Origin of the sequence: Nonomuraea sediminis (assembly GCF_018531495.1) — a bacterium.
GTDB classification, from domain to species: Bacteria; Actinomycetota; Actinomycetes; order Streptosporangiales; family Streptosporangiaceae; genus Nonomuraea; species Nonomuraea sediminis.
The window spans coordinates 394,329-451,999 of sequence record NZ_JAHDTI010000010.1; the positions used below are offsets into that span (position 1 = coordinate 394,329).

Genomic DNA, 57,671 nt, shown 5'->3' on the forward strand with positions numbered 1-57,671 from the left:
GTGCGGCAAGACCACGCTGCTGCGGACGATCGCGGGCCTCGAGACGCCATCCGCCGGACATGTCCGGATAAATGACGTTAATGTGACCGCGCTGCCGCCCGGCCGTCGCGACGTCGCCATGGTCTTCCAGGACTACGCGATCTTTCCGCACATGGACGTCACCGACAACATCGCCTACCCCCTGCGCATCAAGAAGGTCCCCCGCGCCGACCGCGTCGCCAAAGCCCGCGAGGTCGCCGCGACCCTGTCGCTCGGCGAGCTCCTCGACCGCCGCCCCAGCCAGCTCTCCGGCGGCCAGCAGCAGCGCGTCGCCCTCGCCCGCGCCATCGCCTGCCGCCCGGCCGCGTTCCTGTTCGACGAGCCGCTGTCCAACCTCGACGCCAGACTCCGCCTCGAAGCCCGCACCTTCCTCAAACGCCTGCAGCGGGACCTCGCCGTCACCACCGTCTTCGTCACCCACGACCAGGCGGAAGCGCTCGCGCTGGCCGACCGCATCGCCGTCATGTCTCACGGCCGCATGATCCAGGTCGGCAGCCCCGCCGAGGTCTTCCAGCGGCCCGCCACCACCTTCGTCGCCTCCTTCATCGGCTCCACCCCCATGAACCTGCTGCCCGGCAAGGCCGTCTCAGGACGCCTCCACGTCGCCGGCGCCGTCCTGCCCTCCCCCGCCGCCGTCACCGACGGCGACGAGATCGTGTACGGCGTGCGCCCCGAATACATGACCCTGTCGCCCACCGAACGCGAAGACGCCTTCCCCGGCACGATCTCCGTCCTGGAGAACCTCGGCACCAGCACCCTCGTCACCCTCGAAACCGACCACACCTTCATCCAGGCGGTCGTCCCCGAAGGCGAGGAACCCACCATCGGAACCCCCACCTGGGCCGTCCCCCACCGCTCCCTCATCTACCACAACGACACCCTCCTCCCCTGACACCCGCTCTTCCCCGGACGCACCCTCCTCCCCTGAGGCTCCTGCTCCCCTGACCAGCGCCCCTCGCCTGACACCCCCTCCTCCCCCGACACCGCCTGCCTGACGCCGCTCCTCCTGTCACACCTCCACGCCTGACGCCCTCCTGCCGACACCCCTTTCTCGCCTGACACCCCTCCACGCCTGACGGCGTTCCTCCCTGACAACGCCTCCTCGCGTGATGCCGTGGGGTCGCGGCTCCGCTCTGCCGGGTGATCGCCGCTCCTCGTCTGGCGCCATGGTTCGGGGTGGGGTGCGTGATACTGGGGGCGTGTGGATCCTGCATCTGGATCTCGACTCGTTCATGGCCTCCGTCGAGATCCTGCGGCACCCGGAACTGGCCGACCAGCCGGTCATCGTCGGCGGCAACGGCGATCCCACCCAGCCACGCACCGTGGTCGCGACCGCCTCCTACGCCGCGCGCGAACACGGAGTCAACTCCGGCATGCCGATGCGGACCGCGCTCCGCAAATGCCCCGACGCCGTCTTCCTGCCCAGCGACATGCCCGCCTACGAGGCGGCCTCCGCGCAGGTCATGGCCGTGCTACGCGACTTCCCCGTCACGCTGGAAGTCTGGGGACTTGACGAGGCGTTCATCGGCACCGACACCGACGACCCCGGCGCCCTGGCCAGGAAACTACAGCAGGCCGTACTCGACAAGACCGGGCTGACCTGCTCCATCGGCATCGGCGACAACAAGCACCAGGCCAAACTGGCCGCCCAGTTCCGCAAACCGGCCGGAATCTCCACGCTCACCAGCGCCGACTGGGTCGAGGTCATGGGCGAACGCCCCACCTCCGCCCTGTGGGGCATCGGCGCCAAAACCACCAAGAAACTCGCCGACCTGGGCCTGCACACCGTCAACCAGCTGGCCGCCGCCGACCCCGCGGAACTCGCCACACGTTTCGGCCCCACCAACGGCCCCTGGCTGCGCTACCTCGCGCTCGGCAAGGGCGAAGCCTCCGTCACCGACACCCCCTGGGTGCCCCGCGGCCACAGCCACGAGACCACGTTCCCCCGCAACATCGCCGACCACGCGATCATCGCCGACCACGTGCGCTCGTTCGCCCGCCGCCTGGCCGCCGAGGCCGTGGACGAAGGCCGCACGGTCATCCGGGTCACGGTCAAGGTGCGCTTCGTCCCCTTCATCACGCAAACCCGCCAGACCAAGCTCGAATCCCCCACCACCGACCCCGAGCCCATCGAGTCGGCCGCCCTCGCGGCCCTCGCCCGCTTCACCCTCGACCGCCCCATCCGCCTCCTCGGCGTGGGCGTCGAATACACCATGCCTAGATCGGCATAGCCCCCACCAGGAAAGCGGACCACTTCGCGTCCTCGGCCCGGCCCAGCTCCGCCAGCTCGTCCTCGGACAGCGCTTCCTCCTCGAACAGAGGCTCGAGGTACGACAGAGCCCGCCACACCACATCAGGATCGTCCCTGAACTGGCCGATCCCCGTGTTGCACGGCAGACAGAGTGCCTTGCGCACCGCGCCGGTGTCGTGACAGTGATCGACGTGCTCGGGCGGCCTCGACCAGCACACAGCGCACAGCCCGTGCTGTTCGTCAATCATCTTGTCGACGTCCTCTTCACGGATCCGGTAGCGCTGCGACAGGTGGTAGCGCCGGCTCGGCGCACTCGACTTCGCCCGCTGCTCCGGGATCACCACGAAGTCGGGGCGATAGAGCTCGCCCATCAGATACAGAGCTGCCAGCTGCAGGTCGGCCTCGTTGTCGCGGAAGTGGCCGAGCCCGTTGTTGCAGTTGAAACAGAGGATGCCACGGACATCGCCGGTGGCGTGGCAGTGGTCGACGAAAGTGCCCGGTACGGCGCGGCAGATGGCGCAAAGGCCGCCTTGGGCGGCGAGCATGCGCTCGAAGTCGTCCTCAGTGATGCCATAGCGGAGCTTCAGCAGGTAGTTGCGCTCGCTTCCGTGATTCTTGATCTTGATTTCGCGCATGACCAGCGTGTGACAAGGCTTGCAGTAGCTGGTGAGCCCATCTTTGGTCGCACGATTGCGGCCGAACTCCTCGCGAGGCTTGATCTCTGCACATCGCGGACACTGCTTCTGCCCCTCTGGCACCTCGAGGCGATCGCGAACCTTCTTCCCCGCTTCGGCAGCCCGCCTCCGATAGCTCTTGGCATGCCGTATTTGGAAGCATGCCTTGCAGTAACGAGCGAGGCCATCGGCCAGTCGTTTGTTACGCCCGAACTCGGAGACGGCCTTGACCTCTCCGCAGTCCGGGCACCGCTTCAACCCCTCCGGCGTTTCCACCCTTTTAGTCCGATTTTGATGTCCGTTTTGCCCTACTCTCCGCCCTTTTGGACGTAAGACCTGACAAATTCCTCTGCGTTCTCTTCGAGAACTTCGTCTATTTCGTCCAGGATCGCGTCGACGTCGTCGGTGAGCTTCTCCTGGCGCTCCTGAACGTCTGGCGCCGCCGACGCCTCGGTCTCCTCGACGTCGGCGTCGCGGCGGCCGGCCTGCTTCTGGCCGCCGGTGTCCTTGGTTGCCATGTCAACCTCCGCTTCGGGGGACTGCCCTCTAGGGATATCTTCCCCGAACCGAGCGACATTTCGCGCCGATCACACCGCGATCTTGACCTCTTCATTGGATACCAGCGCTATCCAATGGCGGAACCCCCGCCACGCAGGAGGTTCCGGTGTCGCCGCCGTCATCGACACAGCGAGTGTGCCTCTCGTCACAGTCCTTCTGGCGGCCTACGCCGCCGCGCTCCCGACGCAGCGTCCCCGACGCCTTTACATTGTAGATTCCCCGAGGGGCGCGGGTTCTCAGGTGTGGCAGGTGGGGCATGGGGGTTTGGTCGCGCGGTAGTAGGCGGTGGAGGCGATGGCGAGGCCGATTCCCCACAGGACGTAGGCGGGGATGGCGGTCCACATGAAGGCGGGCAGCTGGAGGGTCCCGGCGATCGTCTCCTGGGTCAGCTGGACCAGACCGGCGCCGAAGTAGGCCAGCAGGGCGGCGGCCACGGCGAACCCGGGGCCGACCACGAGCCAGCGTGGCACCCGCCGTCCGGCCAGCGGCAGTACCCAGCGCGGCCAGATCCTGCCCCACCTGTGCACGAGGGCGAGCGGCAGCAGTACGCCTGCCAGCCCGAATCCGGCTTCGAACACGAGTGTCTGCGGTCCTTCCGCGAACGGGACCGGCCCGAAGAGCGCCACCTGGGCGAAGATGCGCAGCGCGAACCCGGCCACGGCGGCGTAGGCGGCGACGTAGGCCCACCGAGGGGTCGCGGCCAGCCTCGGGATGCGGCTGCAGCGGGCGCATCCGCGCAGTTCCCGCTGGTAGGACAGGGCGGTGACGGCTGAGAAGGCGGCCACGACCAGGCAGGCGGCGCGGCTGGCGAACCCGGCCGGGTCGTGCGGGATGCCGAGCCCGGGCAGGATCCCGCCCACGAAGTCGAGCAGGATCATCGCGGCCGAGCAGGTCAGCAGCAGGCTCAGCGCCCAGGCGGCCACCACCAGCGGCCACCGTCCGCCCGTGACCTTCAGCGCGGCGACGACGGCGATGACGGCCAGGCAGGCGCCGATCACCAGCCCTCGGGGCGTGGTGAGGTCGCTGCTGCTCAGCGCCCAGGTCGGCGTGCCCGCGAGTAGCCACGTGCTCTGCAGGATCGCGTACGCCGTGGCCAGCGCTCCGGTCAGCCATGGCGCCCAACTCAGTCTCATGCGCCCCAGCTTGCCGAGTACTCCCGGCAGCCACCCTCACCCGAACTGGTGAACCCCCTCCCCCGCACGGGGGATCCAGCCGTCGCGGTCTCACCAGACCACCCAGCCACGCCCCTCGCGCGACGTTACGGCGGGCCGCGGCCCACCCATGCGTACCGTCCCCACCGGGCGCCCGCCCAGGTCGGCGGGTGGCGCCTCCACGGCTTGCCGTACAAGAAGCCCGGGAAAGCCACGCGAGGCGAGCACGCGGTGTCTGTGCTGGTGAGGCCCGATGCCCGAGGTGGGGTGCCGCGGAACACCCGGAGAGAGGGCCTTCGAGGCCGACTCGACGGGCGCATGGCGACATTGAGCGTGCAGGGCAGGCGGACTTGGCATCCGCGGTGGCGGCAGGGCCGCGTCGGCGGGTGCGGCCCGGGGCAGTGAAGGATGCGGCCGGTCAGGGCCAGAGATCGCGCCAGCCAGGGCCGTAAGGGATGGGGGCGGGCGGGGTGGGTTAGGAGTCGCCGGTTAGGGCGGCTACGAGGTCGGCGGCGGTGCGGCAGCGGTCGAAGAGTTCGCCGACGTGGGCCTTGGTGCCGCGCAGCGGTTCCAGGGTGGGGACGCGCTGGAGGGACTCGCGGCCGGGGATGTCGAAGATGACCGAGTCCCAGGAGGCGGCGGCGACCGACTCGCTGTACTGGCGCAGGCAGCGGCCGCGGAAGTAGGCGCGGGTGTCCGTGGGCGGGCTCTCCACGGCGCGCTGGACCTCTTCCTCGCTGACGAGGCGCTGCATGCGGCCGCGGGCGACGAGGCGGTTGTACAGGCCGCGGTCGGGGCGGATGTCGGAGTACTGCAGGTCGACGAGCTGCAGGCGGGGGTGGCTCCAGGCCAGGCCGTCGCGGGTGCGGTAGCCCTCGAGGAGTTCGAGCTTGGCGACCCAGTCGAGTTCGCGCGAGAGTTGCATGGGGTCTTCGGCGAGGCGGGTGAGGACGGACTCCCAGCGGTCGAGGATGTCCTTGTTCATCTCCTCCTGGGCGGTGCCGCGTTCTTCGACGTACTTGCGGGCCTGCTCGAGGTATTCCATCTGCAGCTGGATGGCGGTGAGCTTGCGGCCGTCGCGCATGGCGATCTCGTAGCGGCAGGTGGGGTCGTGGGAGACGGCCCTGAGCGCCTGGACGGGGTTCTCGACGGCGAGGTCGCGCGTCAGGAAGCCGTCTTCGATCATGGCGAGGACGAGCGCGGTCGACCCGAGCTTCAAGTATGTGGAAATTTCAGACATGTTGGCGTCGCCGATGATGACGTGGAGGCGCCGGTACTTCTCGGGGTCGGCGTGCGGTTCGTCGCGGGTGTTGATGATCGGGCGCTTCAGCGTGGTCTCGAGGCCCACCTCGACCTCGAAGAAGTCGGCCCGCTGGGAGATCTGGAAGCCGTCGCCGCGCGAGTCCTGCCCGATCCCGACCTTGCCGGCGCCGACGACGACCTGTCGTGACACGAAGAACGGCGTCAGGTGACGCACGATGTCGGCGAAGGGCGTGGCCCGCCGCATGAGGTAGTTCTCGTGGCAGCCGTAGGAGGCGCCCTTGGCGTCGGTGTTGTTCTTGTAGAGCTGGATGGGCGCGTTCGACGGGATGGCGGAGGCACGCTGGGCGGCGTCGTACATGACGCGTTCGCCGGCCTTGTCCCAGATGACGGCGGCGCGCGGGTTGGTGGTCTCGGGCGTGGAGTATTCGGGGTGGGCGTGGTCGACGTAGAGGCGGGCGCCGTTGGTGAGGATGACGTTGGCCAGGCCGAGGTCCTCGTCGGTCAGCTGGCTGGGGTCGGCGACCTCGCGGGCGAGGTCGAAGCCTCGGGCGTCGCGGAGCGGGTTCTCTTCCTCGAAGTCCCATCGGGCCCTGCGGGCCCGGGCCGCGGAGGCGGCCAGGTAGGCGTTCACGACCTGTGAGGAGGTCACCATCGCGTTGGCGCCTGGCTGACCTGGTACGGAAATGCCGTACTCGGTCTCGATGCCCATCACCCGACGCACCGTCATGCGCACCTCTCGTCGTCCCGCCGGGAACAGCCCGGCCGAACAGTCCGGTTCTGTCTATCCGCCGTTTATATGCCCGAGCCTATGCCCTTCACAGCGCCTCAAGGCCACAGAGTTATGGCACCGACGCCTTTTGAACCTGTACGGCGGGCGTTGCGGGACTTTGTTGGCGTCTGCGCGGACGGAGTATGCGCTGGATGGGACGCTCGGCGAGCGCGTAAACGAGGTAGGAAAGGACGATGGCCGAAACAATGGTCACGAGGGCGACGGCCCACGCGGGCAAAGTCTTGGTCAGGACGGGGATGAGGGCCACGGCGACGACGGAGTGGAACAGGTACAGCGGGTAGGTCGTGCCGCCCAGCGCGGTGAGCAGCTTGGAGGGCCGCATCCGCAGCACGCCGAGGGCGACCAGCGACATGGCGGCGAAGATCAGCGTGATCGTGACGATGACGCTGACGTCGTTGACGGGCATGTTGACGTATCCGGCGACCTTGATCCTGCCGTGCACGCGTTCGAGGGCGGAGTGCAGGGAGATGGCCCAGCCGGCGACGACGTAGAGCCAGGGCAGCCAGCGGGATCCGTGCTTGTGTATCAGGTAGAGCGACATGCCGGCGATGAAGTAGGGCGCGTAGCGGGGCATGACGATCTCGTTGACGACGGGGTCGCCGAGGAATTCGGCGCCGATGGCGGCGGCCAGCCAGATCCCGGCGAAGACCAGGACGCGTCCGTAGGTGACGCCGACGATGACGAGGATCGCCATCAGCAGGTAGAAGCGGAGCTCGGCCCAGAGCGACCAGTAGACGCCGTTGGCGTCGATGACCTTGAACAGGCGCTGGAACATGGTGGCGTTGACGGCGTATTCGCCGCCGGTCAGCTTGGGGTCGAGGGCCTTGGCCCCCATCACGCCGTAGAGCAGGGCCACGGCGCCCAGGCTCAGCCAGTAGGCGGGGTACAGCCGCACGAACCTGGACCAGGCGAACGCCCCCAGCCCTTTCCCCCACACGGTCATCAGGATGACGAATCCGCTGATGACGAAGAAGAGCTCGACCCCCAGGATTCCTAATCCCGCCACCGGCGCCAGCGCTGGGAACAGGGCGGCGGGTCGTGCGCCCCAGACGGAGGCGAAGGCGACGAAGAGGTGGAAGGCGACCACGCTCAGCGCGGCGATGAACCGCAGCAGGTCGAGTTCGGCCAGCCGGCCGTCACCCCGCGCGCGCCGCGATCGAGAGGGGGAGTGCACAGGTATTGGACGTCACTCCTTTACCTTTGGTTCCCTCCCATCACTCCTGTTTCGCCCCTTCTGTACGGCTATCGCCACCTTCCCACTCCCGCCGACGCCCCGCCCGCGAATCGCTTGACTTGGTAAGAGGCGATCTCGAGGCCAGGCGCCGGGTCGGCGAGACGGTGTGCGGCGGAAGTCGGCGCCCTGTACGGCGGGCAACCACAGCCGTGGTGCCAGGATTACGAAGCGCCGTGACGGCGAGCGACAGTCACCGACTCGCCGCAAGCGCCGGTCGCGGGCCCTCAGCCGTAGTACGGCGGGCGGCCGGTGGCGGCGGCCTGCCGTACAAGATCAGCGCGAAGATCGGGCCCGAAGCCGGAGTACGGCGGCCCGCCGTACAGGAAGCTCACGCGTAAAGCCGAAGAAGATCGGCCTCCGTCTCGCGGCGGACGATTTCTCGACTGATTCCCTCGTGGACGGCGATCACCGGCGGGCGGGGGACGTGGTTGTAGTTGCTGGCCATCGAGCGCTGGTAGGCCCCCGAGACGGGCACCGCCAGCAGGTCCCCCGGCACGACGTCGGCGGGCAGGGACAGGTCGCGGACGAGGATGTCGCCGCTCTCGCAGTGCTTGCCGACGACCGTCACCTCACGGAGGGGCGCCTGCGAGCGGCGGGAGGCGAGGGCGGCGGTGTACGGCGAGCCGTACATGGCAGGGCGCGGGTTGTCGCTCATGCCGCCGTCGACGCTGACGTAGGCGTCCTTGACCGTGCCGACCCGGTAGAGCGCGACCGTGGTCGGCCCGGCGATGGAGCGTCCGGGTTCGACGGCGAGGTGCAGGTCGCCGATCTCCTTGCGCAGGGCGGTGACGACGTCGAAGGGCGTGGGCGGTTCGGGGTCGCCGGGCCGGTAGGCGACGCCGAGCCCGCCGCCGAGATCGAGCCGGTCGACTCCCACCTCGCCGGCGAACGTCGCCATCTTGGCCGCGGCCTGGGCGAACCCGGCGGTGTCGAAGATCTGGGACCCGATGTGGGAGTGCAGCCCGTGCAGCTCGAGCCCGGGGGTGTCCTGGATGCGGCGGGCGGCTCGCAGGGCGTCGCCGCGCGCCAGCGAGAAGCCGAACTTGGAGTCCTCGCCGCCGGTGGCGATGGCCTTGTGGGTGGCGGCGTCGACGCCGGGCGTGACGCGGATCATGACGCGCTGGGTGATGCCGCCGCCGACGAGCGGGGCGAGCCGGTCGAGCTCGGCGAAGGAGTCGACGACGATGCAGCCGATGCCCCATTCGACGGCGCGGCGCAGCTCTTCGGCGGACTTGTTGTTCCCGTGGAAGACGACGCGTGCCGGGGGCATCCCGCCGGCCTGGGCGACGGCCAGTTCGCCGCCGGTGCACACGTCGAGCGACAGGCCCAGGCGGGCGATCCAGCGGACGATCTCCGGGCACAGGAACGCCTTGCCGCCGTAGTGGACGTCGCCGTCGGGCAGGGCGTCGAGCCAGGCCTGGCAGCGGGCCTCGAAGTCGGCCTGGTCCAGCAGGTAGGCGGGGGTGCCGTGGCGTTCGGCGAGCTCCCGCACGCCCAGGCCGCCGATCGACAGCTCTCCCCCGGTCCAGGTGGCGGTGCGTGGCCAGAGATTCTCCATGGCGGCCCACCTTAGGAACGGTTGTGCCGGGGTTTTCATGAGCATCGACGGATTCGAGGGTCAGAGCCGTAAGCGTTCACGTTCGTTGGGCTGCCGAGACGGGTCCCGTAACCATGTCGGCCATGCGAAAACACCTGGTCATCGCGGTCGCCGCGATCTGCGCGCTGAGCGCCGGCTGCGGCAGGTCCAACTCGGGCACGGCCGCGCACGTGGACGCGTCGTCGGCGGGCAAGAGCGCCAAGGAGCTCGTGCCCGATCAGGTCCGCCAGTCGGGCGAGCTGCGGATGGCGACGTCGGAGGGCTATCCGCCGATGGAGATGTACAAGCCGGGCACGCAGGAGCTGACCGGCGTCGACATCGACCTGGCAGCCGCGATCGCGGGCCGGCTCGGGCTGAAGGTCAAGACGACCAACGCCGCCTTCGACGGGCTGATTCCCGGCCTGCAGGGCGGGCGGTGGGACGTCGCGATGTCCTCGCTCAGCGACACCGAGCAGCGCCGCAAGGCGGTCGACTTCGTCGACTACTTCAACGCGGGCGGCTCGATCATGGTCAAGAAGGGCAACCCCGAGAGCATCAAGACGCTCGAGGACCTGTGCGGCAAGAAGGTCGTGCTGGCCAAGGGCAGCTCGAATCTGGACATCGGCCTGCGGCAGAACGAGAAGTGCGCGCAGAAGATGCAGATCATGCAGAGCGAGGACGCCCCGACCGGTCTGCTCACGATCGACTCCGGCCGCAGCGTGGCCACGATCGTCGACTCCCCCGTCGGCTACATGTACGCCAAGGAGACCGGCAAGTACGACGTGCTGCCCGAGCAGTACGACGCCGGGCCGTGGGGCATCGCGATCGACAAGCGCAACCCGGCGCTGCGCGACGCGGTAGCCAAGGCGCTGCAGGAACTGGTCGACAGCGGCGAGTACAAGAAGATCCTCGACAAGTACGGCACGGCCGCCAACGCGGTGCCGAAGGTCACGATCAACACCGGCGCGTCATGACCGAACTGCCGATCGACGCGGTCAAGCCGCGGCGGCCCGGCCGGATGGTGGCCGCCGCGCTGGCCGGGCTGGTGCTGATCTGGCTGGTCTACACGATCGTCGTCAACGAGAACCTGCACTGGGACGTGATCGTCGCCTACCTGTTCGATCCCAGGATCCTGGGCGGGCTGCTGGTGACGATCGCGCTGACCCTGCTGTCGATGGTGCTCGGGGTGGCGCTGGGCGTGCTGGCCGCGGTGCTGCAGCTGTCGGACAGCCCGGTGCTGCGCGGCGCGGCCGGCCTGTACACGTGGTTCTTCCGCGGCACGCCGCTGCTGGTGCAGCTGATCTTCTGGTTCAACATCGGGCTGGTGTTCCCGGTGATCGGGATCGGCGTGCCGTTCGGCGGGCCGATGTTCGTGCACTGGCAGGCCAACACGGTCATCACGCCGTTCGTGGCAGCGGCCCTGGGCCTGACGATCAACGAGGGCGCCTACATGGCCGAGATCGTCAGGGCGGGCATCCGCTCGGTCGATCCCGGCCAGCGGGAGGCGGCCGAGTCGCTGGGCATGTCGCACAGGAAGATCCTGCGGCGGGTGGTGTTGCCGCAGGCGATGCGGGTGATCATCCCTCCGACGGGCAACCAGTTCATCTCGATGCTGAAGACCACGTCGATGGTGTCGGTGATCGCGGGCGCGGAGCTGCTGACGGTGGCGCAGCGCATCTATCTGGGGAACTTCGAGGTGATCGCGCTGCTGATCGTGGCGTCCGTCTGGTACGTGGTGCTGACCAGCGTGGCCAGCGTGGGACAGCACTTCCTGGAGAAGCGGTTCAGCCGGGGTGAGGCGTTGTGAGCATGGTGAAGGTCCAGTCGGTCCGTAAGCGTTTCGGACCGGTGGAGGTGCTCAAGGGCGTCAGCCTGGACGTGCCCGAGGGCGGCGTGGTGTGCGTGGTGGGCCCGTCGGGTTCGGGCAAGTCGACGCTGCTGCGCTGCGTCAACCGGCTCGAGACGATCGACTCGGGCAGGATCTGGGTGGACGGCGAGCTGATCGGCTACCGCGAGCAGGGCGACAAGCTGCACCTGCTGCGGCCCGACGAGCTGTGCCTGCAGCGGCGGAAGATCGGTATGGTGTTCCAGCGCTTCCACCTGTTCCCCCACATGACGGCGTTGGAGAACGTGATCGAAGGTCCCTGCTCGGTGCTGCGCACCCCGCGTGACAAGGCGATCCGGCGGGCGCGCGAGCTGCTGGACCGGGTCGGTCTGGCCGACCGCTCCCACCACTACCCGGCGCAGTTGTCGGGTGGCCAGCAGCAGCGGGTGGCCATCGCCCGCAGCCTGGCCATGGACCCCAAGGTGATGCTGTTCGACGAGCCCACCAGCGCCCTCGACCCGGAGCTGGTGCAGGAGGTGCTGACGGTGATGCGCGACCTGGCCACCAGCGGAATCACGATGATCGTGGTGACGCACGAGATGGGTTTCGCCAGGGAGGCGGGTGATCACCTGGTGTTCGTCGACGACGGGGTGATCGTGGAGGAGGGCCCGCCGCGCGAGGTCCTGTCCAGTCCGCGCCACGAGCGCACCCGCGCCTTCCTGGGGCAGGTGCTTTGAACCTCGATCTGTTGATACGCGGCGCCCTGCTCGCCGACGGCACCGGCTCTCCCCTGCGTCCCGCCGACGTGGGCGTGCGCGAGGGCCGCGTGGTGCTGCTTCCCCCGCGGGCCGACCTGGTACGGCGGGCCGCGGCGCAGACCGTCGAGGCCGAGGGGCTGGTCGTGGCGCCCGGGTTCATCGACGTGCACACGCACTCCGACGCGGTGACGCTGCTGGGTCCCGACGCGTGGGAGCTGGCCGTGGCGCCGGTGCGGATGGGCGTGACCGTGGAGATCTGCGGCAACTGCGGGTCCGGGCTGTTTCCCGCGCTGCCGGAGCGGATCCCGGAGATGCGCGGGTCCAGCCGGGCGGGCTTCGGCGGCGACGTCCCGATTTTCCGCGACTTTTCGGGGTTTGCGGCGGCCCATGGGAGCGCTCCCCGGTCGAACCATCTGGCTTCGCTCGTCGGGCACGGCACGCTCCGCGCGGGCGTGGTGGGCTACGACGAGCGGGCGGCCTCGCCGTACGAGCTGGAAGTGATGTGCTCGCTGCTGGACGAGGCGCTGGCGCAGGGCGCGGCCGGGCTGTCGACCGGGCTCATCTACACGCCGGGCACCTACGGCGGCACGGACGAGGTGGTCGCGCTGGCGAAGGTGGCGGCGCGGCACGGCAAGCCGTACGTGACGCATCTGCGTGACGAGATGGCGCGCGTGGAGGAGGCGCTGGAGGAGGCGGTGGAGATCGCGCGCAGGAGCGGCGCGGCACTGCACGTCTCGCACCACAAGACGGCAGGCAAGCACGCCTGGGGCCGCACCGAGCGGACGCTGGCCAGGATCGCCTCGCTGCGCGCTTCCGGCATGGACGTCACCTGCGACGTCTACCCCTACACCGAGGCGTCGACGTCCCTGTCGGCGATGCTGCCGCCGTGGGCCAACTCGGGCGGCACCCAGGCCCTGCTGGGGCGCCTGCGCTCGGTCTCGGAGCGGGACCGCATGCGCGAGGCGATCCGTGACGGGGTCCCCGGCTGGGAGAACACGGTGGGCAACGGCGGCTGGGACCGCATCTCGGTGGCCTGCGCCGTGCGTAACCCCTCGGTGGAGGGGCGCACGATCGCCTCGCTGGGCGGCGACCCCGTGGACGCCGCGGCGGAGCTGCTGCTCGCTGAGGACGGCGAGGTGACGATCATCAGCCACTCGATGCGCGAGGACGACGTGCGGCGGGTGCTGGCCAGCGACTTCTCCATGATCGGCTCGGACGGGGTCCCCAAGCCGGGCCATCCCCATCCGCGCCTGGCGGGGACGTTCCCGCGGGTCCTGGGCCGCTACGTCAGGGAGCAGTCCCTGATCTCGCTCGAGACGGCCGTGCACAAGATGACCGGCATGGCCGCGGCCCGCTTCGGCCTCACGGACCGCGGCGTCCTCAGGGACGGGGCGCACGCGGACCTGGTCCTCTTCGACCCCGGCACGATCGCGGACGGCGCCACGTACGGCGAGCCGCTGCTGCCGCCGGTCGGCCTGCACACGGTCGTGGTGGCGGGCGAGATCGCCGTCCAGCACGGCACGGTCACGACAGCCCGCCCAGGAACCGTGGTGACCCCATGACGGCGACCTCGCCGAGGGCGGGTCTCTCGCCGGAGGCGGGCGCCTCGGACGAGGTGGCGGTGCCTGGCGCGGTCGTTCGGGAGGCGGTCTCGCTGGGGGTTGGGGTTTCTGGAGGGGGCGGTTCGGTGGAGGGCGGGGCTGGAAAGGTGGCGATTCGAAGGGAGTCAGGGTACGTGGATGCGGTGGCGCGGATCGTGGAGGTCGCGGCCGAGTGTCCGGGGACGTTGGCGGTAGCCGTACGGGCTGTGGGTGAGCCGGGCGGGCTGGTCCTCGGCGTACATGAGGACGTGGAGCTCCCGCTGGCGAGCGTCGGGAAGCTGCTGCTGCTGGCCGAGGTGGCGATGAGCCTCGAGGGCGGCATCCTGGACGCCGAGGAGACGGTGGCGCTGGAGGACGACGACTACTGCGGCGGCTCGGGCCTGCTGCTCGGGCTGTCACAACGGCAGTGGACGGTCGGCGATCTGGCCCTGCTGACGGCCGCCGTGAGCGACAACACCGCCACGAACGCCCTGCTCCGCCGCGTCGGCCTCGACCGTGTCAACGCCGCCGCGGCCGCGCTGGGCCTGACCCGCACCCGCCTGCTCGACCGCATCAGGGAGCCCCGCACCGACACGGACCCGCCGACGTTCGCCTTGGGCACGGCGTCAGAGCTGTCAGGTCTGGCGGCCCTGGTGGCAGGCGGCCAGGGCTGGCAGGTCCAACTGCGCGAGTGGATGCTCGCCAACACCGACCACGGCCTGGTCCCCGCCCTGGTCCGCCACGACCAGGAAGCGGCCTGGATAGCCAACAAAACAGGCACGGACGAAGGCATCCGCACAGACGTCGGCATCATGGGCGGCCTGGCCTACGCAGTCCTGGCCTCAGGCCCACCCGGCTCGGACCAGTCCCTGGTAACAGCAGTACGGCAAGCCGGCCTAACCCTCTCCCACCTCCCCCAACCCTCTTCCTAACCCCACCACCGGCCAAGCACCACCGCACCACATCCCACCGACGCGGCGCCCAGGAGAGCCGCCTTCTCGAGGGGCGCCGACACCACGACGTCCCGCCGCACGCCGTGCTCCCGCCACGCGCCGTACAAGGCGCCGAACACCACCGCACCACGTCTCACCGACGCGGCGCCCAGGGGGCCACGTTCTCGAGGGGCGCAGCATCCCCACGAGCACCACATCCCCACGAGCGCCGTATCCCCCACCGGGGCTGCATTCCCACGGGGGCCATATCCCCACGGGGGGCCATATCCCCACGGGGGGCCATATCCCCACGGGGACGCATTCCCAAGAGAGGGGTGGGGCGGTCGTGAGGGGGTCTGTTAGCGGAGGTCGGGGGTGAGGGAGTTGCGGAGTTGGGCGGCGGCGGTGCGGAGGTAGGCGAGGAAGGATCTGGCCGCGGGGTTGGGGTTGGTGGGGCGGCGGGCCACGCCGATGCGGCGGAAGAGTTGGGGGGTCACCAGGCGGCAGATCTGGACGCCGGTGACACCCTGGAGGCCGAGGCTGGGGACCAGGGCGACGCCGAGGCCCGCGCGAACGAGGCCGATGGTGACCTCGTAGTGGTCGCTGCGGCAGCGGATCTGCGGGGTGAAGCCCTCCAGCGTGCTGGCACGCTCCAGGATCGACACCGGGTGCTCGGCGCCGAAGGTGGTGATCCACGGTTCGGTGGCCAGGTCGGCGAGCCGTACGCGGGGGCGGAGGCTGGCCTGGTGGCCGGTGGGGACGACCAGCAACTGCGGCTCGTCGAACAGGTGCAGCACCTCGACCCCTTCGGGGCACTGCCACGGGTCGAGCGCGTGCTCGAAGACGACCAGCACGTCGAGCGCGCCCCGCTCCAGGTCGGGCAGCAGCTCGTACGGCTGGCCCTCCACCAGGTCGAGCGCGACGCTGGGGTAGCGGGTGGCGAAGCGTGACAGCGCCAGCGGCAGCAGCCGGTACCCGGCGGAGGCGAAGAAGCCGATCCGCAGCTGCCCCGCGTCGACGCGGGCCTGGGCGAGCAGGTCCTTCTCGGCGGCCTCGATGATGTCGACGACTTCCTGCGCCCGGATGGCCAGGCGCCGTCCGGCCTCGGTCAGGCGCAGGCTCTGGGCGTTACGCTCCACCAGGCCGACGCCGGCCTCGTCCTCCAGCTTGGCCAGCTGGTGGGAGACGGCCGACGGCGACAGTTTCAGTGTCCGGGCGGCACCGGCGATGCTGCCGGTCCGGAACACTTCGAGCAGGATGCGGAGCCTGTTGCTGCTGAGCACGTGGCCAGCCTAGAAGGCCCGCCGTACCAGGATCGCCATGGCCGGCAGGGGGAAGAGCAGCAGGTAGAGGTTGGGGATCCACCACTGGAGCGTGAAGTCGCCGCGCAGGGTCCAGAACGCGACCGCCATCAGTCCTGAGGCCATGGTGAGCGCGAGGGAGATCAGCATCAGCGGCCGGCCGCTGCTCGAGCGTCTGCGCATGAGCCACAGGCTGGTCAGCCCGGTGGCGGAGGCGAGCAGGTCGATCCAGAGGAAGGACCAGTTCCAGGCGACCATGAGCGGGTCGCGGTAGTCGGCGAACGCCCACGCGGCGGGGATGAGGCCCAGCCCGGTGACCAGGAAGTAGGCGACGAACCCCAGGTCGGTGGCGAGCATCAGGGCCTTAGTCGTTCTGAGCACGCTCGATCAGCTCCAGCAGGTAGCGGCGGGTGCGGGCGTGCAGGTCAGGCCCGGGTTCGCCAAGCCCGAACATGCGGACCGCCCACCAGCCGTCGACGGCCAGCCGTATCGCGGTGGCGGCGGCGGGGTCGAGGCCGTCGCGGGTGAGGCGGTCCTGCCAGGCGGCGAACCGCTCGCGCAGCGGCTCAAGCCCGGCCGGGTCGACCAGGACCCCGGCCAGGAGCGCGGCGGTGAGCCGGTCGGCGGGCACCGCCGTGTACTCCTCGGGGATCGTGGCGTCCAGATAGGCGCGCAGGTAGTCGCCCGGCCTTTCGCCCGCCTGGCCCAGCGCGGCGTCGAACGCCTCGGTGAGGCGGCGCACCAGCCCGTCGACGAGGGCCTGTTTGGTGGGGAAGTGGTAGAACAGGCCGCCTTTGGATACTCCTGCCCGCTGGGCGACGGCTTCCAGTGTCAACGCGTCGGCACCCTGGGTGAGCAGCACTTCCCCGGCGGCGTCGAGCAGGCGTTCGCGCGAACTCGGTCTCGGCACATCCGTAACTATACCGGCTGACCGGTACAGTTACGCAACTCGCTGGAGGGCGCGCTCGCGGCGGGCGGCCACCACGGATCCCGACTCGCGCCTGGCCATCCTGCGCAGCACGATCGGCGCCAGGGCCAGCCCGAGCACCGCCCAGGCGCCCAGCACGGCGGCCGTCTCCAGGTGCCGCCACGACTGTCCGATCTCCACGGCCACCGCGGCGTCGGGCAGCATCGCCGAGCGCGTGCCCAGGCCGAGCCAGTAGAACGGGAACGCCTGGGCGACGGCCTGCAGCCACTGCGGCAGCGCGGTGACCGGGTAGAAGATCCCCGAGATCGCGATCAGGCCGAGGATCGGCAGCTGGAGCAGCCCCTGGCTGCGCACGCTGGTGAACGCCGATCCCAGCACCGCGCCCAGCGGCAGGCTCGCGACCAGCCCCAGGACCAGCACCCAGCCCAGCCCCACGACGTCGAAGCGGAGCCCGTCGATGAGGAACGTGCCGGGGACCAGGAAGATCGCCAGGTCGGCCAGGACGCTCCCGGCCACCAGGACGACCTTGCCGACGAGGTAGGCGCGCATGCCGCCCGGGGTGGCCTTGGCCCGCAGCAGCGTGCCGTCCTCGCGGTCGGCGGTCAGGTACTGGCTCATGCTCACCATGCCCATGGCGGCGTTCAGCCCCAGGATGCCGGGCAGCGCCAGCGTGCCGAGCGGCAGGCCCGTGGCGCGGAAGCCGGCGTTGCGCAGGAAGTAGACGGCGGCCAGTGTCAGCGCCGGCCACATCAGATGGTTCAGTATGTCGCCCACGTTGGTGAACGACTGCCTCAGTTCGATCAGGCCTCGCGACAAGCCCGCCCTCATGCCTTCCGTCCTTCCTTCTCGGCCTGGCTGACCAGCGCCAGGTAGGTCTGCTCCAGTGAGGCCCGCTGGACCTCCAGGTCCCGGACCCGCTCGCCGTACTGGGCGAACAGGTCGCGGACGAAGGCGGTCGAGTCCCGCGTCGACTCGGCATGGCGCCGCCCGCCGAGCGTCCAGCGCACCTCGTCCTGCCCGGCGATCTGGCGGGCCAGCTCGGCGGCCGTGCCGTCGGCGATGATGCGGCCGCCGTCGAGGATGACGATGCGGTCGGCCAGCTTCTCGGCCTCGTCCAGGTCGTGCGTGGTCAGCAGGATCGTGGTGTCCAGGCTCCGCACGACGTCGTGGAAGTCGTTGCGCGCCACGGGGTCGAAGGCGGCGGTCGGCTCGTCCAGGAACAGCACCTCGGGCCGTCCCACGATCCCGATGGCCACGTCGAGCCGTCTGCGCTGCCCGCCGGACAGGGTCCTGATCTTCTTCCCGGCGTGCTCGGTGAGCCCGACCGCGTCGATCAGCCGGTCGGGGTCCCACGGGTCGGGGTAGTACCGCGCCTGATGGGCCAGCAGCTCGCGCACGCGCCACTTGCCGTGGTCGCGCCACGACTGCAGCACGATCCCCAGCCTGGCCCGCCACCGCTCGTCGCCCCTGGCCGGGTCCGTGCCCAGCACAGTGATACGGCCGGCCGAGCGCATGCGGAAGCCCTCCATGATCTCGATCGTGGTGGTCTTCCCCGCGCCGTTCGGGCCCAGCAGGGCCAGGACCTCGCCATGGCGGGCCCGGAAGGTCACATCGCGCAGGACGTCGGTGGAGCCGTAGCGCATGCGCAGGCCCGCGACGTCCAGCGCGACTTGGTCACTCGCCATCACTTCGCCTTTCTCGGGTGTCGTACGTCGGGGACGGGGAGCCGGGCATGCCCGAGACCCACCTCCACCGCCTCCGCCGTTTCAAGGGCAGGACTCATCGAGACCGCACCCTCTCGGGCGGGCCTGGTTGGGGTTGGGGTTGCTTTGTTCGACCGGGGCTTCCGGCCGAGGCCGCTGACCGGAGTTGCCGACCGGGGGTACGCGTCATCAGGCGGCAACGCGTTGGGGTTCAGGTTCGCGACACCCGCCGCCGCATGAGCACGAGGCCCGCCCACCGGTACGGCAGGGCGTTCCGACCGCGCGCGACAGGCGGCAGAGGACGCACGTCGGTACGAGCGCGTGAAGCCTTGGCCCCACTTGCCTAACGGCGGGCCACTCTCCGGCGCCGGGTCGGCGAGGAGGTGTACGGCGGCTCTCGGCGCACGTGGGCGGCGGGTAAGGCGGGCATCGTGCCCGGGAGCGGGCGAGACGTTACGGTCGTCACCACGTCCGGCTGCCTGGCGTTGGACGCACGAGCAGCGAGGCCCGCCGTCGAATGCCCCGCCCCCATCCCGTGCGCTGGCCGGGTTGAAACGCGTGGGTGGTCGAGTTGTGAGGCCGCGAGGGGCCTGGACTGGAGAGCTGGGGTGTGGGGCTAGTCGGTGGGGTTTGTGAGGGTTTGGTGGACTTCGGCGAGAAGGGCGGTGCGGTCGATGCCGGCCAGAGCCAGGGCTCGGGGTACCGTGCCCACCTCGGCCTGCAGGATGCCGAGAAGCAGGTGGCCCGAGCGCAGGTCTCGCTTGCGGGGGACCGAAGCGAAGCCGCGCTCCAGAGCGAGCTTGGCCGAGGCGCCCATGTCCGGGTCGCGGGTGAGGTCGGGGGTGGCGGGAGGCAGGTCGAAGGCGGCCCGCGACACCCCGGCAGCGCCCAGGCTGTGGTCGAACTCGCGCTCCAGCGCGTCCCTGATGGCCCGCTCGTCCAGCCCGGCCCCTGCCAGAACCCGGTGGGCCGCGCTCCCGGAGTTGGCGGCGATCGCCAGCAGCAGGTGCTGCGCCTCGACCGTCGCCGAGCCCTCCTTCTGCGCCTCGACCCCCGCGTGGACGATGATCGTGTGTAGATACTTGTCGAACGCGCTCACTGTCGTCTCCTCAGCGTGACGCCCGCGGCGATGAGCCGCTTGGCGTGCTTCTTGTGCACTGCCTGGCGCGTGACGCCGAGCGCCTCGGCGACCTGCGGCCAGCTCCATCCCGCACGCATCGCCTGCTCGACGGCGGCGTCCTCCAGCTGGTCGGCCAGCCGCCGCAACGCCACCACAGCCGCCAGCCCGTCACCGGGCTCCTGCGACGCGGAATTCTCAACCTCGGGCATACAAGCAACCATAGTTGACTACACTTCGGTTAGTCAACTCAAGTTGCTAGCCCGTACGGCAGGCCTGAGGGAAGACAGCCACGCCGCGGATTCGTGGCGGCGCGCAACCCCGTGGCGCCGGAGGAGCGTCTCCCTGGACAGAGGCCCGCCGAAGTGCGGCGACTGGCGGTCCCCCGGCTTGCCGTACAGGGAGCAGCATGGAGAAAGGGCCGTGCGGGAGAGGATCCCGCACGGCCCTTCCAAAGAAGCGACTACAGGTACTGGCCGGTGTTGGCGACCGTGTCGATGGAGCGGCCCGCTTCTGTGCCCTGCTTGCCGGAGACCAGCGTGCGGATGTACACGATCCGCTCGCCCTTCTTGCCGGAGATGCGGGCCCAGTCGTCGGGGTTGGTGGTGTTGGGCAGGTCCTCGTTCTCGGAGAACTCGTCGACGCAGGCCGTCAGCAGGTGCTGCACGCGCAGACCCTTCTGCCCGCTTTCGAGGAACTGCTTGATGGCCATCTTCTTGCCCCGGTCGACGATGTTCTGGATCATCGCGCCGGAGTTGAAGTCCTTGAAGTACAGGACTTCCTTGTCGCCGTTGGCGTAGGTCACCTCGAGGAAGCGGTTCTCCTCGCTCTCGGTGTACATACGCTCCACGACCGACTGGATCATGCCGTGGATGGTGGCCGCGCGGGAGTCGCCGTGCTCGGACAGGTCGTCCGGGTGCAGCGGGAGCTCGGTGATGAGGTACTTGGAGAAGATGTCCTTGGCCGCCTCGGCGTCCGGCCGCTCGATCTTGATCTTGACGTCCAGACGGCCGGGCCGCAGGATCGCCGGGTCGATCATGTCCTCGCGGTTGGAGGCGCCGATGACGATGACGTTCTCCAGGCCCTCGACACCGTCGATCTCCGACAGCAGCTGGGGCACGATGGTGTTCTCGACGTCGGACGACACGCCTGATCCTCGGGTGCGGAAGATCGAGTCCATCTCGTCGAAGAACACGATCACCGGGGTGCCCTCGGAGGCCTTCTCGCGCGCCCGCTGGAAGACCAGCCGGATGTGCCGCTCGGTCTCACCGACGTACTTGTTGAGCAGCTCCGGGCCCTTGATGTTGAGGAAGAAGCTCTTGCCTTCCTGGCCGGTACGCTCGGCGACCTGCTTGGCCAGCGAGTTGGCGACGGCCTTGGCGATGAGCGTCTTGCCGCAACCGGGAGGCCCGTAGAGCAGCACGCCCTTGGGGGGACGGAGCTTGTGCTCGCGGAAGAGGTCGGCGTGCAGGTAGGGCAGCTCGATGGCGTCCCTGATCTGCTCGATCTGCCGGCTGAGGCCGCCGATCTCCTCGTAGGAGATGTCCGGCACCTCCTCCAGCACCAGCTCTTCCACCTCGGACTTGGGGATGCGCTCGTAGACGTAGCCGGAGCGCGGCTCCAGCAGCAGCGAGTCGCCCGCTCTGATGGGCTGGCCGACGAGCGATTCGGCCAGACGGACGATGCGTTCCTCGTCCGCGTGCGAGATGACGAGGGCGCGGTGGCCGTCCTCCAGCATCTCCTTGAGCATCACGATCTCGCCGACGGTCTCGTAGCCGAGCGCTTCGACCACGTTGAGCGCCTCGTTCAGCATGACCTCCTGGCCACGCCTGAGCGAGTCGACGTCGACGGCGGGGCTGACGTTCACCCGCAGCTTGCGGCCGCCGGTGAACACCTCGATCGTGCCGTCTTCTCTGGCCTCGAGGAAGGTGCCGAACCCGGACGGCGGCTGCGCCAACCGGTCGACCTCCTCCTTGAGGGCGACGATCTGGTCCCTGGCCTCCTTGAGTGTTGCCACCAGGCGCTCGTTCTGGCCTGTCACGGCCGCGAGATTCGCCTGTGCCTCGTGGAGACGTTCTTCGAGGACCCTGGCCTGACGGGGTGACTCGGCCAGCTTCCGCCTCAGCGCGGTGATCTCCTCTTGGAGGAAGGAGACCTGTGTTGTGAGATCAGCGACCTCCCGTTCGCGCTGCGCGGCTCGAGCCTCAGCATCATCGCGAGCTGCCACGCCCCGTCACCTCCTTCCCAGTCGAGGGCGACTACTAAGGACCTTACCTATCTCGGGCCCCTCCGTAACCTGGCCGGGCAGTGTTCGTAGAGTGACAATCAGTACTCGGCGAATAATCCCTAATAGTGCGTTTAATACATGCAGCATAGGAACACGGCGATCTGTTCCCGTGTCACGCACCAACGCACCCTCGTGGCCAAATTGTCATAGTTCTTCCGTGGTCCCCTTCGGTCGTCGGCGGCGCGGCGGCGCCGTCACGCCGTCGGCCATGCGCCTGGCGGTGACGAGGAACCCCGTGTGCCCGATCATCCGATGGTCGGGCCGTACGGCGAGCTGTTCGACATGCCAGTCGCGAAGGAGGGTCTCCCACGCGTGGGGCTCGGTGAAACTCCCGTGATCGCGGATCGTCTCGACCGTCTTGGACAGCTGGGTGGTCGTGGCCACGTAACAGCAGATCACGCCGCCGGGCGTCAGGGCCTTGGCGGCGGCGTCCACGCACTCCCACGGGGCGAGCATGTCCAGGATGACGCGGTCGACGTCGATCTCGTCGATGGCCTCCACCAGGTCGCCGACGACCAGGCGCCAGCTGTCGGTCTCGCCGCCGAAGAACTTCTCCACGTTCTTGCGCGCGATGTCGGCGAAGTCCTCGCGCCGCTCGTAGGAGGTGACGTGCCCCTCGGGCCCCACGGCGCGCAGCAGGAAGCAGGTCAGCGCGCCGGACCCGACGCCGGCCTCGATGACGCGGGCGCCGGGGAAGATGTCGGCCATGCCGACGATCATCGAGGCGTCCTTGGGGTAGACCACGGCGGCGCCGCGCGGCATGGCCAGGGTGTAGTCCTGCAGCAGGTGGCGGAAGGCCAGGTACTGGGTGCCGCCGGAGGAACGCACCACGGAGCCCTCAGGCAGCCCGATCAGGTCGCTGTGCGGGATGGCGCCCTTGTGCGTGTGGTAGACGCCGTCCTGCTTGAGCGTGATCGTGTGGCGCTTGTTCTTGGGGTCGGTGAGCTGCACCTGATCCCCCACCTGAAACGGCCCATGCCTGCGGAAACCCATGGCGGCAAGGTTATAGGCTTTCGGACGCACCCTTACGCGCGATATCTATGGGGGATGCTCCCGCGCCAAGTGATCTCCGCCGGCCCGCTCGTGCTGCGCCCGCCCTCCGCCGAGGACGTCGACGCGATCGTGCGGACCTGCAACGACCCCCTGACGCAGCGTTTCCTGCCCTTGCTGCCCTCCCCGTACGGCAGGCAGGACGCCGAGGCGTACCTGAAGAGCGCACCGGACCAGTGCGCGGAGTTCGCGATCACCCGCGACGGCGCCTACGTGGGCGCGATCGGCCTGCGGGCCCCCGACCCGCACGGTTCCGCGGAGATGGGTTACCTGGTCGCGCCGTGGGCGCGGGGCCGCGACGTGGCGGGCACGGCCGCGAGGGCGGTGGCCGAGTGGGCGCTCGACCAAGGCTTGCAGCGGGTCGAGCTCCAGGCTGAGGTGGAGAACGTGGCCAGCCTCCGGGTGGCCTACAAGGCGGGTTTCAGCGAGGAAGGCCGCAGGCGCGACGCCAAGGTGCTGCGCGACGGTCGCCGCGCCGACGTGGTGACCTTCGGCCGCGTGCACCGCGACTCCGGCGAGCCGGCCGAGCAGTATCTGCCGCTCTTCCCCGGCGGCGAGCTGAGCGACGGCGTGGTCCGGCTGACGCCGATCGCCATCGAGGACGCTGCCGACTATCACCGGATGATGCGTGAGCCGAGCGTGGCCGCCTACTCCGTGGGCCTGGAAGGGACGCTGGAGGACGACGAGCGCCGCATGCGCAGCACCGGCTACTGGTGGGTGTCGGGCCAGCGGGTCGAGCTGGCGGTCAGGGACGCCGCGTCCGGCGCCTTCGCCGGGCACCTGCAGCTGGCGCAGGTGGCGCCGATGTTCGGGCAGGCGATGGTGGGCTACTCGCTGGTCCCGGAGTTCCGCGGCCGCGGCTTCATGACGCGGGCGGTGAACCTGCTGGTGGAGTGGGCCTTCGCCAACACCGCGCTGCGCAGGATCGTGGCCGGCACCGACCCGTCGAACCTCGCGTCGCACAAGGTGCTGACGCGGGCGGGCTTCAGCCGGGAGGGTGTGCAGCGCGAGTTCTTCCCCGCTCAGGACGGTACGTATGCCGACGACGTGGAATGGCTCCGCCTTCGTCCCAAGAACGTGTGAAAAATCCGAATTTCCGGTTGGGGTCTGGTCAAGCGAGGTCGCCCGGGTGATACTCCGAGTCACCGTCCATGCGCGCTCTCGCATCGAGGATCCCCCATGCCTCCAGCCAGGATCGAGTTCATCGCGGCCTTGCCCCGCCTGGACAGCGCCGAGCTGATGGCGGACCTGGCCGCCTTCGCGGCGGCCGTGCTGGCCGTGGACTACGCCGGGTTCGTCAGGGCCGATCCGCTACGGGAGGCCGCCCGCCCTGTGTACGTGCTGGCGCCGCCGGGCGATCCGCTGCGGGTGCGCCCGTGGCTGGCCGAGTCGGGGGTGCTCAAGGAGCTGGCGCTGTCCGCGGATCCGGTACGGCTGCCGCGCGACCCGTCCGTCGGCGAGCCGGGGTTCCTGGCGGCGCCGATCCCGATGGCCACGCTCGACCACGGCTTCCTGTGGGCGGCCGGGCGCGGCTTCCGCGAGCGGGACGAGCACCTGCTCGGCAGGCTGGCGGCCGCGGCGGGGCGGGCGCTCGAGGCGGCCTGCGAGCTGGAGGCGGCCGCGCGGATGCTGCGCGGGGTGCAGGCCTTCAGCGGTCGCTGAGCGCCTGCCTGATCAGCGTGTCGACCTGGCGCAGTACCAGCTCCACGTCCACGTCGCCGCGCAGGTCCAGCTCGGTCACGCGGGGACCGACGCGGAACTTGAGCGTGACGTCGCCGCCGCGCATCCGCAGCCACAGCTCCACCGTCCGCGACAGCGCGGCCCGCTGCCCGTCGGACTCGACGGCCACCACCAGCGCCGGGTCGGCGCCCATCCGGCCGGGCGCGGGCGCCCGCTGCTCCAGCCTGACCCTGCCGCGCAGCGCGTCGACGTCGCGCAGCCACTCCTCCAGGGAGTGCAGCAGGTCCGGGTCGCCTTCCAGGCTCACGTCGGGCACGGGCGTCCTCACTTCACGATGGCGGCGGTCCTGGCCGAGGTCAGCCGGATCAGGTCGGCGGGGGCCAGCTCGAGCTCCAGGCCGTGCCTGCCGCTGGCGACGTAGACGCTCTCCTGTCCGGCCGCGGCGCTCTCCATGACTGACGGCAGGTATGGCAGGGCCAGCGGGCTGAGCACGTCGGCGGCCACGGCGTCGCCGAAGCGGGCCACGTCTGCGCGTTCGGCGAGCCTGGCCTGCCTGGCGCCGAACGCCGCCGCCAGCGCGTGCTCGTCGACGCGGCCCTCGATGGGGGCGATGGCCTGGACGGCGTGCTCGCCGAGATAGAGGATCACGGCCTTCAGCATGCGGGGGGCGGGGACGCCGAGCGCCTCGGCGACCGCGCCGCGGGATTTGGTGTGGGCCGGATCGTGGGAATACGGATGGGCGACGAACGGGGTCCCAGTTCTGCGGAGGAGCCTCGTGGCGGCCGTTTCCACCGCCACGCTTTTCTGCAGGTTTTTCGCCGGTTTTGCCCGCCGTACCTCAAAATCCCGATATTTCGGGGAAAAGACGTAAAGGTAATCAATGAGGGCTTCTGCGAGTTCGACAGCGTCGGCGGCCTCGCCTCTGCCGGGGGTGTGGCCGCCCAGGTGGGCGGCGGCGTTGCCGAGCTCGCGCAGTTCCTCGGCCCAGTTCAGCAGCCAGCCGTCGATCACGCCGCGCCCGCGCAGTTCGCGCAGGGCGTGGAAGAGCGTGCGGCCGGTGACCCCGTGCTCGGCGCAGACCGCCTCGAGCAGGCGCCTGACGTGCACGACGGCCGCCGCGGGCGAGCCTGCGCGCAGGCACGTCCTGGCGTGCAGGAGTTCCTCGCGGATCGCGGGCGGCACGTCCTGGCCGATCTCGCGGCCGGGGCTCGGCCACAGCACACGGGCGGGCCTGGCGGGCAGGTCCTCAGGGTCGACGTCCGGCACGGGCTCGCCCGGCAGCAGCAGGAGCACCTGGCGGCAGTTCTGGCAGACGGCCAGCGAATAAGGACGTAATTCGGGTGGAAGGAATGACTTGTGCGGGCCGTCCGGTTCACGCGCCAGCGTGCGACGATCGCATCCCGGGCAATCGACGTCGAATTTCGCCCCCCACCGCGCCACAGAACGGAAGATATTCGATCACATTGGCAGCATCAAGGGCGTAACCTCCGATTATGAGGTCCTGGCCGTTCGCCGGTCGCAAGCAGGAGCTGGAGCATCTCGTACGGCTGGCGCGCGACCCCACCGCGCAGGGCGTGCTCATCGCGGGCCCCGCCGGGGTGGGCAAGAGCCGGCTTTCCGGGCAGGTGCTCGGCGCGTTCCGCCCGGAGAAGGTCCGGGTGCTGCCGATCCGGGCGACCAAGGCGGCCAGCGCCATCCCCAACGGCGCCTTGGCCGACCTGATCCCCCACGTCCAGCCTCCGCACCTGGTCAACACGCTGCGCTGGGCGGGCGAGGAACTGCTGCGGCACGCCCAGGGCAGGGTGCTCGTGCTGGCCGTGGACGACGCGCACCTGCTCGACGGCCACTCGGCCGAGGTGATTGCCGCGCTGGTGCGGTCCGGGCAGGCCAGGCTGGTGGCCACGGTCAGGACCGGGGAGGCCGCGCCGGACTCGGTGACCGGGCTGTGGCGCGACGGGCATGTGCGGCGCTTCGACGTGGAGCCGCTGAGCGAGGGCGACCTGGCGGCCGTGCTCACCGCCGCGCTCGGCGGGCCGCCCGACGACGCGACCGTCAAGCGGCTGGCCGAGATCACCGAGGGCAACGCGCTGTTCCTGGTCGAGGCGGTGGCGGCGGCGCGCGCCGCTGGAGCGCTCCACCCCATCCAGGGCGTGTGGAAGCTGACCGGCGACCCGCCGATGGCGCCGCGGCTGGCCGACCTGATCCACGAGCGGATCGGGGCGCTGTCGGTGGAGCTGAAGGCGGCGCTGGAGTATGTGTCGTTCGCCGAGCCGATCGGGGTGCGGCCCCTGTCAGAGCTCTGCTCCGAGGAGGTGGTGCTCGAGGCCGAGGAACGCGGGCTGGTCAGGGTGAGCGTCGAGGGGCGGCGCGAGGTCGTGCGGCTCGGGCACCCGCTGTACGGGGAGGTGTCGCGGGAACGATGCCCGCCGCTGCGGCGGCGCCGCCGCCACGCCGACCTCGTGGCGGCGCTGGAGCCGACCGGGCTGCGGCGCGGGGAGGACCTGCTGCGGATCACGGTGTGGCGACTGGCCGCGGGCCTCGGCGCGGCCCCAGAACCGCTGCTGGCGGCCTGCCGGCTGGCGTGGGCGGCACACGACTACCCGACGGCGATCCGGCTCGGTCAGGCCGCTCTGGACGCGGGCGGGGGCACCTCCGCCGCCATCCAGCTGGCGACCGTCCTGGACTACGCGCAGCAGCCGGACCGGGCGCGGGCCGTGCTTGACGCCACGCCCGAGCCCGCCGACGAGCCAACCCGGGCACGGCTCGTCCTGGCGCGGGCCAGCAACCTGGCCTGGGGCGTGGACCGCCTCGGCGACGCCCTCGACCTGCTCGCCACGTCCGAGCCGTCGCTCACCTCGCCCGCGCTGCGCGCCGAGCTCGCGGTCCGCCGCCTGTCACTGACGGCTTCCGCCGCCCGCCCAGCAGCGGCCCTCGACCTCAGCGACATGCTCCTCTCCCCTCCCTCCTCCCCCGCCAGGCCCGCCGCCGCCCTCGACCTCAGCGAGACTCTCCTCTCCCCTGCTAACCGCGCAACGTCGTCGGACCATGGCGCGGGCGGCGGGCGGCCGGGGGCGGGGTCGCGGGCTCAGGTGCTGAGTTCGCGGGCGCTGGCGCTCTGCTACGCCGGCCGTACCGGCGAGGCGGTCGAGCTGGTGCGGGAGGCGCTGGACGGGGCGGCGGGCTGGCGCGACGAGATCCCGGCGCTGGTGTCGCCGCTGCACTCGACGTGGGCGATGTGCGGCTACTTCGCCGGCGAGCTGGACGTGGCCGACGAGGCGATCGCCTCCATGCGGGCCGAGCTGGCCGGGCAGCGCGGCTGGTCGCGCGGCGAGGGCAGCCTGGCGCTGTCACGCGGGCACGCGGCCACGCTCCGCGGCGAGCTGGGCGCCGCGCTGCTGATCCTGCACGCGCCCGCCAACCACGAGACGGCGCTGACCGTGGGCGGGTGCATGGGCGCCTACGCCCTGGTGCTGGCCCTGCGCGGCGAGGCGGCGGCCGCCCGGCAGAGCCTGGAGCAGGCCCTGGCCCGCAACCGTGCCACGTGGACCGGGTTCGTGCGCTGGGTGGCGCTGACCCGGGTGTGGATCGCGGCCGCGTCCGGCGAGGTGGACAGGGCGGTCGAGCTGGCGCTGGCGGCCGCGGCCGACTGCCGGGAGGCGGGGCTGGCCTCGTTCGAGTCGGTGGCGCTGCACGACGCGGTCCGGCTCGGGGCTCCGGCTTCGGCGCTGCCCCGGCTCGAGGAGCTGACCGCCGTCCAGGACGGCCCCCGGGTACGGCTGGCCGCCCGGCACGCGCGTGCCCTGGCCGGCGGGGACGCGGCGGGGCTCATGGAGGTGTCAGCCCGGTTCGAGTCCCTGGGGATGCGCTTGTTCGCCGCCGAGGCGGCCGCTCAGGCCGCGGCGCTGCTGACCGCCTCCGGGTCGGGGCGCGCGGCCCGCTCGGCCGCCACGGAGGCATGGTCGCTCGCGGGAGCCTGCCAGAGCCCTGACACGCCCGCGCTGCGCGGCCTGGCCGCCCCCACGCTCACGGGCAGGGAACTCCAGGTCGCCAAGCTCACCGCCGCCGGCCTGTCCCACCGGGAGATCGCCGACCGCCTGGGCATAGCCCTCCGCACCGCCATGAACCACCGCAACCAGGCCTACTGGAAACTCGGCGTCAACTCCCCCACCGACCTGGCCCGCGCCCTCACCCGCTTCACCTGACCCACCCCTCGTGGCGCCCAGGCACCCGCGGTCATGCTCCGGCAGGATCCCGGGTAGCCACGGGCCCGGCTTCCAGGCGCCGGGTCGGCGGGACGTGGGTCGGCGGAGGCCGGCGCCCTGTACGACGGGCCAAGGAGACCGCGGTGCCCGCCTACCGAAGCGCCGGGTCGGCGGGACCTGGGTCGGCGGAGGCCGGCGCCTTGTACGGCGGGCGACCCGGGACCGTGGTGCCCGCATGACACATCGCCGTAGCGGCGGGAAAGCGGCCCCGACTCGCCGGAAGCGCCGGTCACGGGCCCTCAGCCGCAAGTACGGCGGGCGGCCGGGAGCGGCGGCCCGCCGTACAGACGCAACACATACGGCGGGCCAGGACAGACCTGACCCGCCGTACAAACCAGAGAGGATGAACTATCCCCTGTGGCCCTCGAAGCGCATCGTGCGGGAGACGCCGACGCGGACCGTGGTGCCCGGGGCGATGGTGACGTCCTCGTTGGGCGGGATGTCGTAGAAGTTCGGGTCACCGGGCGGCTGGATCTGGGTGCCGTTGACCGAGCCGAGGTCGACCAGGTTGACGTCCCAGCCGTTGAGCCGCACCCGCAGGTGGCGGCGCGACACCGAGCCGTCGGGGCTGGTCACCTTGGCCGGGCGGGCCGAGCCGTCGGCGACCTCGGGCGCGCGCTCCGGGTCGCGGCCGAGCAGGTAGTCGGCCTCCAGCGGCAGCGCCATGCCGTCGTCGAGGATGAGCACGCCCAGCGAGGGCCGCGGCCCCCGGTAGGGCACGAGCGTGCGCTGCACGAGGGCGATGCCGCAGACGGCGCAGTAGGGCGCGCGCGGGTCGTTGAAGTGGTCGTTCTTGCAGTCGACCCCGTAGACCAGGGGGCGGTCGCCCTGCTGCTCCTGCTCGATCGAGGGCGGCCCGGGCTGCTCGAAGTGCTCCTGCGGGCCCATCGGCCCCTGATCGGGCGGCCCCATCGGGGGCTGGTCGAAGTGCTGCTCCATCGGCGGCTGCTGCGCGGGCTCGAACTGCTCGGGCACCGTGCCTGCCGCGGGCGGGTCGTCGTAGGAGGGGAAGTGGCCCGGCTGCGGGGGCAGCGGCGGCGGCTCCTGGGGCGGCAGGAACGGCGGGTGGTCCTGCGGGATCGGCGGCTGCGGCCCCGACGGCGGCCCGGCGACGAAGTCCTGCGAGGGCGGACCCGCGATGAAGTCCTGCGAGGGCGGACCTGCGGCGAAGTCCTGCGAGGGCGGGCCCGCGGCGAAGTCCTGCGGCGGGGGTCCCTGCACGCTGATCGGCGGCTCGGGCATCGGGTACGGCGGCGGGCTCGGCTGGATCAGCTCGGGATCCTGGAAGCGGGCCGTGTTGGGCATGTCCATCGTGGCAGGGCGCGAGGGGGCGGGACCCGCGTCGGACAGGTCGCAGACGATGCCGCCGCCCGGCACCACACCGCCGTCGAGGCGCACCGCAGGGTGCGGCTCGCCCGCGTCGGGCAGGCTCAGGCGCACGCTGTGCACCGGCCCGCTGATCAGGCGGTCGGCCCACGTCATGGAGTCGCTGCCGGCCAGCCGCGTCTCGCCCTCGTCGGTGCTGACCGACGCCGCCGCCGACCCGCTCACCAGTACGGCGAAGCCGCTGCCCACCGGTCCCGCCACGGCGCACGTGACGGGGTCGTCGGCCATGTTCGCGGCGAGCACCTGGGCGGCCCTGCGGGCCAGTACCCTGCCGTCGCCGCCGGAGGCCGCGGTCTCGCGCAGTGCCTCGAGCAGGTCAGTGCCGGCGGCCTCCGTCTCGTCGCACACCAGCAGCAGCCCGCCCGTGTGGGCGACCAGCCCCTTCCCCGGAAGCGGACGCACCACCCCGAAGCCCTGGTCCGTCACTGAACTCTCCTCCCCGGAAGCCGGCGATGTCACGGCGCCACCAGCCATACGCATACCCAGACGGCGGCGGGCTGTCGCCCGTTCACCGTCTCGATTCGATGAACCGTTGGATCACGCCCTAATTGTGGCAAGCGTGACTAAACCGAACACTATCGGTCAGCCCACGGATCCTCGAATCGCCGTAACCAGCCGATCACTCGATACGACACTAGCCGGGGCCGGTCCCTTAGACGAGTGGGACAATTCAGACGCCGCTGAAAACCCGGTTCACGTCGGCCGTGGCCAGCACGCCGTAGATCTCGCCGCTGCGCTCGACGAGCAGGTACTCCGCTGACGGGGTCTCGCGCATCGCGTCGATGAGCGGCTCGCCCGCCAGCTCGGCCGACAGCACCATCGCGGGTTCGAGCGACTTGGCCAGCGAGCCGACGTTCACCCAGGGGCGGCGGTGCTCGGGCGTGGCCTGGACGGAGGCCTCGTTGACGATGGCAACGGGACGGCTCTCGTGGTCGACCACGACCAGGGCGCCCGCCCCGCGCTCCGTCGCCTGTCGCAGCGCCTCCGACAGCGGCGTCTCCGACGTGACGGGGATCGCCCTGCGGGCCAGGGAGCGCGCCTGCACCTGCGGGATGCGCGCCCTGATGCGCGCCACGCGCAGCGACTGGCTGGCGCCGAGCCAGATGAAGGAGGCTAGGATCAGCGGCCAGACCAGGTCGGTGAACTCGGCGTTGCGCCCGCTGGCCATCGTCATCGCCAGCGGCACCACGACCAGCGCCACCGCCAGCGCCCTGCCCACCCACGCGGCCGCCACGGTGCCGGCGCTCGGGCTGCGGGTCAGCTTCCACACCCCGGCGCGCAGCATCCGCCCGCCGTCCAGCGGCAGCCCCGGCAGGATGTTGAACACGCCGACGATGAGGTTGGACACCCACAGCTGCTTCACGAGCACCTCGGGAATGCCGCCGCCGTTGACGACCAGGAGGTCGGCCAGCCCGCCCACCCCCGCCAGCGCCAGGCTCAGCGCGGGGCCCGCGGCGGCCACCATGAACTCCTTGCCCGGGGTCGGCGGCTCCTTCTCGATCTCGGACACGCCGCCGAGCAGGTAGAGGGTGATGCGGCGCACCGGCAGGCCGTACCACTTGGCGAGCACGCTGTGCGCCAGCTCGTGCAGCAGCACCGACACGTACAGCAGCACCGCGAAGACGAACGCGATGGCGTAGACGGCCGTCACGTCGAGATCGGGCAGCATGCCACGCCACTGCTCGCCGAAGCTCCATGTGATGAGTGCCGCCACGATGAACCATGTCCACGACACGTAGACCGGGATGCCGAAGGGCTTGCCCATTCGGAAGCCGGAGAATTCCTGCCGCGGATCCTGCTCGCTCACACTGCTCCTGACGTCGCCTCTGCCTTGATGCTACGCGCCCGATCACATGATCCTGGTTTCGTGCCCCCTATTCTGTCGGGCTCTTGACCTAGAGTGCGGTGCATGACGTTGACCGAGCCCGAGATCATCGGAGCCCTCTCCCCCTCCCGGGCGGGCGACTTCATGACCTGTCCGCTGCTCTACCGCTTCCGGGTGATCGACCAGCTGCCGGAGAAGCCCTCCCAGGCGGCCGTGCGGGGCACGGTGGTGCACGCGGTGCTCGAGCGGCTCTACGACCTGCCGGCGCCGCGCCGCTCGGTCGAGGCGGCCATCGAGCTGCTGGAGCCGCAGTGGCAGCGGCTGCTGGGCGAGGAGCCGGCCTTCGGCGAGATGTTCGCCGACGCCGAGGAGCAGGCCGCGTGGCTGGCGCAGGCGCGCGACATGCTGCGCCGCTACTTCACCCTGGAGGACCCGACCCGGCTCGAGCCCGCCGAGCGCGAGCTCTACGTCGAGGCCGTTCTCGACAGCGGCCTGCTGCTGCGCGGCTACGTCGACCGGCTCGACGTGGCGCCCACCGGCGAGGTCCGCGTGGTCGACTACAAGACGGGCAGCGCGCCAGGGCCCGACTTCGAGGCCAAGGCGCTGTTCCAGATGAAGTTCTACGCGCTGGTGCTGTGGCGCCTGCGCGGCGAGGTGCCCCGGCTGCTGCAGCTGGTCTACCTGGGCGGCGGCGGCGAGGTGCTGCGTTACGCCCCCGACGAGGTCGACCTGCGCGCCACGGAACGCAAGGTGCAGGCCCTGTGGGCGGCCATCCAGCGCGCTCTGGAGACGGGCGAGTGGCGCGCCCGCCCCTCCCGCCTGTGCGACTGGTGCGACCACCAGTCCCTCTGCCCCGAATTCGGCGGCACCCCACCCCCGGTCCCCGACCGCCAACCCGGCGACACCGTCCGCACCCGCCGCTCCGCCACCGACGAACTCTAACCCCCTCCCCAGCACGGCCGCCCCCACCTCCACCCACCCCACTACCCCACCCGACCGGCACCCCAGGCACCAGCCTCCACAGCAGGACCGTGGCACGCACACTCCGGCGCCGCGTCGGTGGGAAGGAGTGCGGCGAAGTCGGCGCCAGATGCGGCGAGCAAGGTGGGACGCGGACGGCAAGCCAGGCGAAATCACGGGCGGGAGGCCAGGTGGGTCCCGAACCGCGTGGACCTCAGCAGGCGCACTCCGACACGTCCAGGACCCAGGCGCCGCGGCCCGGTGCGCCCCGCAGGCGCCCTCCCCGGCGCCGCGTCGGCGAGACGGTGTACGGCGAAGTCTGCGCCGCATGCACACGGCGAGCAGCACAAGCCCAGGCAACCTCCACAGCAGAACCGCGGCACGCACACTCCAGCGCCGCGTCGGCGAGAAGTAGTGCGGCGAAGTCGGCGCCGGGTGCGGCGAGCGAGGTGGGGCGCGGACGGCGGGGCCGGGGGGGAGGCACGGGCGGTGAGCAAGGGGGGCCGAGGTAGGTGGGGTCCGGAGGGCGTTGCGGCGGGGTGGGGGCACCGACTCGCCGGGAGCGCCGGAAGCGGGCCGTCGGCCGAAGTGCGGCGGGCGGCCGGTGGCGGTGGCCTGCCGTACGGGAGCATCGGGCAGCGCGTAGTACGACGGTGGGACCGCGGGGAAAGATCGTTGGGGAGAGGGGGATTCCTCCCGTGGGAGGAGGCTTGGGGCTCTTACCTGGTCTTACAGTGGGGCCGTGCGCATCGACCGGGCCCTGGTGAACGACGCGGCCCTGGCTGTGGTCGCGGCGGCGGTGTGCGTGGTGATGTTCGTGTACTCGCAAACGGCGCAGCTCAAGGCTCCCGACGTGTTCGGCGGGGTGCTGGTCGTGCTGGGGTGTGCGCCGGTGGCGGTGCGGAGGCGGTGGCCGCTGGCCGCGTTCTGCGCGGGGCTGGTGCCCGAGTCGCTGCTGGCCGTGATGGGGTACGGCTCGGGCCAGGTGGGCTTGGGCGGGTTGATCCTGGTCTATTCGGTGGCCGCCTACCGGGGGCTGGCGGTGGCGCTGGGCGCGCTGCTGCTGACCATGGTGGCCTACGCGGCGGGCGCCAGTTTCGGCGAGGCGCTGGAGAGCCCGAGCAAGCATCTGGTCGTGCTGCTGCTGGTGGTGGCCGTCTGGGGCGCGGGACGCAGCTTCCGGCTGCGTCGCGCCTACCTGGACGAGCTGAAGGACAGGGCCGCGCGGCTCGAGCGGGCGCACGCCGCTGACACGCGGGCGGCGCGGGCCGAGGAACGGTCCCGGATCGCGCGCGAGTTGCACGACGTGGTCGCCCACCACGTGAGCGTGATGACCGTGCAGGCCGCGGCGGCGCGCAAGGTGCTGGCCTCGGATCCGGACCTGGCGCGGGAGGCGCTGTCGGCGATCGAGCAGACCGGCCGGATGGCGATGACCGAGATGCGCAACATCGTGGGCGTGCTGCGTACCGACTCCCCCGCCGAGCTGGGCCCCCAGCCGGGCATGCTGGACCTGCCCAGGCTGGTCGAGCAGATGCGGGAGGCGGGCCTGCCCACCCGCCTGGAGATCGAGGGCGAGCCCAGCCCGATCCCGGCCGGTGTCGACCTGGCCGCCTACCGCCTCATCCAGGAGGGCCTGACCAACAGCCTGCGGCACGCCGGTCCCGGCGCCAAGGCTGTGGTGACCGTACGGCATGCCGTACGGGAGCTGGACGTGCGGGTTGAGGACGACGGCCCGGGAACCGCTACCCTGTCCGGGCGGCAAGGTCACGGTTTGGTGGGCATCCGCGAGCGGGTCGCACTCTATGGTGGAGTCCTGAGCATCGGCCCGCGATCAGGGGGCGGTTTCGAGGTGCGGGCGAGGTTCCCGTTGAAGGACGGACAATGACGATCAGAGTGCTGCTGGTGGACGACCAGCCGCTGCTGCGTACCGGTTTCCGACTGATCCTCGAGGCCGAGACCGACATCACGGTGGTGGGCCAGGCGGGCGACGGCAAGGACGCGCAGGAGCAGACGCGGGCGCTGCTGCCCGACGTGGTGCTGATGGACATCCGCATGCCGGGCGTCGACGGCATCGAGGCGACCCGCAGGATCGTGCGGGAGGCCGCCTCGGGGGCGCACGTGCCGAAGGTGCTGGTGCTGACCACGTTCGACCTGGACGAGTACATCGTGGAGGCGCTGCGCTCGGGCGCGTCCGGGTTCCTGCTGAAGGACGTGCCGCCGGACGAGCTGGTGCAGGCCATCCGGGTGGTGGCGGCCGGCGACGCGATCGTGGCGCCGTCGGTGACGCGGCGGCTGCTCGACCGGTTCGCGACGCGGCTGCCGTCGGCGTACGAGCAGGCCACGCCGGCGCGGCTCGACCGGCTGACGGAGCGGGAGCTCGAGGTGCTCCGCCTGATCGCCAAGGGCATGTCCAACGCCGAGATCGCCGCCAAGCTCGTGGTCAGCGAGACCACGGTCAAGACGCACGTCGGCAACGTCCTGACCAAACTCGGCCTCCGCGACCGCGTCCAGGCGGTCGTCCTCGCCTACGAAACCGGTCTGATCACCCCAGGCGCCCTTTCCTGACATCCCGAGCCCGGCATCGCCGCGCACCCCTCGGGGTGTACGGCGACGCCGACGCCTGTGTGCGGCAAGCTGCGCCTTTCCAAGCGGGGTGTACGGCGAGCCGCGCTCTCGCGCGCCGGGGTCGGCGAGGAGGTGTACGGCGGTCGTCCGGCACCCGGTACGGCGGGCCAGGGGGACCGTGGTGCCCGCATACCGAAGCGCCGTGGCGGCGAGCAACAGTCACCGACTCGCCGGACGCGCCGGACGCGGGCCCTCAGCCGAAGTACGGCGGGCGGCCGTAAGGGCGGCCTCGCCGTACAAGATCACCGCGAACATCGGGACCGAAGCCGAAGTACGGCGAGCGGCCTCGCCGTACCGGAGAAATCATGCAGAAGCAGCGACGGCCTTCGCCGCGTCCGGAGCGTTCTCCGGGAAGTGGCAGGCGACCCGGTGGCCGCTGGCGAGCTCCTCGAGCGGCGGCTCGACGGTCTTGCAGATCTCCTGGGCCTTCCAGCAGCGGGTGTGGAAGCGGCAGGCGGGCGGCGGGTTGAGCGGGCTGGGCACGTCGCCGGTGAGGCGGATGCGCTCGCGGCCCTCGCGGCGCGCCTTGGGGTCGGGGATCGGCACCGCCGACATCAGGGCGTTGGTGTAAGGGTGCATGGGCGAGCTGTAGAGCCGCTTGCGGTCGGCGATCTCGACGATCTTGCCGAGGTACATGACCGCGACCCGGTCGCTGATGTGGCGGACCACGGACAGGTCGTGGGCGATCACCACGTAGGTGAGGTCCAGCTCGTTCTGCAGGTCTTCGAGAAGGTTGACCACCTGCGCCTGGATCGACACGTCAAGCGCGGACACCGGCTCGTCGGCGATGATCAGCTTGGGCTTGAGCGCGAGCGTCCGGGCGATGCCGATGCGCTGCCGCTGGCCGCCGGAGAACTCGTGCGGGTAGCGGTTGTAGTGCTCGGGGTTGAGGCCCACCAGCCCCAGGATGTCCTGCACAGCCTTCTTGATGCCATGCTCGGTCTGCACGCCCTGGATGCGGAACGGGGCGCCGACGATGGTGCCGACGGTGTGCCGGGGGTTCAGCGACGAGTAGGGATCCTGGAAGATCATCTGCATGTCGCGGCGGAGCGGGCGCAGCCGGCCCTGGCTCATGTGGGTGATGTCCTGGCCCTCGAAGATCACCTTGCCGGCGGTCGGCTCGAGCAGGCGGGTCACCAGACGGCCGGTGGTCGACTTGCCGCAGCCGGACTCGCCCACCAGGCCCAGGGTCTCGCCCTTGAAGACGTCGAAGCTGATCCCGTCGACCGCCTTGACGGCGCCGACCTGCCTTTTGAGCAGGCCCTTGGTCACCGGGAAGTGCTTCTCCATGTTCTGCACGGAAAGAAGCGGCTCGTTCTCGCTAGTCACTGCGTCTCCAGCACTGGCTTGATCTCGGTCTCCCACAGCCTGTGCCGCTCCTGACGGCTCAGGTGGCAGCGCACCAGGTGGCCGCCCTCGGTCTCGAGCAGGGCGGGCACCTCGGACTTCGACCTGCCCTCGGTCTGGTCGGAGTACGGGCAGCGGGGGTGGAAGGCACAGCCCTTGGGCACGTTGATCAGCGAAGGCGGCGAGCCCTTGATGGGCAGCAGCCGTTCGGTGGGCTCGCGGTCGAGGCGGGGCATCGATCCCAGTAGACCCCAGGTGTAGGGGTGCTCGGGACGGTAGAAGATGTCGTCGGTCGTGCCGTATTCGACGCACTTGCCGCCATACATCACCAGGATGTCATCGGACAGTTCGGCGACGACGCCCAGGTCGTGGGTGATGACGATCAGCGCGGAGTTGAACTCGCGCTGCAGGTCGCGCATGAGGTCGAGGATCTGGGCCTGCACGGTCACGTCGAGCGCGGTGGTCGGCTCGTCGGCGATGAGCAGCTCGGGGTCGCACGACAGCGCCATCGCGATCATGGCGCGCTGCCGCATGCCGCCGGAGAACTCGTGCGGGAAGGAGTCGACCCGCCGGTTCGGCTCGGGGATGCCGACCCGCTCAAGCATGTCGATGGCGTGCTTGCGCGCGACCTGCTTGGTGACCTTGTGGTGGATCCGGTAGGCCTCGATGATCTGGTCGCCGACCGAGTAGAAGGGGTGCATGGCCGACAGCGGATCCTGGAAGATCATCGACATCCGCTTGCCGCGCAGGCCGCGCACGTGCTCCTCGGTGGCGCCGACGAGTTCCTCGCCGTCGAGCCAGATCTCGCCGGAGATCTTGGCGCCGCCCCGCTTGTGCAGGCCGAGGATGCCGAGGCTGGTGACGGACTTGCCGGATCCTGACTCGCCGACGATACCGAGCGTCTTGCCGCGCTCCAGGGAGAACGACAGCCCGTCGACGGACTTGACCAGGCCGTCGTCAGTCGGGAAGTGGATCTTCAGGTCCTTGACGTCGAGAAAGGCGTTCCCGGTCACGCGAGCCTCACCCTCGGGTCCACGACCGCGTAGAGCAGGTCGACGACCAGGTTGGCCAGGATGATGAAGGTGGCCGCGACCAGCGTCACGCCCATCACCTGGGGCAGGTCGTTGTTGTTGATGGCGTCCACGGCGTACTTGCCGATGCCGGGCAGCGAGAACGTGCTCTCGGTCAGTACGGCGCCGCCGAGCAGGAGGCCGAGGTCGAGGCCGAACATCGTCAGCACGGGCGTGAGCGTGGCACGCAACCCGTGCTTGATCACTACGGTCCGCTCGTTGAGGCCCTTGGCCCTGGCGGTGCGGATGTAGTCCTCTGACATGGTTTCCAGCATGCCCGCTCTGGTGAGGCGGGCGTAACCGGCCGCGTACAGGAACGCCAGCGTGATCCAGGGCATCAGCATGATGCCCATCCAGGTGACCGGGTCGGCGCCTTCGAGTTCGGAGACGTCGGGCACCAGGCCGAGCTGGTCACGGAAGATCGCCAGCGAGACGATGCCGGTGAAGAAGATGGGCAGCGACACGCCGGCCAGGGCGATGCCCATGGAGAAGCGGTCGAAGAAGCTGCCTCGCCGCAGCGCCGACAGCACGCCGGTCGCCACGCCGAAGATCACCCAGATCACCGCCGCGCCCAGTGCCAGCCCGAGTGTGGTGGGCAGGCGGTCGAGCAGGTCCGGCAGGACCGGGTTCTGATTGACGTAGGAGAAGCCCAGGCAGGGCGCGGGGCAGTGCTCCACGCCCGGCCCGTAGTTCCGGTCGACGCCGGTGAAGATGCCCTTCACGAAACGCCCGTACTGGACGACGAGCGGGTCGTTGAAGCCCAGCCTGATCGCGGTGTCATGGATGACCTGCGCGTTGGCCGCCTTGCCCACGTACCGGGAGGCCAGGTCGTCTGACGACATGCCCGCCAATCGCGGTACCAGGAAGAAGATGGCGAACGTCGCGATGCTCACCACGAACAGCAGCATGACGGCCGCTATCAACCGTCTGATGATGTATGTGACCACTGATCTCGGCCTTGACGGCCGGGCCTTGTGAGCCCGGCCGTCGAGCCTTCACCTGCTTTCGACGTACGAACCGGCGTTCTTACTGGGTACCGAGGGTGAGGAACTCGTACATGCCCCAGTTCTGGCTGACGAAGATGTTCTTCACTGTCGGCGGCCGGTAGAACAGGCCGTGCGCCCAGACGTAGGGCAGGATGAACGCGTCGTCCATGACCTTCGCGTCGATCGCCGCCCAGGTGTCGTTGCGCTTGGTCTCGTCCAGCTCGGCAGCCGCCTGGTCGACGAGCTTGTCGATCTCGGGGTCCTTGACGCCGAGGTTGGTGTTACCAGCGGCGCGGATGACCCGGCTGTCGACGATCTGCTGGAAGAAGCCGAAGCTCTCCGGCCAGTCGGCGCCCCAGCCGTAGACCATCAGGCCCAGGCCGTTCTTCTTGGCGAAGTCGGGCTTGCCGGCGTACAGCTTGAAGTAGTCACCCTGCGGGAAGCCCTTGAGCTCCAGCTTGATGCCCACGCGGCCGAGCGACTGCTGCAGCGCCTCGGCGGTCTGCTTCTCGGCGGAACGCTCGTTGCGGAAGGAGATCACGGTGCTGAAGCCTTCGGGCTTGCCGCAGGCCTGCAGTTCCTTCTTGGCGTTCTCGACGTCGCCGGTCGGCTGCGCCTTGACGTTGTAGGGGTCGATCGGCTTGTAGCCCGGCAGCATCGGCGGCATCAGGCTGGTCGCGATGTCGCCACCGGCCTCGGGGCCACCGTAGACACCCTGGATGGCCGACTTGTCCGCAGCGAACAGCACGGCCTTGCGGCAGTGGATGTTGTCGAACGGCGGCACATCACTGTTGAGGTTGGTGAACCAGGTACGGGCGATCGGCGCGGAGTCGGCGTACTGCTTGCGCTTCGGGTCCGTCAGGACCGTCTTGCGGGCGTTGGCCGCCACACCGGTGCTGTTGACCTTGATGTCGATCTTACCGGACAGCAGACGCTGGTCCAGGTCGTCCTCGTTCTGGCCGAGGAGAACCTCGATCGAGTCGTTGAGCTGCTTGCGGTTGGGGTCGGTCGCGGCGTCCCACTGGGGGTTCTTGACCAGCTCGATCCGCTTGCCCAGCTCGTGCGCCTTGAACATGTACGGGCCGGTGGCGACAGGGTGCTCCTTGTACTTCGCGCCCGTGTCCTTGGCCTCCGGCACCGGGGCCGTCTGCGGCAGCATCGCCAGGTAGTCGAAACCACCGAACGGCTTCTTCAGGTGGAAGACGATCGTGTTGTCGTCGGGGGTCTCGATGCCCTTCCAGCTGTCCAGCTTGCCCTTCATCTTGTAAGGGCCGGTGTAGCCGTCGGTCTCGAGCATGTCACCGAAGTACGTGGGGCCGTTGGGCAGGATGTCCTTGTCCAACGCCCGGGCCACGCCGTACTTCACGTCCTTGGAGGTCACCGGGGTGCCGTCCTCGAACTTGATGCCCTGACGCAGCTTGTAGGTCCAGGTCTTACCGCCGTCGGAGGCCTTGCCGACATCCTCGGCCAGGTCACCGACGAGCTGCAGGCCGTCCTTGCCGGGGACCGGCTTGAACATCGTCAGCGCCCGGGTGTAGAAGCGGGCGAAGTTCCAGGCGTAGCCGTAGTACATGTCGCCCGGGTCGACCGAGTCGAAGTCACCGGGCATGCCCATGTGCAGGGTGCCGCCCGTCTTTTCTGACGGGTTGACGACCTGCTCCACACCGGCATTGAACTGGCTCGTGGGCTCCTTGCCGCCACCACCCGTGCTCTTGTTGCCGCCGCCACCGCCACACGCGGAGACGACCAGGGCGAGAGCGGCGGTCACTGCGACCGCGGACGCCGTGGATCTCATCTTCATTGACCTAGCACACCCCTTGAATGTAGGAGTACAGAACATTTCGGAAAACTCACGAGGTCATCGGGCCTTCGGGTCGAACGCGTCCCGGAGGCCGTCACCGAGCAGGTTGAAGGCCAGCACGGTAATGAAGATCGCGAGGCCGGGGAAGAGCATGAAGTTCGGCGCCACGTCGTAGTTGTGCACGGCGTCGGCCAGCATGCCTCCCCACGTCGGAGTGGGCGGGCGCACACCCACGCCCAGGAAGGACAGCGCGGCCTCGAACAGCACGTTGGAGGGGATCAGCAGCGTGGAGTAGACGAGGATCGGCGCCAGCAGGTTGGGCAGGATCTCCTTGAACAGGATGATGTGGCTGCGCGCGCCCAGGCTCCGTGAGGCGTCGACGAACTCCCTTTCGCGCAGGGAGAGCGTTTGACCACGGATTATTCGGCCGATGTAGGGCCAGTTGAAGAACCCGATGATGAACACCAGCAGGCTGATCCGCAGCGAGTCTCCCGACAGGCCGAAGGCCTTGTCCGGGATCACCCCCGCCAGCGCCAGCGCGAACACCAGCAGCGGGAAGGCCAGGAAGATGTCCATGGCCCGGCTGATCACCGTGTCGATCCAGCCGCCGAAGAAGCCGGCGATCATGCCGAACACGGTGCCGAGCACCACGCACAGCAGCGTGGCCAGGAACGCGATCAGCAGCGAGACGCGCGCCCCATAGAGGATGCGACTGAACAGGTCGCGTCCGGTGGTCGGCTCGACGCCGAGCAGGAAGTCGTGGCTGATGCCGCCGAAACTGCCCAGCGGCGCCCCGATGCTCGGGTCGACCTTCTCACGGTGCCATTCGGCGGGCGGGTGGCCGAGCCACGACACCAGCAGCGGCGCGAAGATCGCCACCAGGATCAGCAGGATGATCACCGCGCCGCCGATCATGGCGATGCGGTCGCGTTTGAGCCTCATCCACGCGATCTGTCCAAGGGAACGCCCTCGGATGGCTGTGGTTTCCGCCCCCTCCAGAACGGTCTCCGGTCCAGCCTCAATGGCCGAGCCCGGAACATCGAGCGGTGCGGTCATTCCAGTAGCCCCCTGGATTCCAGACGACGTCGTCCGAGTGCGGCGCGGGTCCGGTCAGGATAGTGCGCCAAAGATTGCCAAGACCGCAGTGTCACGGTCTCCGTCGGCAGAATCTACGGCCTGAGCTGGAGTGACTAGTCCCTGAGGGCACGATGTGGCTTAACTGTGATTCACGCGAAACGCATTCGTATCGATCTTGAAGTGAATGTCTACGGCCAGTTCCGTTTCAGTCTCGGAACTGTGACACTCCCGGAATCAACTGATACCACGGCGTTTGAGAATGTCCTCGATGTCAGAAAAATCATCATCCTTTTGTGGAGCCTGTACGGCGGGCCGTCCGGCGGGCGTGGCGGGTTTCGCTGAGGGCTGAACCGCCTCGGCCTGCTTGGGCTGTTTCGGCTGCTTGCCCCCGTCGCCACGGCGCAGCTTCCTGCCGCGCATCACGCCGGAGACGACGAACAGCACCACCGACAGACCTGTCACCGCGACTCCCGCCCACACCATGGGGTTGAAGATCAGGCTGGTGACGAACGAGACGATCGTGGAGCCGATCGTCCACAGCGACTGCAGCGCGCCGGTGAGGTAGGCGGCCATCGGCAGCAGTGACCACGCCGCCATCCGCAGGCCCGCCGCCACGCCCCGGCGACGCAGCGCCAGGTAGCTGAACACCAGTCCCACGGCGGTCACAACGATGCACAACGGCAGCCACGCGATCTGATTGAAACCCATGACTCCATCCTGGCACGCCGTTCCCCGCCTGCTCCTCCTCCACGAGAACGGCTTTCCCCCTAGGGGTCGAGACCCGCCCAGAGCGCCCGCGACCAACGCCCCGGTACCCACCCCACCCCACCAGCGACCTGTCCCTGTTCGCCCACCCGCTCCTGGCAGCCGCCGTCCCTGGCCACCCCCACCCGACAGCCGCCCCGGCCCCCACAGACGCGCCTGCAATCACTGGCCATCCCAGGTGAGCCCCCACAGACACGCCTGCAACCACTCGCCACCCCAGGTGAGCCCCCACAGACACGCCTGCAACCACTCGCCACCCCAGGTGAGCCCCCACAGACACGCCTGCAACCACTCGCCACCCCAGGTGAGCCCCCACAGACACGCCTGCAATGACTGGGCCTTCACAGATGAGCGCGGTGCCCCTGGCCCCACGGCTTTCGGTCGGCGAGACCGACGGCCACGCCGGACCTGCAGACGCGCTCGCGCTGGCTCGGTCTTATGTACCGCCGACGGTCACGCGGGGACGTTGGGCCTCATCGCGTGGTCGGTCAGGCGGTGGTGTCGGTTACCAGGGCGCGTAGCCGGTCGATCGTGATCTCGGTCAGCGAGTCGACCACGAGGCGGCCCGGGGCGGGCTCGATCGGCAGCAGGCTCGGCACCGCCACCACCGCGCACCCGGCGGCGGTGCCGGCCGCGACGCCGTTGGGCGAGTCCTCGAGCACCACGCACCGCACGGGCTCGACCCCCAGCAGGCTGCAGGCGGTCAGGTACGGCTCCGGGTCCGGCTTGGTGCGCTCCACGTCGTCGGCGGTCACGATCACGTCGAACCTGTCGCGACCGACGGACGTCAGCACCGCCTCGGCGATCTCCTTCAGCGACGAGGTGACCAGCGCCACCGGAACGCCCTCGGCACGCAGCCCGTCCAGCAGCTCGGACGCGCCCGGCATGACCCGCACCCCGCGCGACAGGCGGGACACCATCCCGTCGACCATCCACTGCCGCAGCGTCTGCGGGTGCACCTCGGAGCCCGAGACGGCCAGCATGTAGGCGACCGTACGCTCCATCGACCCGCCGACCAGATGCGACTGGTGCTCAGGGGTCCAATCGCCGCCCAGCCTGGCCATCACCTCGGTCTCGAGCTCCAGCCACACCTTCTCGGTGTCGACCAGCAGCCCGTCCATGTCGAAGAAGACCGCTTCCATCCGTCCCCCGCTTTCCCTTGGGCAAGAGTTAACGACTGCCCATGCCTGAGCCATTCCCACCACGCACCCCACGCTCACCTCCCACCCCACCTCACCCCCATTCTCGCCCCCCGCAAAGAACCCACCCCCTCCCCCACCCCAACCCCGCCCAAACACTTCCCCACCAAGGAGCGCCCCCACCACCGAGGAGCGCCCCGCCCACCCAAGAACCCAGCAACGGCCCCCTCGGCCCCTCACCCGGGCGCCCCCCGCGTCGCCACGCCCGTGGACCCCGGGCCGAGAGGCCCTCACACCACAAGACACCGACCTCCGCCGACCTACGACCCGCCGACGCGACCCAGGGACCGCCCTCGCACAGTGACCTGGTACGGCGAGCTCGCCCGCAGCCACGGCAGCGCGGGCACCCAGGCGCTACGTCGGCGAGACACGGGAACGCGCGAACGCCTGCACCCCGCACGGCGAACCGCCCAGCGCCCCCTCAGACCCCGGCACCCCCAAGCACCGCGTCGGCGAGACGTGGCACGGCGGAAGTCGGCGCCTCGTACGGCTGAACGTCCGCCACGGCCCCAGGCCTGGCCCCCCAGGCGCCGCGTCGGCGAGACATAGGACGGCGGAAGACGGCGCCCCGTACGGCTGAACGTCCGCCACGGCCCCAGGCCTGGCCCCCCAGGCGCCGCGTCGGCGAGACATAGGACGGCGGAAGACGGCGCCTCGTGCGGCGGCTAGCCCAGCACGCTACCCCGCCCCGGCATCCCAGGCACCGAAGCGGCAAGACACAGCGGCACCGCGGGCAGCCCCGGCCGGGGTGCCTGGGTTACGTGGCGGCGTAACGGTGGCCCGCCACGTCCTGCTGGCGTGGCGTCTCCCTGGACAGAGGGCAACCGAAGTGCGGCGGGTGGCGGCAGGGCGGCTTGCCGTACGAGAGCACTGGCTGAGCAGAGAGCGCCGTACGACAGCACATTGCCCGAGCAGAGACCGCCGCACAGCAGCACACCGCCCGAGCAGAGACCGCCGCACAGCAGCACACCGCCCGAGCAGAGACCGCCGCACAGCAGCACACCGCCCGAGCAGAGACCGCCGCACAGCAGCACACTGCCCGAGCAGAGGCCGCCGTACGGCGGCGCACTGTCTGAGAGGAGAAGCCGGCCGGGTCAGACGTTGAAGTACTTGGCCTCGGGGTGGTGGGCGACCAGGGCGGAGGTGGACTGTTCGGGGTGGAGCTGGAACTCCTCCGACAGGCTCACCCCGATGCGCTCCGGCTCGAGGAGCTGGAACAGCTGCACCTGGTCCTCGAGGTTGGGGCAGGCGGGGTAGCCGAAGGAGTAGCGGCAGCCCTGGATGTTGACCTTGAGCATGTCGTCCAGGGACTCCTGGCCGCCGATGCCCCACTCCGAGCGGACCCGGGCGTGCCAGTATTCGGCCAGGGCCTCGGTGAGCTGGACCGACAGGCCGTGCAGCTCGAGGTAGTCGCGGTAGGCGTCCTTGGCGAACAGCTCGCCGGTGGCCTCGGCGATCTTGCCGCCCATGGTGACCACCTGGAAGGCGACGACGTCGGTCTCCCCCGACTCGCGGGTGCGGAAGAAGTCCGACAGGCACAGGTGGCGGTCGCGGCGCTGGCGCGGGAAGGTGAAGCGGGTCCGCTCACCGCCCGACTCGTCGAGGATGATGAGCGAGTCGCCGTCGCTGACGCACGGGAAGTAGCCGTAGACGACGGCGGCCTCGAGCAGGCCCTCGGTCTGCATGCGGTCGAGCCACATGCGCAGCCGCGGCCGTCCCTCGGTCTCGACCAGTTCCTCGTAGCCGGGGCCGTCGCCGCCGCGGGTGGGCTTGAGGCCCCACTGGCCCAGGAAGAGCGCGCGCTCGTCGAGGAAGGCGGAGTATTCGGCCAGCGAGACGCCCTTGACGATGCGGTCGCCGTGGAAGGGCGCCGTCGGCACCGGGTTTCCGGCGGCCACGTCGGAGCGGGCGGGCAGCTCCTCGACCGGGGTGCGCTGCAGCACGGCGCCGGTCTTGACGCGGCGTTCGCGCAGCGCGGGCAGCGGGACGCCCTCGCGCTTGTGCGACATGAAGGCGTCCATCAGGCGCAGGCCCTCGAAGGCGTCGCGGGCGTAGCGCACCTCGCCCTCGAACAGCTCGGCCAGGTCCTGCTCGACGTAGGCGCGGGTGAGGGCGGCGCCGCCCAGCAGCACGGGGTACTTCTCCGAGATGCCCCTGGAGTTCATCTCCTCCAGGTTCTCCTTCATCACCACCGTGGACTTCACCAGCAGGCCGGACATGCCGATGACGTCGGCCCGCTGGTCGTCGGCGGCCTCGAGGATGGCGCTGACGGGCTGCTTGATGCCCAGGTTGACGACCTGGTAGCCGTTGTTGGACAGGATGATGTCGACCAGGTTCTTGCCGATGTCGTGGACGTCGCCCTTGACCGTGGCCAGCACGATGCGGCCCTTGGACTCGCCCTCGACGCGGTCCATGTGCGGCTCGAGGTAGGCGACGGCGGTCTTCATCACCTCGGCCGACTGCAGGACGAAGGGCAGCTGCATCTGCCCGGAGCCGAACAGCTCGCCGACGGTCTTCATGCCGTCGAGCAGCACGTCGTTGATGATCTCCAGGGCGGGCCGCTGGGAGAGGGCGTCGTCGAGGTCGGCCTCCAGGCCCTTCTTCTCGCCGTCGATGATGCGCCGCTTGAGCCGCTCCCACAGCGGCAGCGCGGCCAGCTCCTCGGCCTTGCCCGCGCGCATGGCGGCGGCGTCGACGCCCTCGAACAGGTCCATGAAGCGCTGCAGCGGGTCGTAGCCGTCGCGGCGGCGGTCGTAGATCATGTCGAGCGCGACCTGGCGCTGCTCGTCGGGGATGCGCGCCATCGGCAGGATCTTGGAGGCGTGCACGATCGCCGAGTCGAGCCCGGCGTTGACGCACTCGTTGAGGAACACCGAGTTGAGCACCATGCGGGCGGCCGGGTTGAGGCCGAAGGAGATGTTGGACAGCCCCAGCGTGGTCTGCACGGTCGGGTAGCGGCGCTTGAGCTCGCGGATGGCCTCGATCGTCTCCAGGCCGTCCTTGCGGGTCTCCTCCTGGCCGGTGGCGATGGGGAAGGTGAGGCAGTCGACGATGATGTCCTCGACCCGCTTGCCCCAGTTGGTGGTCAGGTCCTCGATGAGGCGGGTGGCAACCCGGACCTTCCAGTCGGCGGTGCGGGCCTGGCCCTCCTCGTCGATGGTGAGCGCGACCACGGCCGAGCCGTGCTCCCTGACCAGGCGCATGATCTTCTGGAAGCGGGAGTCGGGGCCGTCGCCGTCCTCGTAGTTGACCGAGTTGACGGCCGCGCGCCCGCCCAGCATCTCCAGGCCTGCCTGCAGTACGGCGGGCTCGGTGGAGTCGAGCATGATGGGCAGGGTCGAGGCCGTGGCGAAGCGGAAGGCCAGCTCCTTCATGTCGGCCACGCCGTCGCGGCCCACGTAGTCGATGCACAGGTCGAGCATGTGGGCGCCGCCGCGGGCCTGGTCGCGGGCCATCTCCACGCAGTCGTCCCAGTGGCCCTCCAGCATGGCCTCGCGGAAGGCCTTGGAGCCGTTGGTGTTGCAGCGCTCGCCGATGGCCAGGTAGGAGGTGTCCTGCCGGAACGGGACGGTCTGGTAGAGCGAGGAGGCGCCGGGCTCGGGGTGCGGGCGCCTGGAAGCGGGCGCGCGGCCGTTGACGCGCTCGACCACCTGGCGCAGGTGCTCGGGCGTGGTGCCGCAGCAGCCGCCGACCAGCGACAGGCCGTAATCGCGGGTGAAGGTCTCGTGCGCGTCGGCCAGCTCCTGCGGCGACAGCGGGTAGTAGGCGCCGTCGGAGGTCAGCACCGGCAGGCCCGCGTTCGGCATGCACGACAGCGGCAGCCGGGCGTGTCGCGCCAGGTAGCGCAGGTGCTCGCTCATCTCGGCGGGGCCGGTGGCGCAGTTGAGGCCGATGAGGTCGACGCCGAGCGGCTCGATCGCGGTCAGCGCGGCGCCGATCTCGGAGCCGAGCAGCATCGCGCCGTTGGTCTCGATGGTCACCTGGGCGATGACCGGCACGTCCTTGCCCGCCGCCTCGATGGCCCGCTTGGCGCCGATGACGGCGGCCTTGACCTGGAGCAGGTCCTGGCAGGTCTCGATGATCAGCGCGTCGGCGCCGCCGGCGATCAGTCCGGCCGCGTTGTCGCGGTAGGCGTCCCTGAGCGTGGCGTACGGCAGGTGCCCCAGGGTGGGCAGCTTGGTGCCGGGGCCCATCGAGCCGAGCACGAAGCGCGGCTTGTCGGGGGTGGACCAGTGGTCGGCGCGCTCGCGGGCGATGCGGGCGCCCGCCTCGGAGTACTCGTAGACGCGGTCGGACAGGTCGTACTCGCCGAGCGCGGCCAGGTTGGCGCCGAAGGTGTTGGTCTCGACGCAGTCGACACCGGCCTCGAAGTAGGCGTCGTGCACGCCTCGGACGATGTCGGGGCGGGTGACGTTGAGCACCTCGTTGCAACCCTCGTGGCCGTGGAAGTCGTCCAGCGTCGGGTCCTGGGCCTGCAACATCGTCCCCATGGCCCCATCGGCGACGATCACTCGCTGGGACAGCACTTCTCTGAAGGTCGGGACGTCGCTCATGGGGGCAAGCTTATCGGTTGCTCTTGGGCCGCTATTCTGCTGGACGAGCAATTGAACATCGCGTCCAATTGGGGTTCCTGATGGCCTACAGCACCGTACTTGTCGGCACCGACGGCTCCACCTCTTCCTTCCGTGCGGTCTCCGCGGCGGCGGGCCTGGCCGCCGCGACGGGGGCCAGGCTCGTCCTGGCCTGCGCGTATCTGCCCATGCGCGAGAGCGAGCGCGCGGCGGCCGCCGACCGGCTCGGCGACCTCGCGTACAAGATCAGCGGCTCGACCCCGGCGGACGACGCGCTGCGGGCGGCCAGGGATCACGCGGTGGCGGCGGGGGCGCAGGACGTCGTGCTGGCCGCCGAGCAGGGGGACGCGGTCGACGTCCTGGTCAGGCTGGCGGGCGAGGTGCAGGCGGACCTGCTGGTCGTGGGCAACAGGGGACTCAACAGCCTGGCGGGGCGGCTGCTCGGCTCGGTGCCCTCCAACGTCTCGCACCGCGCCGGTTGCGACGTTCTGATCGTGCACACGACCCCCGGCGGGCACTGAGGCCTGCCGTACTCCTTGCCGTGTCTTGCCCGTGTCATGGGCGGGAAACCGCGGTGAGCTAGATCGGTGACGCGGACCACTCCTCAACGCATAGGCTTAGCGAGATGGCGAGGAGAGGAGGCGACACGTGACCGAGCTCGAAGGGCTCCCCGAGCTCGTCGACCCGGTGCTCATAGCCGCGTTCGAGGGGTGGAACGACGCCGGCGAGGCATCCAGCGGCGTGATCGCCCACCTCGAGTCCGCGTGGAAGGCCGAGCCGCTGATCGCGCTCGACCCCGACGACTACTACGACTTCCAGGTCACGCGGCCCGTCGTGGAGATGGGCGACGGGCTGACCAGGTCGATCGTGTGGCCGACGACGCGGCTGCTGCACGCCAGGCCGCCGGGCGTCGAGCGGGACGTGGTGCTGCTGCGCGGCATCGAGCCGAACATGCGCTGGCGCTCGTTCTGCGCCGAGATCATCGAGATCGCCCGCGAGCTGGGCGTCGAGATGGCCGTGATGCTGGGGGCGCTGCTCAACGACTCGCCGCACACGCGGCCCGTGCCGATCCTGGGCGGCGCGACCGACGAGGCGCTGGCCCGTTCGACGGGGCTCGAGCTGAGCCGTTACGAGGGCCCCACGGGGATCGTGGGCGTGCTGCAGCACGCCTTCGGCGAGGCGGGGCTGAGCGCGGTGTCGCTGTGGGCGTCGGTGCCGCACTACGTGGCCCAGCCGCCCAACCCGAAGGCGACGGTCGCGCTGCTGCGCCGCATGGAGGACGTGCTACGGATCCCGATGCCGCTGGGCGACCTGGACGAGGAGGCGCGTGCCTGGGAGCGCGGCGTCGACGAGCTGGCGTCCCAGGACAGCGAAGTGGCTGAATACGTCAAGGAGCTGGAGGAGCGCAAGGACGCCGCCGAGCTGCCCGAGGCCAGCGGCGACGCGATCGCGGCGGAGTTCGAGCGGTACCTGCGCCACCGCGACTCCGACACTGACAGCTAACCTTCAGCCGCAATATTCAGCATTTTTCCGTGATTTCGAGTAATAATCGGTGACCGTCCAACTTTGCACCAAGTTGGAACGCCAGCCCGCAACGATTACGCAACCAGGAGAAACACGGCTCGATAAACATCGGCGATTCGCCGAAGTGCCACGTTGAACCTACCCATGTGACTGCGCACGTTAGGCCAACCATGGCGACTTCCCATGTAGACCCGCACCAGAGAAGTCAGGACACGCGGCGGCGCGTCCTGGAGATGGCCCTCTCCCTGCGGGAGGAGCGCACCGGCGGATCGGTGGACCATTTCCTCGCCCTGCTCCAGGACCGGCTGCCGCTCTGGCTCCGCATTCTGCACGACCTGTCACACCGCGCCGGAAAAGGGCAGGTAAGCGATAATTTGCTCCCTGTCATCCGGTCTGGCATCGATTACTACCTCGAAGTGCAATCGGCCGCTCTGCCGGCCTTCACCTCCCCCAGCGTGACGGTGCGCTTCAGGGAGGTGGTGCGCGGCCTCGAACTGGGTCCCCGGTCGGAGATCCTGCCGCTGTCGGCCTACCTCAAGGCGGAGCAGCAGCTCGGACGGGTCGCCGAGCGCGTCGACCCTGAGGCCAGCGCCCGGCTGCTGCTCGCGGGCTGCTTCCGCCACGCCTACAACGAGCTGTTCTTCGGCGCCGACTCGGTCCCGCCGCGTGACACGAGCGCCGAGGAGATCGTCCGCGAACTCCGCCTGGAGTCTTAGACGCTCGCTGTTGTCCGGCGGCCTTTGCTCTGCTGCCGTGCGACGGTTTTGCTCTACGGCTGTACGGCGATTGTGCTCTGCTGCTGTACGGCGGTTTTGCTCTGCTGCTGTACGGCGAGCAGCCGCCACCGCCAGTCGCCGCACTTCGGCTGGGCCCTGTCCAGGGGCACACTCCTCCGGTGACGCCCGGCTGACCACCGCCACGCCGCCCACAACCCGCCTCCCGCGGAACCCCAGCGGTGGCCGGGCTCGCCTGCCCAACCCGGTTGGCGCCACTCCGAAACCCGCTCAGCGGTGGCGCGGTCAGGCGGGCAACCCTGCGGAGCCCGATTCGCGGGGGCGCGGGCAGGGCGGTTTGCCTGGCGGGTGGTCAGGCGGCTGAGCGGTTGCCGAGGGACTCGTCGTAGCGGTGCCAGACCAGGCCCGCCAGCGCCGGGTCGGGGCCGAGGGGCGGGCTGACCAGGTCGGCGCCGGCGGCTTCGAGGCGGTCGTGGAAGTACCCCGGCGCCAGCAGGTACGAGGCGATCACCACCCGAGAGGCGGAACCCGAGCGGGCTCGCTCCATGACCTCGGCCAGGGTGGGCGTGCCCGCGGAGGCGAAGGCCGCGGTCACGGGACGCGCCAGCCGTACCGCGAGCATGCGGGCGGCGGCGCGCACCTCGGCCAGCGCCCCCGGGTCGGACGAACCGGCCGCCCCGAGGATGACCGAGTCCGCCGGCCGCAGCGCCCCAAGCCTGCGCACCAGAGCGGAGGTCAGCAGAGGATGCGGCCCCAGGTGCCGGGCGACGACGGCACCCGTGCCCGCGACGATGCCCGGAATGTCCTGGTGAATGTGATACCCCCCGGCCAACAGCAGCGGAACCACCACCGCAGCCCCCGCCATCTCCGCCAGCACATCACTCAGCCGGGGACGACTGATCTCCAGATAGGCCAACTCAACCCGACACCCCGGCCGCTGCCGCGCCACCAGCGCCGCCAACCCCTCCAAGGCCGCCTCCCCCGCCGCACTCCGAGTTCCGTGCGCCGCCAACACCAAGGCAGGCCGTACCACCCGACTCACATGACCTCCCTCAGCACCCAGACCACCCACCCACGAATCGTCCGCACCTCGTCATCCACCGCTCGACACAACCCACGCCCCCATCCGGAAGCCCTCCCACTCAACCCCCGACACCGCCCGACTGACCCCGGTTGACCACGATCCCGAGCAAGCCACCCAAACGCCCCACCCCGGTCACGACACGGCGCGGCGCACCGAAGCCGTCCGATCGAGGCACCACCTTGGGCGAGCCACCCAAGTAGGCCCAAGCGAACACGACGCAGCGCGCGCCACCGAAGCTGCCCGACCGAGGCACCACCCTGGAAGAGCCACCCAAGCGGGCACGACGCGGCGCGCGCCATCCGAGGCGGGCACGGTGCACACCGGTCGGGAATGGGGCGAGGGCGGCGGATGGGGTCATGGGAGGGGGCGTTGGCAGGCGAGGCGGTAGCCGCGTTTGACGACCGTTTCGACGATGCCGGTGGGGCCGAGGGCGCGGCGTAGGCGGGTGACGGCCATCTCGACGGCGTGTTCGGCCGAGTCGCGGGTCGGCCCGCCGGGCAGGACCATGCGGAGGTCGGCGCGAGGCACGACGTGGCCTGGCTTGTCCGCGAGGCGCTTCAGCACCGCCATGGGAGCGGGCGGGAGCGGCTTGAGCTCGCCGTCGACGACGACGGCGTGACCGCGGATCTCCAGGTGGTGGCCGCCCGCGACGATGCGGGTCACGCCGTACTCGGGCAGGTGGCGGGCGAGCGCGCGGGCCAGGGCGCCGAGGCGGGCGCGTTCCGGCTGCAGCGTATGGACACCGCGCGAGGTGAGCGGCTCCGCCGTGACCGGGCCGACGCAGGCCGCCACGACGCCGCCGGAGAAGGCCGCGAGCAGCGACTCCTCGAGCCCGTCCGCCCGGGCCGAGCGGAGCATGGCATGGACGGCGGGCGCGCTGGTGAAGGCGACGGCGTCCACGGCCCCGGTGATCGTCTGCGTGACCAGGCGGCGCAGCAACGAGGGGTCACGGTAGGGCAGCCATCGGTAGACCGGGATCTCGATCACCTCGGCGCCCGCATGCCGCAGGTCCGCGACGAAGTCCGTGAGCGGCTCGCCGTGCAGCTGCACCGCGATACGGCGACCGCTCAGCTTCTGGGCCAGCAGATACTGCTTGACCTCCTGGCACGACTCGGTGGCCGGGGTCCAGTGGTCGTTGAGCCCCGCGGCCCGCACGGCGCCCCTGGCCTTGGGCCCTCGGGTGAGCAGCCGTGACTTGGCCAGATGATCGGCCAGATCCGCCGACAAGCCCCACCCTTCGGCGGCCGCCATCCACCCACGGAACCCGACGCCCGTCGTGATCACCACGTCGTCGATCGGCCCCGCCAGGGCGTCGCGGGTCGCGGCCAGCAGATCGGTGTCCTCCTCCAACGGCACGAGCCGGATCGCGGGCGCGCTCACCACCCGAGCACCCCGCCGCTCCAGCAACGCGCAGAACTCCTCCCTGCGCCGGGTCGCCGTGACCCCCACGGTGAACCCCGCCAACGAGTCCTGCGCCGTCTCCAGCCCCTCAACGGGCGTCACACTCATACGCTCGCCTCCACCTCCATAGACCACCCACTCCGCTCGCCCCCAGGCCTGCGCGCCTCACTTGCGCGACCGACCACCTCATGGGAACCGCTTCGCCGCATGGGACCCGCCCGCCTCACTCACGCGACCGCCGCCCGGCCTGCTCGGCGGCCATCCACGTGACCGCCTCCACCGGATGCACGAGCGTGTGAGCGTGTGCCCCAGAGCCCCGCCGTACAGGGCGCCGGGCTCCGCAGCTCCGACCTTCGCCGTACGTGGAGCCGAGCTTCGCCATACGCCTCCTCGCCAACCCGGCGCCCCAATCGACGCCGGGGCGCGGCATCTCGCCTGCGCTCCCTGAGGCTCTCTCCTTCCAGAGCCCTGCCAGCTCTCAGACTCATGTGAGGATCTCCACCTTCCCCCCGTTCACGCGGGCCGGATACGTCGGTACGGCTATCGCAGGGTTGTCGAGGCACGTGCCGCTGGACAGGGAGAAGACCTGTTTGTGCATGGGGGAAGCGACCGTGGGCTCCGTGCCTCGGGTGCCAACGATGCCGCGTGAGAGGACCTGTGCCCCCGAGAACGGGTCCAGGTTGCCGAGGGCGTAGACGCCGCCGCTGAAGTCCCGGAATATCGCGATCTGGTAGCCGTTGACGAGGGCGCAGACCCCGCGTTCGGGAAGGAGGTCGGCAAACCCACACACGGCCACCCAGTCCCTTACAGCTTTCATGGGTACTCCTTGAGCGTGGAGACCCCGGGCTTCAGCCCTGGGGAGGAAACACGGCAATGCGCCATATATCGAACATGCGAGCGATACTTAGCTGATCGTGTCCTAGGATGCGAGATGTGGCGCAGATCGTGAAGCGGGCCTACAAGTACCGCTTCTACCCGACTCGCGAGCAGGCGGAAGAGCTTGCCCGGACGTTCGGCTGCGTCCGCCTGGTCTACAACAAAGCACTGGAAGAGCGGAGCCGCGCCTACACTCAGGAAGGATGCCGTGTCTCCTATGTGCAGTCGTCGGCGCGCCTGACGGAGTGGAAGCGCAGCGGCGAGTTCGACTTCCTGTCGGAGGTGTCGTCGGTCCCACTTCAACAGGCGCTTCGCCACTTGCAGGCGGCCTTCGCAAACTTCTTCGCCAAGCGCGCCAGATATCCGACGTTCAAGTCGCGGAAGAAGTCCCGCGCCTCGGCGGAATACACCCGGTCGGCGTTCCGATGACGGGAAGGCACCCTCACTCTGGCCAAGATGGACGCGCCGCTGGCGATCGTGTGGTCGCGGCATCTTCCGGAAGGTGCGGAGCCGTCCACGGTGACCGTCTCCCGCGACAGCGCCGGGCGCTGGTTTGTCTGCATGCTGGTGGAGGAGAAAATCTCCCCGCTGGCTCCGGTCGAGCAGACGGTCGGGCTTGACGCGGGCATCACAGCCCTGGCCACGCTTTCGACCGGCGAGAAGATCGTCAACCCTCGGCATGAGCGTCGCGACCGGCGCAAGCTGGCCCGTGCTCAGCGAAAGCTCGCCAGCAAGGCCAAGGGCAGCAACAACCGGGCCAAAGCCCGGCAGGTGGTCGCCCGCATCCACGCCCGGATCGCTGACCGCAGAAGAGATTTCCTGCACAAGGTCACCACACGGCTTGTTCGCGAGAATCAAGTGATCGCCGTGGAAGACCTGACCGTCGGCAACATGATCAAGAACCGATCGCTGGCGCGCGCCATCTCCGACGCCGCATGGCGGGACCTGCGGGGCATGCTGGAGTACAAGGCGGCATGGTACGGGCGCACCGTGATCGCGGTGGACCGGTGGTTCCCCTCCTCCAAGCTGTGCTCGGTGTGCGGGGCCATGCAAGAGGGCATGCCGCTGAACGTCCGGACCTGGCAATGCGCTTGTGGCGCATCCCACGACCGGGACATGAACGCCGCCAGCAACATCCTCGCCGCCGGGCTGGCGGAGAGCTGAAACGCCTGTCGAGCTGGCGTAAGACCCAAGCAGCGCAACCTGGGCGGGCGGCCGGCGGTGAAGCAGGAAACCCGACCCGCGAGGGTTGGGATCCCCCGGCTTCAGCCGCGGGGACGAAGTCAAGGGGTGATCACCTCCAGAGGGATGGGCTTGATCTGGTCGCGGACCGTCTCGAAGGCGATGGTCGGGTCCGGCACGCCGGGCGCGTTGACGAACGTGACGAAACGGCGCAGCTTGTCGGGGTCGTCGAGGGTGGCTCGCCACTCGTCGGCGTAGCCCGACACGTGTGCGGCCATCTGCGCGTCCAGGTCGGCGCAGAGGCCGAGGGCGTCGTCGATGATCACGGACCGGAGGTAGTCGAGCCCGCCGTCCAGGTCCTCCAGCCAGGCGGCGGTGCGCTGGAGGCGGTCGGCGGTGCGGATGTAGAACATCAGGAAGCGGTCGATGGTCCGCACCAGCTCCTCGGTGGTCAGGTCCGTGGCGAGCAGGTCGGCGTGGCGGGGCTTGAAGCCGCCGTTGCCGCCGACGTAGAGGTTCCAGCCGTGCTCGGTCGCGATCACGCCGAAGTCCTTGGACCTGGCCTCGGCGCATTCGCGGGCGCAGCCGGACACGGCCGACTTGAGCTTGTGCGGCGAGCGCAGCCCCCGGTAGCGCAGCTCGAGCGCGATGGCCAGCCCGACGGAGTCCTGGACGCCGTAGCGGCACCAGGTGGAGCCCACGCACGACTTCACGGTGCGCAGCGCCTTGCCGTAGGCGTGGCCGGACTCGAATCCGGCGTCGACCAGGCGACGCCAGATGTGCGGCAGTTGTTCGACGCGGGCGCCGAACAGGTCGATCCGCTGCCCGCCGGTGATCTTGGTGTAGAGACCGAAGTCGCGGGCGACCTCGCCGATCACGATGAGCTTGTCCGGGGTGATCTCCCCGCCGGGTATGCGCGGGACGACCGAGTAGGTGCCGTTGCGCTGGAGGTTGGCCAGGAAGTGGTCGTTGGTGTCCTGCAGCGCGGCCTGCTCGCCGTCCAGGACGTGACCGTTGCCGAGCGAGGCCAGGATGGAGGCGACGGTGGGCTTGCACAGGTCGCAGCCCCTGCCGCGGCCGTGGGAGGCGATCAGCTCCGAGAAGGTGGTGATGCCGCGGACCCTGACGATGTCGTACAGCTCGGCCCGGCTCTGGTCGAGGTGCTCGCACAGCGCCTTGCCGACGTTGACGCCGCCCTCGACCAGCAGCCGCTTGAGCATCGGCACGCAGCTGCCGCACGAGGTGCCCGCCCTGGTGCAGGTCTTGACCGCCTGGACGTCGTTCAGCCCCTGCGCCGTGATGGCCTCGACGATGTCGTCCTTGGTGACGTTGTTGCACGAGCAGATCAGCTCGCCGGGCGCGGAGGCGAACAGCAGCTCGCTGGGGTTGGCGGGCAGCGGCTTGCCGACGAGCGGCTTGAGCGTCTGGTACGGCGTGGCGTCGCCGACGCAGATCCCGCCGAGCAGCGTCCTGGCGTCGTCGGAGACGAACAGCTTCTGGTAGACGCCGCCCACCGGGTCCAGGTAGGTCACGTCGAGCGCCCCTGCCATGGCGCCGAACTGGGCGACGTCCACGCCGAGCAGCTTGAGCTTGGTGGACAGGTCGGCCCCGGCGAACTCGGCGTGCCCGCCCATGATCCGGTCGGCGGCGATCTCGGCCATCTCGTAGCACGGCGCGGCCAGGCCGTACACCATGCCCTGGAACAGCGCGCACTCGCCGACGGCGTAGACGCGCGGGTCGGAGGTGCGCAGGCCGGAGTCGACGGTGATGCCGCCGCGCTCGCCGACGTCGAGCCCGGCCGCCCTGGCCAGCTCGTCGCGCGGCTTGATGCCGGCGGAGAACACGACGACCTGGGCCTCGATGGCGGTGCCGTCGTCGAGGACGACCTGGCCGGGTTCGACGCGGTCCAGGCGGCGCCCGGCGTGGACGCTCAGGCCGAGCGTCTCGATGAGGCCCTTGAGCACGGCGCCGCCGCCCTGGTCGACCTGGCGCGGCATCAGCCACGGGCTCAGCTCGACGATGTGGGTCTTGAGCCCGAGCCCGCGCAGCGCGTCGGCGGCCTCGAGCCCGAGCAGCCCGCCGCCGACCACGACCCCGGCCGTCGAGCCGTGCGCGGCCGCCTTGATGGCGTCCAGGTCGTCGATGGTCCGGTAGACGAACGCGGACGACGCCCCGGGCACGGGCGGCACGAACGGCGCCGACCCGGTCGCCAGCACGAGGACGTCGTACGGCACGGCGGCGCTTTCGGTGCGCACCATCCGGGAGGCCCTGTCGATCCCCACCACGCGTGCGCCCAGGC

Annotated in this window: 47 protein-coding genes and 1 pseudogene (2 of these 48 cut by a window edge); 17 read left to right on the forward strand and 31 right to left on the reverse strand. The window is 70.1% G+C overall.

Features of this window, described 5'->3' with window-relative positions; all coding sequences use genetic code 11:
- Nucleotides 1–931, forward strand: partial view of an ABC transporter ATP-binding protein gene (locus tag KIK09_RS36500; RefSeq protein ID WP_214324005.1) — the 3' portion only. The gene continues 113 nt to the left of window position 1, outside the view; only the last 931 of its 1,044 coding nucleotides appear in the window; its start codon lies off the left edge, out of view; the stop codon is at nucleotides 929–931.
- A 307-nt stretch (nucleotides 932–1,238) separates the two neighbouring features.
- A complete protein-coding gene (locus tag KIK09_RS36505; RefSeq protein ID WP_214324006.1) occupies nucleotides 1,239–2,270 on the forward strand; it encodes a DNA polymerase IV in 1,032 nt (343 codons plus the stop codon).
- On the opposite strand, the gene KIK09_RS58255 is transcribed toward KIK09_RS36505, so the two are convergent.
- The 6 genes from KIK09_RS58255 to lysA all read right to left on the reverse strand — a co-directional run bounded on the left by KIK09_RS58255 (nucleotide 2,257) and on the right by lysA (nucleotide 9,518).
- Nucleotides 2,257–3,240 carry an endonuclease VII domain-containing protein gene (locus KIK09_RS58255; RefSeq protein ID WP_214324007.1) on the reverse strand — a complete coding sequence of 328 codons (984 nt, stop codon included), beginning with the start codon at nucleotides 3,238–3,240 and terminating at the stop codon, nucleotides 2,257–2,259. The genes KIK09_RS36505 and KIK09_RS58255 overlap by 14 nt on opposite strands.
- Nucleotides 3,241–3,272: 32 nt before the next feature.
- A complete protein-coding gene (locus KIK09_RS36515; protein ID WP_214324008.1) occupies nucleotides 3,273–3,482 on the reverse strand; it encodes a ubiquitin-like protein Pup in 210 nt (69 codons plus the stop codon).
- A 276-nt stretch (nucleotides 3,483–3,758) separates the two neighbouring features.
- A complete protein-coding gene (locus KIK09_RS36520) occupies nucleotides 3,759–4,655 on the reverse strand; it encodes a hypothetical protein (RefSeq protein ID WP_214324009.1) in 897 nt (298 codons plus the stop codon).
- Between the two features lie 493 nt (nucleotides 4,656–5,148).
- The gene (gene dop / locus KIK09_RS36525) at nucleotides 5,149–6,663 is read right to left on the reverse strand and encodes a depupylase/deamidase Dop (protein ID WP_250574292.1); all 1,515 of its coding nucleotides are present in this window, start codon (nucleotides 6,661–6,663) and stop codon (nucleotides 5,149–5,151) included.
- 112 nt (nucleotides 6,664–6,775) lie between these two features.
- On the reverse strand, nucleotides 6,776–7,900 hold the full coding sequence (locus KIK09_RS36530; protein WP_214324010.1) for an acyltransferase family protein: 1,125 nt from the start codon (nucleotides 7,898–7,900) through the stop codon (nucleotides 6,776–6,778).
- 388 nt (nucleotides 7,901–8,288) lie between these two features.
- Nucleotides 8,289–9,518: a diaminopimelate decarboxylase gene (gene lysA, locus KIK09_RS36535; RefSeq protein WP_214324011.1), complete on the reverse strand. Its 1,230-nt coding sequence runs from the start codon at nucleotides 9,516–9,518 to the stop codon at nucleotides 8,289–8,291.
- Between the two features lie 122 nt (nucleotides 9,519–9,640).
- Between lysA and KIK09_RS36540 the strand changes: the two genes are divergently transcribed.
- The 5 genes from KIK09_RS36540 (at nucleotide 9,641) to KIK09_RS36560 (ending at nucleotide 14,631) form a co-directional block, all read left to right on the forward strand.
- Nucleotides 9,641–10,510: an ABC transporter substrate-binding protein gene (locus KIK09_RS36540; protein ID WP_250574293.1), complete on the forward strand. Its 870-nt coding sequence runs from the start codon at nucleotides 9,641–9,643 to the stop codon at nucleotides 10,508–10,510.
- Nucleotides 10,507–11,343: an amino acid ABC transporter permease gene (locus tag KIK09_RS36545; RefSeq protein WP_214324012.1), complete on the forward strand. Its 837-nt coding sequence runs from the start codon at nucleotides 10,507–10,509 to the stop codon at nucleotides 11,341–11,343. Before KIK09_RS36540 ends, KIK09_RS36545 begins: the two co-directional genes overlap by 4 nt.
- Nucleotides 11,344–11,345: 2 nt before the next feature.
- Complete coding sequence (locus KIK09_RS36550; RefSeq protein WP_214324209.1) at nucleotides 11,346–12,098, forward strand: amino acid ABC transporter ATP-binding protein; 753 nt, start codon at nucleotides 11,346–11,348, stop codon at nucleotides 12,096–12,098.
- Nucleotides 12,095–13,681, forward strand: a complete 1,587-nt coding sequence (locus KIK09_RS36555; protein ID WP_214324013.1) for an N-acyl-D-amino-acid deacylase family protein — start codon at nucleotides 12,095–12,097, stop codon at nucleotides 13,679–13,681. Before KIK09_RS36550 ends, KIK09_RS36555 begins: the two co-directional genes overlap by 4 nt.
- Before the next feature lie 173 nt (nucleotides 13,682–13,854).
- Nucleotides 13,855–14,631, forward strand: a complete 777-nt coding sequence (locus KIK09_RS36560; protein WP_214324014.1) for a serine hydrolase — start codon at nucleotides 13,855–13,857, stop codon at nucleotides 14,629–14,631.
- A gap of 359 nt (nucleotides 14,632–14,990) precedes the next feature.
- Here KIK09_RS36560 and KIK09_RS36565 read toward each other — a convergent pair whose 3' ends face one another.
- The 9 genes from KIK09_RS36565 to KIK09_RS36605 form a co-directional block, all read right to left on the reverse strand.
- Nucleotides 14,991–15,914 carry a LysR family transcriptional regulator gene (locus tag KIK09_RS36565; RefSeq protein ID WP_214324015.1) on the reverse strand — a complete coding sequence of 308 codons (924 nt, stop codon included), beginning with the start codon at nucleotides 15,912–15,914 and terminating at the stop codon, nucleotides 14,991–14,993.
- Nucleotides 15,915–15,923: 9 nt separating this feature from the next.
- A complete protein-coding gene (locus tag KIK09_RS36570) occupies nucleotides 15,924–16,313 on the reverse strand; it encodes a DUF5360 family protein (protein ID WP_214324016.1) in 390 nt (129 codons plus the stop codon).
- Nucleotides 16,297–16,842 carry a TetR/AcrR family transcriptional regulator gene (locus tag KIK09_RS36575; RefSeq protein ID WP_308164518.1) on the reverse strand — a complete coding sequence of 182 codons (546 nt, stop codon included), beginning with the start codon at nucleotides 16,840–16,842 and terminating at the stop codon, nucleotides 16,297–16,299. The genes KIK09_RS36570 and KIK09_RS36575 overlap by 17 nt, the downstream gene beginning before the upstream one ends.
- Before the next feature lie 30 nt (nucleotides 16,843–16,872).
- Nucleotides 16,873–17,688: an ABC transporter permease gene (locus KIK09_RS36580; RefSeq protein WP_214324017.1), complete on the reverse strand. Its 816-nt coding sequence runs from the start codon at nucleotides 17,686–17,688 to the stop codon at nucleotides 16,873–16,875.
- Complete coding sequence (locus KIK09_RS36585; RefSeq protein ID WP_214324018.1) at nucleotides 17,685–18,545, reverse strand: ABC transporter ATP-binding protein; 861 nt, start codon at nucleotides 18,543–18,545, stop codon at nucleotides 17,685–17,687. The genes KIK09_RS36580 and KIK09_RS36585 overlap by 4 nt, the downstream gene beginning before the upstream one ends.
- A gap of 634 nt (nucleotides 18,546–19,179) precedes the next feature.
- Nucleotides 19,180–19,662: a Clp protease N-terminal domain-containing protein gene (locus KIK09_RS36590; protein ID WP_214324019.1), complete on the reverse strand. Its 483-nt coding sequence runs from the start codon at nucleotides 19,660–19,662 to the stop codon at nucleotides 19,180–19,182.
- On the reverse strand, nucleotides 19,659–19,892 hold the full coding sequence (locus KIK09_RS36595) for a hypothetical protein (RefSeq protein WP_308164519.1): 234 nt from the start codon (nucleotides 19,890–19,892) through the stop codon (nucleotides 19,659–19,661). The genes KIK09_RS36590 and KIK09_RS36595 overlap by 4 nt, the downstream gene beginning before the upstream one ends.
- A gap of 251 nt (nucleotides 19,893–20,143) precedes the next feature.
- Nucleotides 20,144–21,907 (reverse strand): proteasome ATPase, encoded by a 1,764-nt coding sequence (gene arc / locus KIK09_RS36600; RefSeq protein ID WP_214324021.1) that lies wholly within the window; start codon nucleotides 21,905–21,907, stop codon nucleotides 20,144–20,146.
- Nucleotides 21,908–22,111: 204 nt separating this feature from the next.
- Nucleotides 22,112–22,960: a tRNA (adenine-N1)-methyltransferase gene (locus tag KIK09_RS36605; RefSeq protein ID WP_214324022.1), complete on the reverse strand. Its 849-nt coding sequence runs from the start codon at nucleotides 22,958–22,960 to the stop codon at nucleotides 22,112–22,114.
- A gap of 54 nt (nucleotides 22,961–23,014) precedes the next feature.
- Between KIK09_RS36605 and KIK09_RS36610 the strand changes: the two genes are divergently transcribed.
- Together KIK09_RS36610 and KIK09_RS36615 are read left to right on the forward strand one after the other, a co-directional pair.
- The gene (locus KIK09_RS36610; protein ID WP_214324023.1) at nucleotides 23,015–24,100 is read left to right on the forward strand and encodes a GNAT family N-acetyltransferase; all 1,086 of its coding nucleotides are present in this window, start codon (nucleotides 23,015–23,017) and stop codon (nucleotides 24,098–24,100) included.
- Between the two features lie 96 nt (nucleotides 24,101–24,196).
- Complete coding sequence (locus KIK09_RS36615; protein WP_214324024.1) at nucleotides 24,197–24,679, forward strand: hypothetical protein; 483 nt, start codon at nucleotides 24,197–24,199, stop codon at nucleotides 24,677–24,679.
- On the opposite strand, the gene KIK09_RS36620 is transcribed toward KIK09_RS36615, so the two are convergent.
- Together KIK09_RS36620 and KIK09_RS36625 are read right to left on the reverse strand one after the other, a co-directional pair.
- Entirely contained in the window at nucleotides 24,666–25,025 is a 360-nt protein-coding gene (locus KIK09_RS36620; RefSeq protein ID WP_214324025.1) for an effector-associated constant component EACC1, read from the reverse strand. The genes KIK09_RS36615 and KIK09_RS36620 overlap by 14 nt on opposite strands.
- A complete protein-coding gene (locus KIK09_RS36625) occupies nucleotides 25,022–25,990 on the reverse strand; it encodes a DUF4145 domain-containing protein (protein ID WP_214324026.1) in 969 nt (322 codons plus the stop codon). Before KIK09_RS36625 ends, KIK09_RS36620 begins: the two co-directional genes overlap by 4 nt.
- A 200-nt stretch (nucleotides 25,991–26,190) precedes the next feature.
- Here KIK09_RS36625 and KIK09_RS36630 point away from each other — a divergent pair, with 200 nt between their 5' ends.
- Complete coding sequence (locus KIK09_RS36630; protein WP_214324027.1) at nucleotides 26,191–28,899, forward strand: helix-turn-helix transcriptional regulator; 2,709 nt, start codon at nucleotides 26,191–26,193, stop codon at nucleotides 28,897–28,899.
- Nucleotides 28,900–29,307: 408 nt separating this feature from the next.
- Here KIK09_RS36630 and KIK09_RS36635 read toward each other — a convergent pair whose 3' ends face one another.
- Together KIK09_RS36635 and KIK09_RS36640 are read right to left on the reverse strand one after the other, a co-directional pair.
- Nucleotides 29,308–30,771 carry an FHA domain-containing protein gene (locus KIK09_RS36635; RefSeq protein ID WP_214324028.1) on the reverse strand — a complete coding sequence of 488 codons (1,464 nt, stop codon included), beginning with the start codon at nucleotides 30,769–30,771 and terminating at the stop codon, nucleotides 29,308–29,310.
- Between the two features lie 244 nt (nucleotides 30,772–31,015).
- Nucleotides 31,016–32,152 (reverse strand): site-2 protease family protein, encoded by a 1,137-nt coding sequence (locus KIK09_RS36640; RefSeq protein WP_308164520.1) that lies wholly within the window; start codon nucleotides 32,150–32,152, stop codon nucleotides 31,016–31,018.
- Between the two features lie 102 nt (nucleotides 32,153–32,254).
- On the opposite strand from KIK09_RS36640, the gene KIK09_RS36645 reads away from it, so the two are divergent.
- From KIK09_RS36645 to KIK09_RS36655, 3 genes are all read left to right on the forward strand, one after another.
- Nucleotides 32,255–33,112: a RecB family exonuclease gene (locus tag KIK09_RS36645; RefSeq protein WP_214324029.1), complete on the forward strand. Its 858-nt coding sequence runs from the start codon at nucleotides 32,255–32,257 to the stop codon at nucleotides 33,110–33,112.
- Between the two features lie 760 nt (nucleotides 33,113–33,872).
- Nucleotides 33,873–35,015 (forward strand): sensor histidine kinase, encoded by a 1,143-nt coding sequence (locus tag KIK09_RS36650; protein WP_308164521.1) that lies wholly within the window; start codon nucleotides 33,873–33,875, stop codon nucleotides 35,013–35,015.
- Nucleotides 35,012–35,695 (forward strand): response regulator, encoded by a 684-nt coding sequence (locus tag KIK09_RS36655; protein WP_214324030.1) that lies wholly within the window; start codon nucleotides 35,012–35,014, stop codon nucleotides 35,693–35,695. Before KIK09_RS36650 ends, KIK09_RS36655 begins: the two co-directional genes overlap by 4 nt.
- Before the next feature lie 363 nt (nucleotides 35,696–36,058).
- Here the strand turns inward: KIK09_RS36655 and KIK09_RS36660 are convergent, their stop codons facing one another.
- The 8 genes from KIK09_RS36660 to metH all read right to left on the reverse strand — a co-directional run bounded on the left by KIK09_RS36660 (nucleotide 36,059) and on the right by metH (nucleotide 48,553).
- Nucleotides 36,059–37,084: an ABC transporter ATP-binding protein gene (locus KIK09_RS36660; protein ID WP_214324031.1), complete on the reverse strand. Its 1,026-nt coding sequence runs from the start codon at nucleotides 37,082–37,084 to the stop codon at nucleotides 36,059–36,061.
- Entirely contained in the window at nucleotides 37,081–38,115 is a 1,035-nt protein-coding gene (locus tag KIK09_RS36665; protein ID WP_214324032.1) for an ABC transporter ATP-binding protein, read from the reverse strand. The genes KIK09_RS36660 and KIK09_RS36665 overlap by 4 nt, the downstream gene beginning before the upstream one ends.
- Nucleotides 38,112–39,119: an ABC transporter permease gene (locus tag KIK09_RS36670; protein WP_214324033.1), complete on the reverse strand. Its 1,008-nt coding sequence runs from the start codon at nucleotides 39,117–39,119 to the stop codon at nucleotides 38,112–38,114. The genes KIK09_RS36665 and KIK09_RS36670 overlap by 4 nt, the downstream gene beginning before the upstream one ends.
- A 79-nt stretch (nucleotides 39,120–39,198) precedes the next feature.
- Nucleotides 39,199–40,959, reverse strand: coding sequence for an ABC transporter substrate-binding protein (locus tag KIK09_RS36675; protein ID WP_214324034.1), 1,761 nt, complete (start codon nucleotides 40,957–40,959; stop codon nucleotides 39,199–39,201).
- Nucleotides 40,960–41,016: 57 nt separating this feature from the next.
- Nucleotides 41,017–42,015: an ABC transporter permease gene (locus tag KIK09_RS36680; RefSeq protein WP_214324035.1), complete on the reverse strand. Its 999-nt coding sequence runs from the start codon at nucleotides 42,013–42,015 to the stop codon at nucleotides 41,017–41,019.
- A 255-nt stretch (nucleotides 42,016–42,270) separates the two neighbouring features.
- Nucleotides 42,271–42,744 (reverse strand): cellulose synthase, encoded by a 474-nt coding sequence (locus KIK09_RS36685; RefSeq protein WP_214324036.1) that lies wholly within the window; start codon nucleotides 42,742–42,744, stop codon nucleotides 42,271–42,273.
- A 545-nt stretch (nucleotides 42,745–43,289) separates the two neighbouring features.
- Nucleotides 43,290–43,943, reverse strand: coding sequence for an HAD family hydrolase (locus KIK09_RS36690; RefSeq protein ID WP_214324037.1), 654 nt, complete (start codon nucleotides 43,941–43,943; stop codon nucleotides 43,290–43,292).
- Nucleotides 43,944–45,094: 1,151 nt separating this feature from the next.
- On the reverse strand, nucleotides 45,095–48,553 hold the full coding sequence (metH, locus tag KIK09_RS36695) for a methionine synthase (protein ID WP_214324038.1): 3,459 nt from the start codon (nucleotides 48,551–48,553) through the stop codon (nucleotides 45,095–45,097).
- An 80-nt stretch (nucleotides 48,554–48,633) separates the two neighbouring features.
- Between metH and KIK09_RS36700 the strand changes: the two genes are divergently transcribed.
- The 3 genes from KIK09_RS36700 (at nucleotide 48,634) to KIK09_RS36710 (ending at nucleotide 50,811) form a co-directional block, all read left to right on the forward strand.
- Nucleotides 48,634–49,092 (forward strand): universal stress protein, encoded by a 459-nt coding sequence (locus KIK09_RS36700; RefSeq protein ID WP_250574295.1) that lies wholly within the window; start codon nucleotides 48,634–48,636, stop codon nucleotides 49,090–49,092.
- Nucleotides 49,093–49,219: 127 nt separating this feature from the next.
- The gene (locus tag KIK09_RS36705) at nucleotides 49,220–50,074 is read left to right on the forward strand and encodes a PAC2 family protein (RefSeq protein ID WP_214324039.1); all 855 of its coding nucleotides are present in this window, start codon (nucleotides 49,220–49,222) and stop codon (nucleotides 50,072–50,074) included.
- A 437-nt stretch (nucleotides 50,075–50,511) separates the two neighbouring features.
- Nucleotides 50,512–50,811 carry a TetR/AcrR family transcriptional regulator C-terminal domain-containing protein gene (locus tag KIK09_RS36710; protein WP_214324040.1) on the forward strand — a complete coding sequence of 100 codons (300 nt, stop codon included), beginning with the start codon at nucleotides 50,512–50,514 and terminating at the stop codon, nucleotides 50,809–50,811.
- 370 nt (nucleotides 50,812–51,181) lie between these two features.
- Here the strand turns inward: KIK09_RS36710 and KIK09_RS36715 are convergent, their stop codons facing one another.
- The 3 genes from KIK09_RS36715 to nirD form a co-directional block, all read right to left on the reverse strand.
- Entirely contained in the window at nucleotides 51,182–51,901 is a 720-nt protein-coding gene (locus tag KIK09_RS36715) for a sirohydrochlorin chelatase (protein WP_308164522.1), read from the reverse strand.
- Between the two features lie 366 nt (nucleotides 51,902–52,267).
- Nucleotides 52,268–53,422 (reverse strand): uroporphyrinogen-III synthase, encoded by a 1,155-nt coding sequence (locus KIK09_RS36720; protein ID WP_214324041.1) that lies wholly within the window; start codon nucleotides 53,420–53,422, stop codon nucleotides 52,268–52,270.
- Between the two features lie 376 nt (nucleotides 53,423–53,798).
- Nucleotides 53,799–54,131, reverse strand: coding sequence for a nitrite reductase small subunit NirD (nirD, locus tag KIK09_RS36725; RefSeq protein ID WP_214324042.1), 333 nt, complete (start codon nucleotides 54,129–54,131; stop codon nucleotides 53,799–53,801).
- Between the two features lie 116 nt (nucleotides 54,132–54,247).
- On the opposite strand from nirD, the pseudogene KIK09_RS36730 reads away from it, so the two are divergent.
- Nucleotides 54,248–55,423, forward strand: a pseudogene (locus KIK09_RS36730) (RNA-guided endonuclease InsQ/TnpB family protein); the annotation flags it as partial.
- A gap of 50 nt (nucleotides 55,424–55,473) precedes the next feature.
- On the opposite strand, the gene nirB reads toward KIK09_RS36730, so the two are convergent.
- Nucleotides 55,474–57,671, reverse strand: the 3' portion of a protein-coding gene (nirB, locus tag KIK09_RS36735) for a nitrite reductase large subunit NirB (protein ID WP_214324043.1). It continues 199 nt past the right edge of the window; 2,198 of the gene's 2,397 nt are visible here — the last part of the coding sequence; the start codon falls outside the window, past its right edge; it ends in the stop codon at nucleotides 55,474–55,476.

Excerpts from the sequence above, each read along its gene's own strand:
- KIK09_RS36605 (WP_214324022.1), bottom strand. The coding sequence starts at position 22,960 with ATGGGTTTCCGCAGGCATGGGCCGTTTCAGGTGGGGGATCAGGTGCAG.
- KIK09_RS36645 (WP_214324029.1), top strand. The coding sequence starts at position 32,255 with ATGACGTTGACCGAGCCCGAGATCATCGGAGCCCTCTCCCCCTCCCGG.
- KIK09_RS36595 (WP_308164519.1), bottom strand. The coding sequence starts at position 19,892 with ATGCCCGAGGTTGAGAATTCCGCGTCGCAGGAGCCCGGTGACGGGCTG.
- metH (WP_214324038.1), bottom strand. The coding sequence starts at position 48,553 with ATGAGCGACGTCCCGACCTTCAGAGAAGTGCTGTCCCAGCGAGTGATC.
- KIK09_RS36630 (WP_214324027.1), top strand. The coding sequence starts at position 26,191 with ATGAGGTCCTGGCCGTTCGCCGGTCGCAAGCAGGAGCTGGAGCATCTC.
- lysA (WP_214324011.1), bottom strand. The coding sequence starts at position 9,518 with ATGGAGAATCTCTGGCCACGCACCGCCACCTGGACCGGGGGAGAGCTG.
- KIK09_RS36520 (WP_214324009.1), bottom strand. The coding sequence starts at position 4,655 with ATGAGACTGAGTTGGGCGCCATGGCTGACCGGAGCGCTGGCCACGGCG.
- KIK09_RS36655 (WP_214324030.1), top strand. The coding sequence starts at position 35,012 with ATGACGATCAGAGTGCTGCTGGTGGACGACCAGCCGCTGCTGCGTACC.
- KIK09_RS36680 (WP_214324035.1), bottom strand. The coding sequence starts at position 42,015 with ATGACCGCACCGCTCGATGTTCCGGGCTCGGCCATTGAGGCTGGACCG.
- KIK09_RS36685 (WP_214324036.1), bottom strand. The coding sequence starts at position 42,744 with ATGGGTTTCAATCAGATCGCGTGGCTGCCGTTGTGCATCGTTGTGACC.
- KIK09_RS36540 (WP_250574293.1), top strand. The coding sequence starts at position 9,641 with ATGCGAAAACACCTGGTCATCGCGGTCGCCGCGATCTGCGCGCTGAGC.
- KIK09_RS36675 (WP_214324034.1), bottom strand. The coding sequence starts at position 40,959 with ATGAAGATGAGATCCACGGCGTCCGCGGTCGCAGTGACCGCCGCTCTC.
- KIK09_RS36515 (WP_214324008.1), bottom strand. The coding sequence starts at position 3,482 with ATGGCAACCAAGGACACCGGCGGCCAGAAGCAGGCCGGCCGCCGCGAC.
- dop (WP_250574292.1), bottom strand. The coding sequence starts at position 6,663 with ATGACGGTGCGTCGGGTGATGGGCATCGAGACCGAGTACGGCATTTCC.
- KIK09_RS36610 (WP_214324023.1), top strand. The coding sequence starts at position 23,015 with ATGCTCCCGCGCCAAGTGATCTCCGCCGGCCCGCTCGTGCTGCGCCCG.
- nirD (WP_214324042.1), bottom strand. The coding sequence starts at position 54,131 with ATGAAAGCTGTAAGGGACTGGGTGGCCGTGTGTGGGTTTGCCGACCTC.
- KIK09_RS36580 (WP_214324017.1), bottom strand. The coding sequence starts at position 17,688 with ATGAGGGCGGGCTTGTCGCGAGGCCTGATCGAACTGAGGCAGTCGTTC.
- KIK09_RS36545 (WP_214324012.1), top strand. The coding sequence starts at position 10,507 with ATGACCGAACTGCCGATCGACGCGGTCAAGCCGCGGCGGCCCGGCCGG.
- KIK09_RS36720 (WP_214324041.1), bottom strand. The coding sequence starts at position 53,422 with ATGAGTGTGACGCCCGTTGAGGGGCTGGAGACGGCGCAGGACTCGTTG.
- KIK09_RS36550 (WP_214324209.1), top strand. The coding sequence starts at position 11,346 with ATGGTGAAGGTCCAGTCGGTCCGTAAGCGTTTCGGACCGGTGGAGGTG.
- KIK09_RS36615 (WP_214324024.1), top strand. The coding sequence starts at position 24,197 with ATGCCTCCAGCCAGGATCGAGTTCATCGCGGCCTTGCCCCGCCTGGAC.
- KIK09_RS36690 (WP_214324037.1), bottom strand. The coding sequence starts at position 43,943 with ATGGAAGCGGTCTTCTTCGACATGGACGGGCTGCTGGTCGACACCGAG.
- KIK09_RS36700 (WP_250574295.1), top strand. The coding sequence starts at position 48,634 with ATGGCCTACAGCACCGTACTTGTCGGCACCGACGGCTCCACCTCTTCC.
- KIK09_RS36585 (WP_214324018.1), bottom strand. The coding sequence starts at position 18,545 with ATGGCGAGTGACCAAGTCGCGCTGGACGTCGCGGGCCTGCGCATGCGC.